This window comes from Flavisolibacter nicotianae (genome assembly GCF_003628535.1).
GTDB lineage: Bacteria > Bacteroidota > Bacteroidia > Chitinophagales > Chitinophagaceae > Flavisolibacter > Flavisolibacter nicotianae.
Map to the genome: position 1 here is coordinate 403316 of NZ_RBCI01000003.1, position 57671 is coordinate 460986.

Consider the following 57671-nt stretch of genomic DNA (forward strand, 5'->3'; position numbering starts at 1 on the left):
TCCCCAACCGAAAGCCTGGAACCTTTTCCCTCGCTGGAGCAACGCATGGCCGTTTACCATAAGCAGGCGCCACTGCTTTCCGTCGATGCCATCCGGGATTGCCTGTCGCACCTTCATCACCACAAAAACATCACCCACCTCATTACGGTAAGCTGTACCGGCATGAGCGCACCCGGGCTTGACCTGCAGGTAATGGAGCTGATGGATTTTGAAAAAACAATTTTTCGCACCTCGGTCAATTTCATGGGTTGCTATGCTGCCATCCATGCATTGAAGTTGGCCGATGCGATTTGCAAAAGCGATCAGGAGGCTCAGGTACTGATTGTGTGCACAGAGCTCTGCACGCTGCATTTTCAACGGGAACCAACAACGGATAACATGGTATCGTCTATGCTGTTTGGCGACGGTGCGGCTGCAGCTCTTGTACTGCCCGATACGGCTGCCGAACACGGGCTGACGATTGATTCTTTTTACAGCGAGATCAATCCGAAAGGCCGTCGCGACATGGCATGGGAGCTCTCGTCTTCCGGGTTCTTGATGACCCTGAGCGGGTATGTGCCTGAGCTGATCGAAGAAGATTTTGCCGCCATTGCCCGGCGGGCACTGGCAAAAACCGGTTTGGGTGTTGCAGACGTTTCGCACTGGTGCATCCATCCTGGCGGCCGCCGCATCCTGCAGGCCATTCACAAAAGCCTATCCTTCACCAACGGGCAGTTGCAAGGCTCGTACGACGTGCTGAACGAAGTGGGAAACCTTTCGTCGGCCACGATCTTGTTCGTGCTGAAAAGGATGCTTCATCAAAAGAAAATTCCTAACCTGTTTGGTGCGGCATTTGGCCCGGGGCTGACCGTCGAAACCTTTACCGCCCACGCTTAAGGCATTCGGCAACGGGCAAAAGGAGAAGCGCATTTTGCTGTAAAAGAAATTAACTTGTCTGTTGCAACGAGTCAATTGCCAATTGATGCCCATGCCATCGTTCAGGAAAAGAACCTACCAGAAAGAACTTCTCGACGGAGATGATATCTCGTTTGCCGATATCAGGCGGAACATGCAGGAGCTGGACTTCATTAACCGCAGGCTGGGCGGTCACGACATTACACTCGACGGTATTGTAGCACTGATCAAGGACAATGCAATTTTCAACAAGCGGCTGCGCATCGTTGAAATTGGTTGCGGGGGTGGCGATAACCTTCGTGCCATCAAGGAATGGGCGACGCACATCAAGTTGCCGGTGGCATTGACAGGCATTGATTATAACGCAGAATGCATCGCGTTTGCACAGGAGCAAAAGCGCAACGAAGGAATCCTGTTTATTCATTCCGATTACCGGTTGGTGAAACTGGCACCACGACCGGATATTGTTTTTTCTTCTCTGTTCTGCCATCACTTTACCGACGAGGAGTTGGTGCAGCAACTCAAATGGATGGCAGGCAACAGCGAAGTCGGGTTTTTTATCAATGACCTTCACCGGCACCCGCTGGCGTATTATTCCATCAGGTTTCTGACGGCCTTGTTCTCGAAAAGTTACCTGGTGAGGAATGATGCACCGCTTTCCGTGCGCAGGGGATTCAGCCGGAAGGACTGGGAACGTATTTTTTCTGCTGCACAAATTTCAGGCTATCGCTGTCAATGGCGATGGGCCTTCCGTTGGTTGTTAACCTGCGAATCCCATGGAGCATTTTCCTGAATACGATGTTGCAATTATCGGTGGCGGCCTCGCAGGCCTGGCCGCTGCAATCCTCCTGCGCAGGAAGGGCCATAGCGTTGTGTTGCTCGAAAAGGAAACCTACCCGTTTCATAAAGTTTGCGGTGAGTACATTAGTTGGGAAAGCCGCGATTTTTTGCAGTCTCTTGGCCTGCCGTTGCAGGAGTGGAATCTACCTACCATCGACATACTAAAGCTAACGGCTGCAAGCGGCCGCGTATTCACCACCCGGTTGCCCCTGGGAGGGTTTGGCGTCAGCCGTTACCGTTTGGATAGTGCCCTGGCAGATCTTGCTGAAAGAGAAGGCGTGCACCTGTTGCAAAATACAAAAGCGGACGGCTTTGAGCAGGGCGAACGATTCACGGTTTCGTTCCGTCAGCATAAGATCAATGCACGGCTTTGCCTGGCAGCCTATGGAAAGCGCAGCAATCTCGATGTGAAATGGAACCGTCCCTTTTTACAGCAACAAAACAAGCGATTGAACAACTTCGTGGGCATTAAGTATCACGTTCAAACTTCATGGCCATCCAATGTCATCGGACTCCACAATTTTGAAAATGGTTATTGCGGTATTTCCAAAATCGAAAACGATACTTATTGCCTATGTTACATGACAAGGGCCGAAAACCTGAAACAGAACGGCAATAACATCGAAGCGATGCAGCAAAAGGTCCTGTACCAAAATCCGCATCTGAAGAAAATTTTTGAATCCAGTGCTGTTGTGCGGGGTTTCCCCGTTTCCATTTCTCAGATCAGTTTTGCGCAAAAATCAACGGTGGAAAATGGCGTGCTGATGCTGGGCGACACAGCCGGCATGATCACGCCGCTTTGCGGCAACGGAATGAGCATAGCACTGCATACGGCAAAGATTGCAACCACTCTCGGCGACGCATTTTTGCAGCAGCAGCTCTCCCGTACCGAACTGGAGAAAAACTACACGAAGGCGTGGGACGTGCAATTTGCCCGGCGGCTTCAGGCCGGGCGGCTGCTGCAGCGCTTTTTTGGCAGCAACAGGCTAAGCAATGGGTTTGTTCATGCCTTCCGGCTTGCACCGTTTTTGGCCGCCCCTGTTATCCGCCTGACACACGGCAAACCGTTTTAAGGCACAGCCTTTGTACTTTCAACCGAATTATGGAAACAAAAAAAACATTGGTATTGGGGGCATCGGCAAATCCATCAAGATACAGTTACCTGGCGATGAACCGGCTGAAGGCAGGCAGGCACCCGGTGGTGGCCGTTGGCAGAAAGGATACGGAGGTGGCCGGTATTTCCATATCTAAAACACCTGTGGCGGAAGAAGGGGTAGACACCGTAACGCTTTACCTGAATCCAACGCACCAGCAGGAGTATTACGATTATATTCTCAGCCTGAATCCCAAACGCATCATCTTTAACCCGGGTACGGAAAATCCCGAATTGATGAAGATGGCTGAAGAAAAGGGCATTGAGCCGGTCGTGGCCTGCACGCTGGTTATGCTGGCAACCGGCCAGTATTGATTCGGTATCATATGGCCTTCATGGTGGCTTAAATCAAAGGGGAAACAAGTTTAGCCTCGTCTTTTTCAGCGCCGTTCCTGCAGGAACGGCGCTGTTCGTAAAGGATACAGGAGTGTTCCGATGCCTCATTCTGTTTTCTACGATAACCGATTTCGTGATTGTACGAAGGGCATTTCCTTTTGGCTTTTGTACTTTTTCTCGATTTTCGGAAAACCTCTCCGAATACTTTGAAACAGTGCAAATTTTTCGAAATATTGCAATGCGTACCAATTGAACAACCGAGCAGTTAACCACTGCGCCAAATCAGTATCCAATCGTATGAAAAAGCAAAAATCCTGCGCCGTACTGGCGTTATTGACGCTTTGCTTTGTGCAGGCCTCTGCACAGGAGCCCATCCTTCGCCAAAACAATTTCCGCAACGACAAGACGAAAATCTTTGCCGACCTGCCCGAAAAAATGCCCCTTCGCATCGCCGATGCCGAAAGTCTTTTGGACCTGCCTGTCGGCACCCGGGTCAACGCAACACTGGCCACCGGTTTTCCCGTCGTCGGAGCAGTGGTGAGCAAATCAAATCCTGCCGATCCCAACGTTAAAAGTGTCGTCATCCGCACCAACCGACAGGGAGCCGTTTTTACGTTTACCCGCATTACAGCGGCTAACGGCACGATGTCCTATATCGGTCGCATGCTCGACAAGTCCGGCGGTGATGCCCTGGAAATTGCCAAAGAAGGACAGGGGTATGTCATTCGCAAAAAAAGTATCAATGAACTGGTAAACGAATAACCAGCACGTTTTTCAATCCATCCTACGCAAACACTAATCCGATCCAAACAACGCATGAAAAACATTTTTACTCTCCTGTGCGCAATCCTCTTGCTTTGCATCTCACAGGCAACCTTCGCCCAGGTACCCAAACTCAGTAGCTATAAAGACTCCATTGCAACCATCTTTATCGATTTTGACGGCCAGACAGTAGACGGCACCAGCTGGAATGGCGACGGCCCGATCGTGTGTAATTCTGCCAACCTTAACGCAACGCAGATGACCGAAATTTTCAACCGGGTTTCGGAAGACTACCGTCCGTTTAATGTCAATGTAACGACCGACTCTACGAAATACTGGAATGCACCGGCTACGCAGCGTATGCGGGTGATCCTGACCACGTCGTCCTCCTGGTTTGGCAGTGCCGGTGGCGTTTCCTTCAACAACTCCTTTACATGGGGCGACAATACACCGTGCTTTGTGTTTACAGCCCTGCTGAACTACAATGTCAAGTTTATTGCAGAAGCCACCTCGCATGAAGTTGGTCACACACTGGGGCTTAACCACCAGTCAAAATACGATTCTTCCTGTAACAAGACCTCCGAGTACAACCCTGGAAGCGGCTCCTCCACGACAAATTTTGGCTGGGCGCCAATCATGGGGGTCGGTTATTACCAAAACCAAACCTTGTGGCATTACGGCAGCAATCCATTTGGCTGCAGCTATATGCAGGACGACCTGGGTGTCATTACCGGGAGCAATGGCTTTGGGTATAGAAAAGATGATCATGGCAATACCAGTTCGACCGCAACGACGGCAACTTTTACCAACAACCAGTTTGCTGTCAAGGGTATTATTGAAAGCCCGGAAGATGCCGACCTGATAAAATTCACGGTCGCCTCGAAGAATCGTTTCCAGTTGAGCGCACTGCCGTTCAGCATTGGCGCGGACGATGCGGGAGCCGACGTTGATATGCAGGTTTCCCTGCTCAACAGCAAACAGACCGACTCAATTGTATACAACCCTGCAACGAAACTGAGCGCCAGCATCGATACGGTTTTGGATGCCGGAACCTATTACCTGCGGGTAAAAGGCACAGGCAATGCCTATGCGCCTGGCTTCGCAAGCCTTGGTTCGTACACCCTGAACGGTTCCCTTGTGCAAACCACCTTGCCCTTGCACCGACTGGAACTGAAAGCGGCAGCAGAAAGCGGCCGTCACAAGCTGGACTGGGAAATCGTTGCCGATGAAAGCGTGGTGCAGCAGGTCGTGGAAACATCAACAGATGGTACCACCTTTAACACGCTGGCCAGCGTTTCGGCAGGTGCACGAACCTTTTGGACCGTGCCCGCCAAGACCAACCGGTCGTACTACCGCATGAACGTGACCTTTGATGATGGCCGCCAGTATTATTCCAACATTGCCGCCCTTCGCAGCAACACGGCCGAAGCCAGGCCGTCGCTTTTGGGCAACGTGGTCTCGGGTAACCTTTCGGTGAACAGCCCTGCAGGTTATTCTTACCTGGTTACAGATCTCAACGGCCGTACCATCGCAAAAGGCCAACTCTCCGCAGGATTAAACAGCATTTCCACGGGCTTTTTAACCAGTGGCCTTTACCTGTTGCGCTTTGCCAATAACCAGCAACAGTATACGGAGAAGTTTATGAAACAGTAGTTATTAACACTTTCGATAATCCGTGCTCTTGGTACCTCGAGGTTTTTCCGTAACTTGGAAAAACCTCGTTTTTTTATGAAGTGGAGAAAATTTAATGGCGAACCTATTAAACTACCCATCACCGCCGCTGTGGAAAGTGCCATCAGGCGAGAAACCGACGCTGGTTACAAGTTGAAAGTTTGCATCGGCACCGACTCCCAGGTGAAAGGCAGCGAAACGGAATTTGCCACCGTCATTGTCTTTTTACGGGAGGGGCATGGAGGCTTCATGTTTATCCATAACGAAAAAACGCTCCAGAGTTATTCTATCAAGGAAAGGATGCTGGTGGAAGTGGCGAAGAGTATAGAGATTGCATACGAATTGTGCAATCTTTTTACTTTATACAATGTGGACATGGAAGTGCATGCCGACATCAACACCAATCCGGCCTTCAAAAGCAACGATGCCCTGAAAGAAGCCATGGGCTATATCCTGGGGATGGGCTTTGCGTTCAAGGCCAAGCCCGAAGCCTTTGCCAGTAGCAGTTGCGCCAATAAGATGGTGAATTAAGGGTTCAGGAGTTCTTCCGTCGCCGTACTAGGACAATGGCCAGTGCGATCAGCAGCGCCACTCCCAAACCGATGCGGAAAAGCCGTTGCCGTTTTTGTTCGTTTTCTCTTTCCTTCATTTCCTTGAGGAAGGCATCCAGGGTTTTTCCATGCGCTTGCACATCCTGCTTTATTCGAACGGCCTTCATGCTGTCCTGCCAGCGCTCAAATTCCGCTCTGACCATTTTTTGAACCGCGGCAGGCGATGAATCATTCATGGATCTAACGGTATCCTGCGCAGGAACGGATGTGGGTGAAAGAAGAAAAGCGAGCAGGAGGAAAAGCAGGGTGCGCAGGTGTTCCATTGCAAAAAAATCAGTAGGAGACAGGAGAGTTGTGTGCGGTGTGGACCGCCTCTTTTTGCTGAATCAATTGAGCGGTCCTGTACAAACGGTCGAGTTTCTTGCTGTCACGTTCGGCCAGCGAAAACACGACCAGCACCAACAAGAAAAGTAAAATTACGAGGCTTTGTTCGATCCCTTTCCGGTTCATACAAATGAAAAAAACAGGTGCAAGATAGAGTGAAATCACTTACACTTTTCCCTTTTTATATTGTTCGTATTCCGCGTTTTGTTCGGCCACATATTTCAGGATACCTTTTTTGCCCAGGTGCTTCACGGCCGATGTGACAAAATAGGGCGGCAAATCTTCCCAGGATTCCCCCAGCTGCTCCAGGAACTTGTCCACATTCCGGGCGGTCTCTTTTTGGGTGCTCTTATCCGCTTTGGTAAACACGATGGCAAAAGGGATTTGCCATTCGCCGAGCTGGTTGATAAAATCCAGGTCGGCTTTCTGCGGCTCGTGGCGACTGTCGATAAGCGAGAACAGGTTGACAAGGTTTTCCCGCTTTTGAATGTACTCCTTGATCATCTTTTGCCAGTTTTTACGCTGGCTTTGGGAGACTTTGGCAAAGCCATAACCGGGAAGGTCCACGAGGTACCATTCCTTCTTATCGCTGCCGGTCACGGTGAAATGATTGATCATTTGCGTTTTGCCCGGGGAAGATGACACCTTGGCAACTTCTTTTTTGTTGCAAAGCATATTGATCAGGGACGATTTGCCGACATTACTGCGACCAATAAACGCATATTCGGGCCTGTCGGGGAGTGGGCATTTGTCTACAGAAGGGCTGCTGATCAAATATGAAGCATGGATAATTTCCATGGCACAAAGATAAGGCCGTGCGATTACCCACCTCGCCCCGGCTATCGCGGCCTCCAAAGGAGGGAGTGGCATCCGCACAGACCCTTGCTTTTGCACGATATAACGAAGCCTTCATCATACATTTTGATGGAGGCTTTTTGCTGCCGTTCGGCGTCCTCACCCACGGTTTTTTCTTTTGCCTCGGAGGGGCACCCTGTTAGTAGAAAGAAAGAACAATCGAGAGAATAAAGCTCTGTAGGAGCGATATGTTTTATGTCACCAGCGACAGAATTTCCATTGAGCTTCTGTTGCGACGCTCCATTCAGCGTTCGGAACGCAGCGGGGCAAAAAAGAGATGCCATCCCTTCAAGGGATGGCATCTCTCTCTATGAAAATGCATCTTGCTTATGCCGGCTTTTGAGCTACTCCTCCTTTAGGATTCAGGGGAATTTCCTGCAGGCGAGTAGAAGAACCACCCTGCGTCATCGCTCTCCCGGTTCGTTTCAACACCCCCCATGTTTGCAGTTCGCCTTTGACGGCACGGCGTATGGCCTTGAATAAAACAAACCACATGAGCCAACGATAAATCAGCCGCTGCGGAATGAGCCAGACCAGCCGTGAAAGCCGCTCGTTCTCCATGCGGAAGGCCACAGCCGCAATCGCTGCATCAAAGAGCATAAATGCAATGTAGTAGGGCAGTATATGAGAGGCGTTGCCGGTGAATAAACCCACCAGCATAAAGAAGTCGGCCAGGGGGATAAAAAAGGGGATCACGTACTGAAACAGCAGGATGTTCGGCATCGCCAGCCATCCGAGCCATCCATACCTCGGATTGAACAAAACATCCTTGTGTTTCCAGAACGTTTGCAGAATGCCAAAGCTCCACCTGAAGCGCTGCTTCAGGAATTGTTTCAGGCCTTCCGGCGCTTCGGTAAAGGCCAGTGCTGCACCTTCGTTGGCCACCCGGTACCCCGAGCGGATGATCCGAACCGTCAGGTCACAGTCCTCTGCCAGCGTATCGGTCGTAAATCCGCCGGCTGTTTTGATAGCCGCTTTGCGAAACGTGCCAATGGCTCCCGGCACCACCGTGATGGCATTGACATTGGCAAAGGCCCGCCGGTCGAAATTCTGGCTGCTGATGTATTCGATCGCCTGCCATTTCGTAAGCAGGTTCACTTCGTTGCCCACCTTTACGTTGCCGGCCACTGCACCCAGGTTTCCTTCGCTATCGTGCAGGAAATGTTTCATCATTTCCGATACAGCCTGCGGATCCAGTTTGGTATCGGCGTCGATACAGACTACAAATTCAGCACTGGTTTGTGCAATCCCGAAATTCAGGGCCGAGGCTTTTCCGCCATTGGGTTTTGTGAACACCTGCACCTTGTCGTGGCCGTCGAAGGCGGCTTTTACTTTTTCGTAGGTCCCATCCTTGCTGCCATCATCCACAAACACGATGTTGAAGTTGGGATAGGTTGTTTTCAGCAAATGTCGTAAAGAGCTGACGGCGTTTACTTCCTCGTTGAAGGCGGGTACGATGATGGAAACGGCCGGATATTCGTCCCGGACCGGGCCGGCCACTGTCGCCGCTTTCTCCCGGTGCCTTTCCTTTAGCGCAAGCACCGCCATCAGGGCGATACGGGCAATGGAAAGGAGGATGAAGATGACAAAAAGCGAGAACAGGATATGGCCGCTCCAGTAGGTGGCTTCAATCAGCACAAGGTTGGCCTGGATCCAGTAATAGCCGCTGCCTTTTGGCACAATGGGCATCACGGCATCTTTGTTTTTACCCAGGTATTCGGCCACGGTCGTGAAAGTGTAGCCGCGTTTTTGAAAATAGTCAATGATGCGGGGAAGTGCTTCGATGGTCGCTTCCCGTGTGTCGCCACCGGCATCGTGCAACAGGATGATGTTTCCGCCCTGGTTGCTGGCTTCGAGTTCTGCTTTGCGGGAAATGACGCGATGGAAAATCGTGTCTGCGCTAACGCCGGGCTGCCAGTCCTCGGGGTCGACGGATTCGCCAATATCGAGGTAGTTTTTGGTGCGGGCCAGCGCTACGGGTTGCAGCTCTTCCCATTTCTGCGGTGTAAAGTCGGCATTGTACGGAGCCCTGAACAAAACCGTTGAGCGGCCGGTGATGCATTCGATCAGCAGGCGGGTAGCTTCCATTTCGATAACGGCCCTGCGCGGACTGATCTCCGCAACGTTCGGGTGCAGGAAGGTGTGGTTGCCGATTTCGTGTCCCTCGCGGTAAATGCGCTTGACGAGGGGAACGTTTTGCTCCATGTTCTTGCCCACCAGGAAAAATGTGGCGGGAACATGTTTCTGCGAAAGAATATCCAGGACGTTGGGCGTCCACGAAGCGTCGGGACCATCGTCAAACGTAAGGACGATCTTTTTGCGGTTACGGGCTGTGTCCTGCTTGTTCCAGCCATAAGCATTCACGACAAACTGCGAGGGCAGGCTTTCGTAAGACTCTTCGCTGATCAGCATTTCGGTTGAATCCTGCTCGGTACGGATAAACCCTTTTGTCGGTGTGCTGACCACATCGAGGACTTCACCCTGCCCGTTGTAGTCCACATCCTCCGTTGACTCGACGGAGTTAAAGGCAGTAAAGTCAAACTGTCTCAGGGCCTGCTTTGACATATCGCGGTTGTAAAAATCCCAGATGCGTGAATCTTCCGAGCCCAGGCGCCAGATGGCCGTGCCGGCAAGATTGCTCTCCGTGGCAAACCGCATGGTATTAAACGTCGTGGCGGCATCAGCAAAATATACGTCGTGGGGCACGTTGTTGTTATCGGAATAGGAAAAGTGGAGGTTATACGTGTCGTTGTCAAATTCGATCGTGCTGTTTTGCTCCTTGGCAACGGTGAGTGCCTGCTGGTACGTGAGCGAACTGGCCTGGCTGTATTGTGGCCAGTCATAGCCATAAGCTGCCACACCAAGAATGATTTTTTCCGACGGCAGGTTTTTCGTGGCTTCGTCAACTGCGGCCTCAATCCATTTCTGGTCGGCGACGGGGCCTGGTCTTGTATTGTCCGAAAACTCGTCGTACGCCATCACAAAAAGGTAATCGTTGTAACGGGCCAGCGCATCGTAGTTGTAATCTTCGTTGAACGGAATGACATCCTGCGAGACGAGCAGGTGGTTGGCATGCAGGCGCAGGTAAAGCTCCCGCTGGAAAGCGATCAGCGGTTCATCGGTCGTTTCCACCAGGTCTTCAAAGTCAATGTTCACGCCGATGAAATGGTTGGCTTTCAGCTGGCGGATCAGGTCATTGATCAGGCGTTCGCGTTTAGCCGGGGTGGTAAAGATGCGGTGCACCGCATCGCCATGAAACACATCCCCCTTGTTGTTGGTGAGCACCGGCATAATGTTCACACCCGATTGCTGCATGATGGCCAGCGCCTGCCGGTCGATGCCGGTTGTCAGGGTATCGGCTACCGGGTCGATGAAGAACCACTCCGGGATGACCAGGTTAAGCTTGTTCACATTTCGTTGCAGCGAGTAATAGGATTGCGGGTCCCAGTCGACAAAGAAGCCGGCGCGGATGTGGCAGGCAGCCGTATTGGATGTGATGTTCCGGAAGTTGGCCGGAAGCATTGCCTGGTAGGGCGCACGGGTTTTTAGCTTGACGTCCCGGTCGTCAATAAATTTCCGGAAGCCGTAGTATTTGCGGGCCAGCTCACTGTTCTTGTACACAAAGCTGGATGTGTCTTTCAGCCGTGTGTACACGTAGTTCTGCAACCGCGGACGGCCGGTGTTTTTGCTGGGTTCGTCGCTTCCCAGCGCCACCACCAGGGCTGCCAGTAAAATGAAGGAAAGAAAAATTAAAATACGGGTTCCCCATTTCACCCGTTGCCAGCGGGTCGCTGTTGAAGACTGAAAAACCTGCCTGTTTTGCATGATTGCTCCTGAATTTTGGACACCCGAAATTCCCGCAACCTTCTGTTAAGGCAGTACGTAAATAGGTAGAAAGGCAATTCTAATAGTCTAGATCAAGACGTAAACGGTCTTTGAGTTCTTTCACCATCGGGTATTGCTCCACCAGTTTCAGAAACTGGTCTTTGGCCGTCATCGGGGCTTCCGTCACAACGTGTTCTTTCGGTGCTTCGATCAAAACAATGTTAAATTGAAGCAGGCGGTTGCACAATTCTTTTTGCAAAAACTCACCGGCTTCCTTCCGCTCCAGTTCAATGAATTTTTCATTGATCTTGTTGTGCACGATCACTTCAAAACGGGCTTCTTCCGTGATCACCAACTCGGCCATCTCGTAGCTCTGCCAGGCGGGTCGTTTTTGCGATTTCAGGGTTTCGATGAAGGTTTTCCACGCCGCCTTCAGCGCCGTCATTTCGAGCGGCTTGTCGGCGGCTACCCGCTGGCCGCTTTCGTTGGCGATTTTTTTTCGCAAGGCATCCAGCGAGGAGATCTTGCTGCTGCCGTTGGGTTTTTTCTCGGCCGGTTTGTAGGCTTCTTTTTTTTCTTCCACCAAAACCGGTTGCGCCGGCTTTGGCAAAGGCGTTTCGATGATCAGTTTGGCTTCCTGTACCGGCGGTGGTGCCGGGGCGGGCAACGGCTGGGAAGGGGCTGTGCGAAGCGGTTCGGCAAACGGCTGAATGGCCCGGAATGCAACGGCCTTTGTTCCGTCAACTAGTTTTTTTTTATCAATCCCACTGGCTGCAGCCGTGAGTTCCAGCGCCTGCGACAGGTAACAGAGCTTGATAAGAGCCAGCTCCACGTGGAGGCGCTTGTTACGGGCCGAACGGAAATTGATCTCCGATTCGTTCAGCAGGTTCAGGGCACTGATGATATACGAAGGCGAAACTTTCCTGGCGGCTTCGGCGTATTTCACACGAAAGCTTTCCACAACCTCCAGCAAACCGGCCACTTTCTCGTCTTTGCAAATTAGCAGGTTGCGCATGAATTCGGCAAAGCCGTTCAGGACCATGTCGCCCTCAAAACCTTTTTTGTTGATGTCGTCAAACAGGAGCATGGCGCCGGCCAAATCCTGGTTCAGCATGCAGTCGAACAGCTTGAAGTAGTAGTCGGCATCTAGGATGTTCAGGTGCTCGATGGTGTTTTCGTAGGTCACTTCACCGCTGGTAAACGAAACGATTTTATCCAGGATACTCAGTGCATCCCGCATGCAACCTTCGCTTTTTTGCGCGATCAGTTGAAGGGCCGCTTCCTCCGCCCTGATGTCTTCTTTTTGGGCAATACCTGCCAGGTGGTTGACCGTGTCCTGTAACGTGATTCGCTTAAAATCGAAGATCTGGCAACGGCTCAGGATCGTGGGCAGGATCTTATGCTTTTCCGTAGTGGCCAAAATAAAAATGGCATAGGAGGGCGGCTCTTCCAGCGTTTTCAGGAAGGCATTAAAAGCCGATGCCGACAACATGTGTACCTCGTCGATGATGTACACCTTGTATTTGCCGGCCTGTGGAGCAAAGCGTACCTGCTCCACCAGCGCACGGATGTCATCGACCGAGTTGTTGCTGGCCGCATCGAGTTCGTGGATGTTCATTGACGTTCCATTGTTGAACGAAACGCAGGAATGGCACTGGTTACAGGCTTCACCGTCCGGCTGCAGGTTTTCGCAGTTGATGGTTTTGGCCAGGATGCGTGCACAGGTTGTTTTGCCCACACCCCGCGGACCGCAAAACAAAAAAGCATGCGCCAGGTGGTTGCTGCGGATGGCGTTTTTAAGCGTGGTGGTGATGTGCTCCTGTCCCACGACGGTGTCAAATGTCTGGGGTCTGTATTTCCGGGCTGAGACAATGAATTTTTCCATGATTGGTGGTGCGCTGTGCGGCTTGCAAGGTAGCGGAATTCAGGCGATGCGCCAAGCCTGTGAACAAGTGCCGCGTTGTAATTTGTGGCCTGCGGGCCAGTTCTGTTTTTAGAAAATTTTATCCCAGGATCGGGTGCCGTTTAAACTCTTTCGTCCTGTCGAACAGGAACCGGTAGGTCGTTAGCTTCCGGCTTTGAAACACGTCGCCCAAACCTTGCGCTACGTTGAGCATTTTGGGGTTGAAATCGCCGATCCACTGCATTTCGTATTCTTCATAGGGATTTTTCAGCACCGTTTTGTAAGCCTCACCCACGATAAAAGAGTCGAGGCCCTTTCCCTGCCATTCCGGTACGATCCCAAAAACCAAACCGGTGAACTTGGTGCACTTTACCGTACTTTTTACCCAAAGGAATTTCAACTTGTGCAAAAGGTCAAATTTGCCGTGCAGGTGTTTGAACCACTGGTTCAGATCGGGAAGGTTGACGAAAATGGCAATGGGCTCTTCATCTTTATACGTAAACCAGATAATGCTTTCGTCCATCACCGGCTTCATTTTTTTGAACATGACCAACACCTGTTCTTTTTTCATTTCCTTTAAACCGCCGTGGCCGGCCCATGCCGCGTTGTAAACCGTGGCAAAATCGGCGGCGTATTTTTCCAGCTCATTTTTCTTGAGGTTGCGAACTGAAAAATGCGGATCTTTTTCGTACACGGCATGGCGTTCCAGCACCTTGTTACTCAGCTTTTGCTTGGGCTTTTTTCCAAAACAGATCTGGTGAAAAAACGGCAAAAAGCCGTAGTTCTCGAAAAGTGCCTGGTAATAAGGCGGGTTGAAATTCATGCCATAGAGCGGTGGTTGAAAACCTTCCACCACCAGTCCCCACCAGCGGTCGCGTTCCCCGAAATTGATCGGGCCGTCCATGGCTTCCACGCCTTGTTGCTGTAGCCATTCTTTTGCAGTGTCGAACAGAAAATCAGCCGCCTGCTGATCATTGATGCAGTCAAAAAAACCCACGCCGCCTACGGGCACATCGTCACCTTTGTTGCGGTATTTTTTATTGGTGAAGGCGGCGATCCGGCCAATCGCTTCGCCGGCATCGTTTTTCAAGATCCACCGCTTTAATTTGCCAAACCGGAATGCTTTGTTCTTTGTTTCATCAAAGACCTCGTTGATGTCCTTGTCCAGCGGACGTATATAATTGGCGTCGCCTTTATTGAGCCGAACGTTCACCGCGATAAAGGCGGCGGCATCTTTTTTATCCCTGACTTCTACTGCTTGCATGGCTTGTAATCTGCGGGCAAATGTAGGACACGAGGCGACATGTTCCTCCATTTGTTGCTCCCGCAGAATGCCACGATCGGTACAGGGAAAAGCTTACTGGAACATGCGTTTGGCAAGGTCCGCATCGTGCTTGTAAATGTCATCCCGGAAGTTGACCAGCCCGTTTTCATCAACCCATGCCGTGTAATAAGTAATCATAACGGGCACCGGTTTTTTCAGCTTTACATATTGCTCGTGGTCCTGGTTCATGGCCTCGAAAATTTTATCCGGTGTCCACTCGGGATTGTTGCGCAAGAGGTACTCGGCCATTTTCTCTGGTTCGGCCAGCCGGATACAGCCATGACTGTAAGCCCGCTTGTCCTGGTTGAAAAGGCTCTTGGCCGGCGTATCATGGAAATAAATATTAAAGCTGTTCGGGAACAGGAACTTCACCCGCCCCAGCGAATTTTTATCGCCTGGCAACTGCCTGATTTTGGGCAGGCCGCCTTCGGTGCCCACCTGCTCCATGTTTTGCGCAGCCAGGTAGCCGGGATCGGATTGCAGCTTCGGAAGGATTTCTTTTTTCACAATGCTGGGCGGCACGTTCCAATAGGGGCTGAACACGATGGTGCTCAGGTCTCCGCTAAAGCTTACGGTGTTGTGCCCTTCTTTTCCCACCACCACGTTCATGTCGAACGCCTTTTGCTTGCCTTCGTAGACATGCAGGATGAATTCGGGGATGTTCACAACAATCAACTGCCCGGATGGTTCTGTCGGCATCCACCGCATCCGGTCCATGTTCAGTAAGATCTGGGACAGGCGCTGTTTTGCCGGCACATTCATGTCCTTAATCAGTTGCGCATTTACGGTTCCGGTTGGCGTATAACCGAGGCTTTGCTGGAAGCGGCGCACAGCCGTTGCCAGCGTATCGTTGAAAAGCTGGGTGGTATCCTGGCCCGGCATATCGCCACTGAGTTGCAGCCTCTTTTTGATCAGGGCCACTGCCGGTGATCGCATGCCGGTTTTGAGGGTTTTGGCCGCAGGAATCTGTGGCCATCCGCCGTTTTTGGTGATCTTGTAATATACCGCCAGTTGCTCCTTCAGCTTGCGATAAGGTTCGTGCACATCTTCGAAGTATTTGTTGTCCTTGTGCTTTTTGTTCAGGAGAGAATCAGCCATTTCCAGCGCATCGCGTCTTTTGTACGGAATGAACCGTTCCATTTCCTTGCGCTTGACATACCCCTTTTCGTAGTTGTTCAGGATATATTTAATAAAATGGTGGGTGAGGGTCAGTTCCGTTTGCGCATAATCGCCGCTTGCACTGGGCGAGAGACTTTCTTCGGCCGCAAGGGCATCCATCTTCCTTTGCAGCGCTTTGTCACGCAGCGACGTGTCGTTGTCGTAGGTCGTTACGTAGTCGTGGAGGTTCCAGAACGCTCTTGCCTGTTCGGTAAGTCCGGCCGAGGTAAACCAGGTGAACTGGTAATTCCGCGTGTTGTAGAAACTCCGCATCCGGCGGGCAAGAGAGTCGGGGAGTTTTTTGCCTGCGATGAATTTTTCCATCGCCAGGCTGTCGAGGAAAAGGTCGGAGTATGAATTGGCTTTGGTGATGCCATAATCCCGTTTACTCATGTTCCGCTTTTCCTCCGTTTCGTCGTCGTTTTCTTTGCCACCGTGGCCGGACGTAGTGTTGGCGTTTTGACAGGCTGCGAATAAGCTGCTGACAAGGGCAGCATAGATCAAGATATTCTTCATACAAGGTGAATTTTACAAAAGCTGTGCCTTGCTGAGGTTGTGTGGCAGCGCTGCCGGATTCTAACAGTTTCTTTTTTTTCTGGGCGCTGTGAGCTTGAAATCTGGGCAGATGAAGGTGTTCGAAAATCGGGGCAATTGCGCCGGAATACCGGGTGGTGCCCTGTTCACAAGTGTGAAAACAGCAATCGGAAAGTATTTTTTATTTCTTGTATTTTTAAAGAAACATATGTTTATGGGTAAACTTCTGCTCTTTTTTCTGCCTGTACTTTTCGTTCATTCATTAGAATCCGGGCTGAAGGGGCCGGTGCACAGGCCGGCTTCAACCATCGTGACCAGGGCATTCGATCCGAAAGACTGGCTGATCGATGAAGGGACTGCCAGGAAAATGATGGATCACTACCGCAACTGCAGTGGAGGGAAGTGCCGGGAATTTAAAAAGCGGGTCATGAACGATGATGCCAGGGCCTACATTGAACAAACCTACACGATTGTCAGTTCGGAGGTTCGTATGGCCCGGTACGACGATGACGATGTGGAGCGGTACCGCAGGGCCCGCAATTTCGACGCATCCGATCCGCGGGGGGACGTCAGCGGCTTTTCCACCACAATCACCCTGTACCGGGTGATGCCCAAAAGCGGTTCACTGGATGCACCCGTGCGGACGATCTACGCCGATAATTACACGATCTGCCCGCCGCCCGACAACCCGCCGTGCACTCCCTGAGCAGCCGGATTGGTGCTTTCTGCGGCGCCCGATTTCCACCGAAGATGGATCGGCATTTGATCTTTGCAAAATGTTTCGCTAAAGCGGGGCTTTTGCCATTTTTGATTGGGTAAATTAGCCTTACACCCTTACTTTTGCAGCCTGAAAATGGAGAATGGCCTTTTTCAGGCTGTTTTCTTTAAAAAACTTCTTCTTAAACGCTATTTATGGCAAAAGTTGGAAAGGTAAAACAAATCATCGGCGCCGTTGTGGATGTTCAGTTCGACGGTGGCCTTCCTGAAATTTTTAATGCATTAGAAATAAAAAGACAAAATGGCGATACGCTGGTGCTCGAGGTGCAAACACACCTGGGTGAAGACAGCGTTCGTACCATTGCCATGGACGGTACAGAAGGCCTGCTTCGCGGCATGGACGTCGTGGATACCGGTGGTCCCATCAAAATGCCGGCAAGCGAAGAAATCAAAGGCCGCCTGTTCAACGTAACAGGAGACCCGATCGATGGATTGCCTCCCGTTTCGAAAGTAAACGGCCGCGCCATTCACGCCAAACCGCCGGCATTTGAAAACCTTTCCACAGCAACAGAAGTTCTTTTTACCGGTATTAAAGTTATTGACCTGATCGAGCCGTATGCAAAAGGTGGTAAGATTGGTCTGTTTGGTGGTGCGGGTGTTGGTAAAACCGTATTGATCCAGGAATTGATCAACAACATTGCAAAGGCATACTCCGGTTTGTCCGTATTTGCCGGTGTGGGTGAACGTACACGTGAAGGAAATGACCTGATGCGTGAAATGATCGAGGCCGGTATCATGAAATACGGCGATGCATTCAAGCATAGCATGGAAGAAGGCGGCTGGGACCTGAGCAAGGTAAACATGACCGAGCTGGCCGACTCCAAAGCCACCTTCGTGTTTGGCCAGATGAACGAACCCCCGGGTGCTCGTGCCCGTGTGGCCCTTTCCGGTCTGACAATCGCTGAATACTACCGCGACGGTGATGGCACCGGCAAAGGCCGCGACATCCTGTTCTTCGTGGACAATATCTTCCGTTTCACACAAGCCGGTTCCGAGGTATCTGCCCTGCTGGGTCGTATGCCTTCGGCGGTTGGTTACCAGCCGACGCTGGCTACTGAAATGGGCCTGATGCAGGAGCGGATCACATCGACAAAAAATGGTTCCATCACGTCCGTACAGGCGGTGTATGTACCGGCGGATGACCTGACTGACCCGGCCCCGGCAACAACCTTTGCCCACCTGGATGCCACAACCGTATTGTCGCGTAAGATTGCCGATTTGGGTATTTACCCTGCGGTGGATCCGCTGGACTCTACATCTCGTATCCTTTCTCCGTTGATCGTGGGTGAACAGCATTACAATACTGCCAACAGGGTGAAGTTGATCCTGCAGCGTTACAAGGAACTGCAAGACATCATCGCCATCCTGGGTATGGATGAACTGAGCGACGAGGACAAACAAACGGTAGCCCGTGCCCGTAAAGTGCAGCGCTTCCTGTCGCAGCCTTTCCATGTGGCCGAAGCCTTTACCGGTTTGAAAGGCGTGCTGGTTCCGATCGAAGAAACCATCCGTGGCTTCAACATGATCATGGACGGTGAAGTGGATGAATATCCCGAAGCGGCCTTCAACCTGGTTGGTACCATCGATGATGCGATTGAAAAAGGCAAGCGGCTGTTGGCGCAGGCACAAGGCTAATCAGCAAATGTGCAAATATGAAAATGTGAAAATGCTTTGCTGATTTGGCACGTTTCATTTTCACATTTTCCAATTTTCAAATTTTCACATTCGTCTTATGACATTAGAAATATTAACCCCGGAGCGGAAATTATTCAGCGGTGAAGTGTACGGTGTGCAAATGCCCGGCATCAGCGGTTCGTTTGAAGTGTTGGACAAGCACGCCCCCCTGGTAAGTGCCTTAAAAGCCGGGAAAGTAAAAGTGCTGCGTGATAAACAGTCGCATACTACCAGCTACCAAATTCAGGGCGGCTTTGTGGAAGTGCTGAACAACAAAGTCACGGTTTTGGTGGAAGGTGCTGCAGAAGTAGACTAATCGCTTTTCTTATAATTTTCAGAAAGCTGTCCAACCGGGCAGCTTTTTTTGTTTTGTTTATGTCATTTTAGTGAACCCTGCATCTTACCAAAAAACAACCTTATGAGAAAAGTTGCCTTGCTAGTCGCCTTGTCTCCCTGTCTTCTTTTTGCACAGCCCAAAAAACTACCCGTGGAAAGCAGCATCGCCGGTGTGACCGTGTTTGCCTCCGGCGCACAGATCCTTCGAACGGCGAGCGCCGCTGTCTTGCCGGGAAGAACAGAAATTGTCTTTTCCGGATTGAGCAACCAACTGGAGCAACAAAGTCTCCAGTTGAAAGCCGATGCGAATGTTACCCTTCTCTCGGTTCAGGCTACACGGGATTTCGGCAGCCAGCGAAAACTGGAAGCCGATGAACGAAGCATGGTAGATAAACGGGCCGACCTGCAGGATAGGATTGCCAGCGACAACCGCCTGTTGCAGGTTTATAAAAAGGAAGAGGACATGCTGGTAAAGAACGAAGCCATCGGTGGCCAGGCCGGCGTAAAAACAGAGGAACTGAAGCAGGCGCTCGACCTGCATCGCTCCCGGATGACAGAGGTTTTGCAAAAGCAACTGGAGCTCGAAAAACGGATTGCCGCACAACAAAAAGAGCTAAACCGGCTGGAGGCGCAACTGGCAGAAGCGGGCAAGAAGCGTGACAGTGTCGCGTATACGGTGACAGCGCTGATTGACAGCCGGGAAACACAAAACATCCGGTTCCAGTTGTTGTATACCGTAAAAGATGCCGGGTGGTATCCGGTTTACGATATGCGTGTGACCGACGTGACAAAACCGCTGACAATGCTGATGAATGCAAACGTCTTTCAGCGTAGCGGCGAAACCTGGAAAGACGTGGCCATTACACTCAGCACAGGCAATCCCGGCGACAATGCCACGCCGTCAATCCTGCAGCCCTGGATGCTGGGGTTTTACGATCCGTCCGTCGCCTGGCTACGTTCGGCAGCTAAAATGCCCGGTGTTGTCAGCGGACGAATTGTTGAGGAAAACGGAAGCCCGGTTGTTGGCGCTACGGTAACGGTGAAAGGAACAAACATCGCCACGCTGACCGACGCCAATGGATTTTATAAACTGCAAAACATTCCGGCCAATGGTGTTGTCGTGGTTTCTGCTGTGGGCTTTGAATCCAAAGAGATGAAGGCATCGCCGGGGTATGCAGCGGTGACATTGAAACAACGCACGTCCAATTTGCAGGAGGTGGTTGTTACCGGTTATGGCCTGGCAGGCAAGGCAGCCAGTGTGCAGGTAAGGGGGAGCCGTTCCGTCGACCAGGAAGACGTGCAGACCGTGTCGCTGACAACGCAATACCAGCCGACTGCAATTCTTTACAAAATTGACGAAAAATACACCCTGGAAACAGATGGCAGAACAACCACCATCGGTATCCGGCGAAGTGAGATCCCGGCATTGTACGAATATTACACTGCCCCGAAGGTGGACCCTTCGGCATTTTTAACCGCCAAAGTTCTCAATTGGCAGGACTATGACCTGCAGTCGGGAGAGGTAAACCTGTATTTCGAAGGGACCTATCTTGGAAAAACCTACCTCGACCTCTCCACCACCGGCGATACTTTAGCGCTTTCGCTGGGCAAGGACAATGGCATTCGGGTGACGCGAAAACTGCCGAAAGAAATGAGTGCAAAAAAATTCCTGGGAGGTAGTCAAAGCGAACGGCGGGAATATGAAATTTCGTTGATGAATGCGAAGAAAATACCGGTAACGGTCATCGTGCACGACCAGTTTCCTATATCGGTAAACAAGGAGATCGATGTGGATGATATTGCTGCTCCGGACGGAAAAACAGATAAGGCGACAGGGTTGGTGAGCTGGACCATTTCCCTTCAGCCCGGGCAGGAAAAGAAGGTCAAACTGGGCTATACTGTTAAATATCCGAAGGACCGGAGAGTGGTCCTTGAGTAAATCGTAAATAGCGGGCGGCTGATTCGGCTGCCCGCTATTAATTGAGTTGTGGATCGATCGGGAAATTGATCATCATCTCGTATTCGCCGCCAAGGTGTTTTAGCGAATCTTTCCAGATCTCTTCTGCATTGGGATGAAAGACCAACTTGCGCACCGCTTCCACTGTCAGCCATGTTTTTTCCGTCATCTCCGATTCGAGCTGGCCGGTGCTCCAGCCGGAATAGCCAATAAAAAAGCGGATCTTATCAGGATCGATATTACCTGCATTGATTAGTTTCACCACGGCATCAAAATCACCGCCCCAGTACACACCTTTCATCACCTCAACGCCACCGGGAACATCATCGGGATACCGGTGCAAAAAATGAATGGTGTTCATTTGTACGGGACCGCCATAATAAACGGGAATCTTGTGTCCTTCCACTTCGGGCAAGAGTTCGTCAAGGGTGTTTTCAAACTGGCGGTTGAGGACAAATCCAATCGTTCCGTCTTCGCGGTGCTCCGTTAGAAAAACGACAGTCCGCATGAAATTCGGGTCTTTTAAAAACGGGTCTGCAATCAACAACACGCCGGCTGCGGGTTCTACCATAAGAAGGCATTTGTGTTAAATATCCGGTATAACAAACTTGTGCCACAAATTACAGCAAGGTTGCCCGCTATTTTTGCCCGGAACAATTTTTTTCTCAACTTTCCGCCAGTGAAACGAATTTTCCCCATAATCATTGTTTTGATTACCATCTCACTGATCGGTATCATCTTTATTCAAATCTCGTGGCTCAATAACATGCTTTTGGCCAAAGAAGAGCAGGTAAGAGACCGGTTCCGCGACGTGACGCAAGCCATTGCTTCAGAGCTCTCGCAAGTGAAAGGCTACAATATCACTACCAAACCCTTTCCGGGCTTCGACGAGTTTTCCATCGAACAAAAGCCCTATACCCTCGGCAGTCGCCTGACCGCAGACGACATCAAGGGGAAGATAGATGCTGTGCTGCAGCAGCAGAACCTTGAGGAAACACCTTACCAGTTTGGGCTTGCCCTGATTGGCGATGGCGTGCACAGCCAGATCGAACGCAAGTCGCCGGAATTTGAAAAATGGTATTACGATACCACCAGCTATTTCTCTGTGCTGCACTACATCACTGCCTCCAGCGGCTCGGCCGGCGAAAACCTCAGCCCGGATGAAGTATTCATCATGGTGATCCCGATCAAAAGACTGGTGTACAAAGACCTTCGTCCCCGCATGATCGCCGCGATGCTGTTCACACTTGTCATCTTCAGTGCTTTTGGGTTAACGATACACACCATGCTTCGACAGAAAAAGTTGAGTGAAATAAAAAACGATTTCATCAACAACATGACCCATGAATTTAAAACGCCCATAGCAACCATCTCGCTAGCTGTGGATGCGCTGAAAAATCCAAAGGTGATCTGCAACCCGGAAAAGCTGGGCTATTTCAGCAGCATCATCAAAGAGGAAAACCAGCGCATGAACCGGCAGGTAGAGACCATCCTGAAGTCGGCGCTGATGGACCGGCAGGAAATCCAGTTGAATAAAAAGCCGCTGCATATCCACAAGATCATCGAAGATGTAGCCGACAATTTTGTGCTGCGCTTGCAGGAGAAAGGCGGCGACATGGAAATGCACCTCGATGCACAAACAGATTTAATCGACGGCGACGAGGTGCACATCAACAACATTGTTAACAACCTCCTCGACAATGCTGTAAAATATTCGAAGGAAGGTGTGCCTCCGCACATTTCGTTGTCCACGTCGTCCACATCGAAGAAATTCATTTTGCGCATCGAAGACAACGGGATCGGGATGAGCCGCGAAACCGTCAAGCGCATTTTCGAGAAGTTCTATCGAGCCCATACCGGCAACCTGCACAATGTAAAAGGTTTTGGCCTTGGACTGAGTTATGTAAAAACGGTGGTGAATTCGCATGATGGCGTCATTAAGCCGGAAAGCACATTGGGCAAGGGAAGTGTTTTCACCATCGAGCTTCCCCTGCATGAAGGATAGAAGATGATGGATGGCAGATGGTGGATGGTGGTGCCGCAGGCGCTCACTGTCACCTGTCATCTTTTGGTCCGTCAACCGCTATTCCCGCCAGAGGAGACTGCTGTCGCCGTAGCTGAGAAAACGGAAGTCGTGTTCCATTGCATACTGGTAAACCTTACGCCAGTTTTCCCCGATAAACGCTGCAACTAGCAGCAACAGGGTCGAGCCCGGCTGGTGAAAATTAGTGATAATCGCCGATGGGATTTGAAACCGGTAGCCCGGTACAATCAGCAGGGCTGTACGGCAATGCAGTTCTTCGATAGACTTTTCCTCCATCCATTGCAGAATGGCGCCAATGCTTTCCTGGTAAGGTATGGAAGGATCCAGGTCGTAAACCTCCCACTGCTCCAGCGACCATTCTTCATCAAAGTCTCCCTTCAGGAGTTTGACTCCCATCCAGTGCAGGCTTTCAATGGTACGCAGCGACGTGGTGCCGACGGCTATCACTGTTGTTGCCTCTAAAATTGCCCGGAGGCTGTCGCGTTTTACCGTAAAGGTTTCGCTGTGCATGTGATGGTCGGCAATCGATTCTGTCTTTACCGGTTTGAACGTACCCGCGCCAACATTCAACGTCACTTCGTTGACATGAATGTTTTTTCTTCGCAGGCTTTCAAACGTTTCTTCGGTAAAATGCAGTGCTGCTGTTGGTACGGCTACCGAGCCTTCTTCCCTGGCAAAGACAGTCTGATACCTTTCCTTGTCGATCGGTTCTGCGCTGCGTTTGATATAGGGGGGGAGGGGAATGTCGCCAGCGGCATGAAGGACCTGCACAAAATGCAGGTCTGCCGGTGCCCAGGAAAACCGGATGATAAACGCATCTTCAATCTTGCCATTATAGTGTGCTTCCAATGTGACCGGTTTCCCCCCGATCTCCATTTCTTTTCGCAATACCTGGCCGGGCTTCCATTTGGAGGCTCCGCCGATCATGCACTGCCATTCTGCCGACCCTTGTTGCTGAAGCGAAATCTCCATGCTCTGGCCGTGTGGTTCGAGGCAAAAAATCTCGATCACCCCGCCGGTTGGCTTGGTGAAAAAAATCCGTGCTTCAATGACCCTTGTATTATTTAAGATGAGCGTGGCGCCTTCGGGCAGCCGTTCCGGCAGGTTGGAAAACCGGTCTTCTTCGATCTTCCCACTTTTATACACCAAGAGCTTCGAGTTGTCTCTTTTTTGGAGCGGACGATGGGCAATGCGCTCATTCGGTAGCGTATACGTGTAATTCTGGATGAGGATTTCTTCTTTTTTCATGAGTCTGCGGCCAACTGCGGCATCGGTGGCAAACTTAGATGTGGATTAAGAAGAGGTTATCCACAGTTATCCACAGGAAATACACATGGCATTTTTGTAGAAAAAATTTTTTTGCCGTGAAACATAGTGAAATAGCAGCGTTTCGCAAATGGTAGAGACGTGGAAAACTAAAGCCTTCCGGATTCACGAATGAAAGTGGTAAAAAGTGTTATTTTGTGTCAAATCGAAATCGCTTTTCCCAAAGCATTGAAAATGACAGGTTTTCTCGGCGAATACGAAGTAACACTTGACGCAAAAGGTCGCTTTCTTCTTCCGGCTGGCTTAAAAAAGCAACTTCCGGAGGGTGAAAATACGCATTTTGTCATCAACCGCGGCTTCGAAAAATGCCTGAGCCTGTATCCAAAGCAAAGCTGGGAGCCGGTTTTCGATCGCGTCCGTTCCTTGAACACGTTCGACCCGGAAGTCAGAAATTTTGTCAGGTATTTTTTAAACGGCGCAACAGAAATCGAGATCGATTCGGCAGGAAGGATCCTGTTGCCGCCTAACCTGAAAGAATATGCAGGGTTGCAAAAAGACGTCGTGCTGACGTCGGGAGTGGACAAGATCGAAATATGGAGCAAGGAAGCGTACCAGCAGTTCTTTGATACGTACTCGCCAACCGAGTTCAGTGCATTGGCGCAAAAAGTCATGGGCAGTGAGCCGAAATAGAAGATGAAGAAAGAAAAGGAAATAGAGTCTTCCGACGCGGTGTACCATGTCCCTGTCTTGCGCGACGAAGTGATTGAGCAGCTCCATATCAACCCCTCCGGTGTTTACGTGGACTGCACGTTTGGTGGAGGTGGCCATTCCAGGGCGATCCTGGAAAAGCTCGGTGAAGAAGGAAAGCTCGTCGCCTTTGACCAGGATGCCGATGCAAAACGAAACCTGCCCGATGACCAACGGGTTCTTTTCGTGCCGCACAACTTCCGCCACTTGCAGCGCTTTCTGCGGCTGAATGGCATCAGCCAGGTCGATGGGCTTCTGGCCGACCTGGGTGTAAGCAGTCACCAGTTTGACGAAGGCAGCCGCGGGTTTTCCACCCGCTTTGATGCGGCGCTGGACATGCGTATGGACCGGCGGCAGGAGAAAACGGCCGCTGATGTGGTGAAGGGCTATGGCGAACAGCAGCTACACAAACTTTTTGAGCAATACGGTGAAGTGACCAATGCCAAAACGCTAGCGCGGACGATCGTCGAAAAAAGAAAGGTGTCACCCATTCAGACGATCAACGATTTTAAAACGGCAGTGAGCGGTGTTGTCAAGGGAAATCCCAATAAATATTTCGCCCAGGTTTTCCAGGCGCTTCGCATTGAAGTGAACGACGAAATGGGGGCGCTGAAAGAGTTGCTGGAGCAGTTGCCACAGGTGTTGAAACCCGGTGGCCGGGCCGCGATCATCACCTTTCATTCCATTGAAGACCGGTTGGTAAAACTGTTTTTTAAGAACAACACCTTCGAAGAAGAGACAGAAAATCCCTTCGAAACAACGGAAAAGCTGCGGACGCTGAAACCGGTAAACAAAAAGCCGATCGAGGCATCGCAGGACGAAATCAAAAAAAACCCACGGTCTCGAAGCGCTAAGCTACGGGTGGCCGAAAGGACGTGAAAAGGCAAACGTGAAAAATGAGACAGAAGTTCCTGATTGTATGGTGTCCTCTTCCGTTTCATGTTTGACGTTTCAATAAAAAATATTGATGGAACAAGTGAAGAAAACGAAGTATAAGTGGAAGCGATGGCTGAATTACCAGTCTATCGTGCAGCAGGTTCCTTACTTGTTGTTTTTGGCGGCGCTGGCGGTCTTATACATCTACAACGGTCACAACGCCGATAAGATGATCCGCCGGACGACAAAGGCAGGCAACGAATTGAAAGATTTGCAGAGCGAATACAAATCCGTTACCGGTGACGTGTTGCTGCGCAGCCGCCAAAGCGAATTGGTAGAGGCGGTAAAGCCCCTGGGTTTGCAGCAGTTGGCAACAGAACCAACGGTACTGGTTGACAGCACAAAAGAAGAATAAACGTAGTGGCACGCCACAGGCGTGTCCAAAAAAAACAATAAGCAACACGAAGTGGAAATCAAACGGGACATATTGTGGCGGGCCTACCTGAGCTTTCTCGGGGTGGTGGTGTTCAGCCTCTTTGTGTTGGGGCGTGCCTTCTATATCCAGAACGTGCAGGGCGAGCATTGGCGCAGTCTTTCCGACAGCATGCACCAGCGCTATGTTGAACTGGATGCGGAACGCGGAACCATTTTCACCGAGGATGGGCAAATGCTCAGCACCTCGATTCCTTTTTACGACATCTACATGGACTTTGGCGCGGAAGGTTTGCGCGACAAAGGCGGTAAACATTTCAAAGAGAATATCGACAGTTTCTCGCTGGCGATTGCGGATTTGTTCAACGACAAGTCGGCCTCGGAATACAAGTCCGAATTAAAGCAGGCTTATAACCTGAAGAACCGCTACTACATGCTTCACAAAGCATTGACCTTCGAAGAATACAAATCTTTTCGCTCCTTTCCGCTGGTTCGTTTGGGGCGCAATAAAAGCGGCGTGATCGTCGAGGAAAAAAGCAAGCGCCTCAATCCATTCGGCCTGCTGGCAAGACGTACCATCGGCTTAGCCAGGGAGAATGCGCAGAACGTGGGCCTGGAAAGAACCTACGACAGCCTGTTGCAGGGACAAAAAGGAAAACGCCTGGTCCGTTCGATCGCCGGTGGTGCCCTGATCCCGGTTGAAGGCTACGAGATTGAGCCCGAAAACGGCAGGGACATTTATACGACCATCGACATCCACATGCAGGATATTGTTGAATCGGCACTGATGAAAATGATGGTGCAGAGTGAAGCGCAGCACGGCACCTGCCTGGTGATGGAAACCAAAACCGGCAAGATCAAAGCCATTGCCAACCTGGGTCGCACCAAAGATGGCAGCTACAGCGAAACGATGAACTATGCGCTGCAAACCACAGAGCCCGGGTCAACCATCAAGCTGGCAACCCTGTTGGCGGTTTTGGATCATGGTTCCAGCAGGATCAACGACCTGGTGGAAGTGGGTTCCGCCGGGCATCAATATGTGGGTGTTCGAAATGTAAATGATGCGGAACGGGCTCCCAAGCCGATGCTGACAGTAAGAGAATGCTTTGCACACAGCTCCAACGTGGGTATGGCAAAGCTGGCCTACAAGGCATTTGCCGACCAGCCGGATGTGTACAAAAACTATTTGCAGAAATTTCATTTGGACAAACGTACGGGGATTGACCTGGTAGGAGAAGGTGCACCGCGGCTTCCCAAAATCAAACGCAACAGGGAAGGCCTGCATGCGATGCTGACCGCCGCTTTTGGTTATGCCATCCAGGTCAGCCCGCTGCATACGCTGATGTTGTACAATGCCATTGCCAACAATGGGAAGATGATGAAGCCCTACCTCGTGAGCAGCATCAAAGACAACGGCGTGACGGTGAAAGAATTTCAGCCCGTTGAACTGGATGAAAACCTTTGCAAGCCCGCCGTTATCCAGGCGGCAAAGCAAAGCATGGAAGCAGTTGTTTCCGAAGGAACAGCGAAAGAAGTGTTCAAAGATTACCCGATTCCTGTTGCCGGCAAAACCGGAACCGCCCACGTCAGTGACGGTACGGTTGGCTACGGCGGCGGTGTTTACCAGGCGTCGTTCGTGGGTTATTTCCCGGCCGACAAACCGGAATACACCTGCATCGTCGTGGTCAAAACAAAACCACATGCAGCCATTCACTTTGGCGGACAACTGGCGGCGCCGGTGTTTAAAGAAATCGTCACCAGTGTCTATGCACAATTTGCCAAAGGCCGGAATGCCGGTACGGTGAATGTTGTTCCGGATAGTTCGAATTATATCTATTCGGGCAGTCGCGAAGAAATGCAGCAGGTGCTGCATGCCTTAAATGTGCGCTTTGTCGATAGCATGGGAAAAGGCGCCTCCTTAAGCGAAGTGCATGCGTACAATTACAAGCCGGTGGCGAAAGCATTGCCGGAGACAAAACATGCGATGCCCGATGTGCGGTACATGACCCTAAGGGATGCCTTGTTTGCACTCGAAAACCGCAACATAAAAGTGACGGTGAAGGGCAAGGGTAGAGTGGTGGCACAGGACGTGCTTCCCGGAACGCCGATTACAAAAAATACAACCGTAACCATTTTATTAAACTGATTGAAAACACTTGCTGACATATTATACAAAGTGCACATTGCGGCCATTTCCGGGTCAACGGACGTGGTCGTAAGCGGGGTGCAGATCGATAGCCGGAAGGTGTCGCACCGCAGCGTGTTTGTGGCGGTGAAAGGTGTTGCTGCGGATGGCCACCGGTTCATCGACAAAGCAATAGAACTGGGTGCTATCGCCATCGTTTGCGAGCAAATGCCGGCGCAGCAAAAAGAGGGCATTACTTATGTGCAAACGTCCGATAGTGCTGAAGCAGCCGGAATTCTGGCGCACAATTTTTACGGGCAGCCTTCCACAAAACTGCAGTTGGTAGGAGTGACAGGTACAAATGGAAAAACAACCATTGCCACGCTTCTTTATAAATTATTCACCTGCCTGGGCTACAAATGTGGTCTTGTCAGTACGGTGGAGAATATGATCAATGGCAAGGTCATCCCGTCCACGCATACCACGCCGGATGCTGTCAGCCTGAATGCCTTACTGAAACAGATGGTGGATGAAGGCTGTGAATATGTTTTCATGGAAGTGAGTTCGCATGCTGTTCACCAGCGCCGCATTGCCGGGCTGGAGTTTGCCGGTGGCCTGTTCAGCAACATTACCCACGACCACCTGGATTACCACAAAACATTCGACGAGTATATCAAAGCGAAGAAAGGCTTCTTCGACGGTCTTTCCGCCAATGCCTTTGCCATCACCAACATCGATGATAAGCGCGGCGCAGTGATGTTGCAAAACACGGCGGCGAAAAAGATTTCGTACAGTCTTCGCTCCATGGCTGATGTCAAGGGAAAAATTCTGGAAAACAGCCTGGCCGGGCTGTTGATGACCATCAACGACCAGGAAGTGCATTTCCGGTTGATTGGCGAATTCAATGCGTACAACCTGCTGGCTGTGTACGCCGCGGCCATCGCATTGGGTGAAGACCGGCAGGATGTGTTGCAGTGCCTGAGCAATGTCTCCGGTGCCGAAGGCCGGTTCGACTATACGGTTTCGCCAAAAGAAAAGGTGATTGCCATTGTCGATTATGCCCACACACCGGACGCCCTGATCAATGTACTGGCGACAATAAAAAAATTAAAGCAGGGGCACGAGCAGGTCATTACGGTGGTGGGTTGTGGTGGTGACAGGGACAAAACCAAACGGCCGGTGATGGGAGAGGTAGCCTGCGAGCACAGCGACAAAGTGATTTTTACCAGCGATAATCCCCGCACCGAAGACCCGCTGCAGATCCTGGCCGACATGGAAGAAGGACTGTCGGTTTCGGCACGGAGAAAATACGTGGCGATCGCCGACCGGAAACAAGCCATTAAAACGGCTATATCCATGGCGCAGCCGGATGACATTGTGCTGGTAGCCGGTAAAGGACACGAAAAATACCAGGAAATCAACGGCGTGAAGCACCATTTCGATGATAAAGAAGTGGTGAAGGAAATGTTTGAATTATTAGGGAAATAGCCGCAGGCTGCAAGCTTCAAGGATTCGTATTTCTTGCTTGCTACTTGTCGCTTGAAACTTGGAGCTGACAACTAAAAGAAAAAAGGAATTAAAAACAATGCTATATCACATCACAGAATGGTTACGAGCTGAAGGCATCCGGTTCCCGGGCAGTGCGCTGTTTCAGTTTATTACCTCCCGTGCTTTGATAGCAATCCTGTTGTCGCTTTTTATCAGCCTCGTATCGGGCAGGCGCTTTATCCGCCTGCTGCAGCGAAAGCAGATTGGCGAATCGGTCCGCGATCTGGGCCTGGCCGGTGAGCAGCAAAAGAAAGGAACGCCAACAATGGGTGGCCTGATCATCATTGCTGCCATCCTGATCCCGACTCTATTGCTGGCCGACCTGACCAAAGTATATGTACGGCTAATGATCTTCTGCACCATCTGGCTGGGTGCCATTGGTTTCCTGGATGATTATTTCAAGATCCGTGCAAAACGAATTGCGCAGCAGAAAGGTATTCCGTATAAAAAAGGAGACGATGACGGGCTGGCCGGCAAGTTTAAAATCTTTGGCCAGGTGATGCTGGGTATCGTTGTCGGCGCAACGCTTTACTTCAACCAGAATGTAAAAATCTGGAGAGAGTATGTCGGTACCAACAAAGAGTTTATCGCAAATGTTGACACCACGAACACGGGACAGTTCAAGACGGCGTTCATTAACGGGAAAAAACGGGTGTTTGTTGAAGCGAAATCGTTTGTGACAACTATCCCGTTTGTAAAAAACCACGAGTTCAACTATTCCCGTTTGCTGCCTTCTTCCTGGAGAGATTATACCTGGATTCTCTATATCCTTGTCACCATCTTTATCATTACGGCGGTTTCCAACGGTGCGAATATTACGGATGGGCTGGATGGCCTTGCAACGGGTACGTCGGCCATTATTTGTGCTGTCTTTGGCATTTTCGCCTATGCCAGCGGCAGCCTGCTGATCGCCGATTATCTCAACATCATGTACATCCCCAATCTGGGCGAATTATCCATTTTCATTGGCGCTCTGGTGGGAGCCTGCGTAGGGTTTTTGTGGTACAATTCCTTCCCCGCCCAGGTTTTCATGGGCGACACGGGAAGCCTGACGTTGGGTGGCATCATTGCGGCCCTGGCATTTATCGTTCACAAAGAATTGCTGATACCGATCATCTGCGGCGTGTTTCTCGTGGAGAACCTGAGCGTGATGTTGCAGGTGTCGTATTTCAAATACACGAAGAAAAAATACGGTGAAGGCCGGCGGATCTTTTTAATGAGTCCCCTGCATCACCACTATCAAAAGAAAGGTTACCACGAAGCAAAGATTGTCACACGGTTTTGGATCGTGACCATCCTGTGTGCCATTATTTCCATCGTGACCTTAAAAATCAGATAAACGAAAAACCACCATAAAGGGGCCCTTTTGAAAACAACCCGTGCACTAGAGAAAAAATTGAATACGTATGAAGAACCAAACCACCCTTGAGCGATGAACACGAAACTGGTTATCCTGGGCGGAGGAGAAAGCGGCGTAGGGGCGGCCATGCTGGCCCGGAAAGAGGGATACGATGTGGTGCTGATGGATGAAGGCTCTTTGAAAGAAGGTTATCGTAACGAACTGAAAAAAGCAGGAATTGAATTCCTGGAAGGCGGCGTTAACGAAGAACGGTTGATGGCGGCCGATGAAGTGGTGAAGAGCCCCGGCATTCCGGAAAAGAATGCATGGGTGAAAATGCTACGAAGCAAAAGCATTCCCATCATCAGCGAGATTGAACTGGCCTACCGGCACAAAGGTGACAGCCGGATCATTGCCATCACCGGCAGCAATGGCAAGAGTACCACCACGGCACTTATTTACCATGTCTGCAAAACCGCCGGTCTGGACTGTGCGCTGGTGGGCAACATCGGGTATTCGTTCGCCAAACAGGTTGCCGAAGATCCAAAGCCGTTGTACGTGGCAGAGATCAGCTCTTTTCAGTTGGATGATATCGTCACCTTTCGACCCGATGTGGCCGTGCTGTTGAACATCACGGAAGACCACCTCGACCGGTACGATTATCAGTTCGGGAACTATGTGAAAAGCAAGTTCCGGATTACGATGGCCCAGACCTCAGACGATTATTTTATTTACAATCTCGATGATGACGTCATCACCGGGTATATGGAGCGAAACCCAATTCACTCAATTCAATTACCAATGAGTATGAAGCAGAAAGTGTCTCAAGGCGGTTACATTCAGCAGGATGAAATGCACATCAAAACCGGTTCGGAAGAGCAAAGCATGAGCGTGTATGACTTTGCATTAAAAGGAAAGCATAACCAATACAACACCATGGCAGCAAGCATTGCCGGTGCCACAATGGACATCCGGAAAAACAAGATCCGCGAGGCCGTGCAAACCTTCGAGAACCTCGAGCACCGCATGGAGCCTGTCGCAACGGTAAGAGGCGTGGAGTTTGTGAACGACAGCAAAGCCACCAACGTGAACTCGACCTGGTATGCATTGGAGAGTATGACCAAACCAACGGTGTTGATCCTGGGTGGTGTCGACAAGGGGAACGACTATTCGCTCATCACCGACCTGGTTACCGAAAAGGTAAAGGCCATTGTCTGCATGGGTACGGATAATTCCAAAATCCACCAGGCCTTCGACGGCATGGTAAGGGTGGTGGACACGGCCAGTGCCGAAGCGGCGGTGAAGGCTTCGTTTGAGCTTTCTTCTCCCGGCGACGTGGTGCTGCTGAGTCCTGCCTGTGCTTCGTTCGATCTGTTCAAAAATTACGAAGACCGCGGCAAGCAGTTTAAAGATGCGGTGAAGAACTTATAGGTTACCGTTTTGGGTTTACCGTTAGAGCTCTCTTAACGGTAAACGGTAATGGTAAGCTGCAAACGATATTCTGAAAAACCAATCGGGAAGAAACAATGGACCAATCGCAAGACATAAAATTCACGGACCTCGCACAGAATTTCAAAGGCAAGGCGCTGCTGCAAAAAACCAGTGGCGACAAGGTCATTTGGGCCCTCGTACTGTTGCTGGGGCTTGTTTCCTTGCTGATTGTCTACAGCGCTACCGGTTCATTGGCCTACAAAATGTACAAAGGCAATACGGAGGTTTACCTCTTCAAACAAATTGCCTTTATTGCCATCGGCTGTGTCATCATCTATTTTGCACACCGGGTGAATTACACCATCTATTCCAAGGTGGCGAAAATTCTTTATCTCCTGTCTGTTCCTTTGCTGCTATATACTTTGTTTTTCGGCGTGAGCATGAATGAAGGAAGCCGCTGGATCCGCCTGCCGATCATCAACATGACCATGCAGACGTCGGACCTGGCAAAGCTGGCGCTTTTCATGTTCCTGGCACGGTTGCTAAGCCGGAAACAAAACAAGATCAAAGATTTTAAAAAAGGCTTTTTGCCCGTGATCATGCCGGTGGCCTTTACCTGCATGCTCATTGCGCCGGCCAACTTGTCGACTGCTTTGCTGCTCGGGGCAAGCTGCATGCTGCTGATGTTCATCGGCCGGGTTAGCATCAAACACATTTTACTGACCATCGGCTGCGCCATGATCCCGCTTGCCTTCCTTATTATGGCCGCGGTGGTCAAACACAAATCCGGTGGCGCGGACGACGAAGTGGCCGCAACGGCGACTGTCAAAAAACAAAAATCATCCCGCCTCACGGCAAGGGTCGGCACCTGGATCGGCCGCGTGGAAAATTTTATCTACGGGTCGAAAGATGCCAACGACGATGATCACTACCAGGTGAACCAGGCAAAGATTGCCATTGCCCGCGGCGGTATTATGGGCAAAGGGCCCGGCAACGGCGAAGCCCGGAATTTTTTGCCCCAGGCCTACAACGATTACATCTTCGCGACGCTGATCGAAGAATACGGATTGATCGGTGGTGCGTTTATCATTTTTATTTACCTCGTGTTCCTGTACCGGAGCATACGGCTGTTTAAAAAATGCCCGTTTGCCTTTGGTGCTTTCCTGGCACTCGGGTTAAGCTTTACGCTGGTGATCCAGGCCATGGCCAACATGGCGGTGAACGTGAATTTGTTCCCGGTAACGGGGGTAACGCTGCCGCTGGTGAGCATGGGTGGCAGCAGCTTCCTCTTTACCTGCCTTTCTATCGGTATCATCCTCAGCGTGGCAAGAAACGTGGAGCAACTGGAAGGCAAGAAAGCCCAGGAAGCCGCCGAGGCCGACAAGGAGTACGACGAGATCGATGAAGACGGCGAGGACGATGAAGAAGAGGAGTTAGAGGAAACAAAAAAACAACCTGCAATCGCATAAAAAAAGCTATGGCAAAACGGATCATTATTGCAGGTGGCGGAACGGGCGGACATATTTTTCCGGCCATTGCCATTGCCAATGCCTTAAAAAAAGAAGACCCGTCGATCGGGATTTTGTTTGTGGGGGCAAAGGGAAAGATGGAGATGGAAAAAGTGCCGCAGGCTGGGTATAAAATAGAAGGGTTGGACATCGCGGGATTGAACCGCAGTTCTTTGATCAAAAATGTCGGCTTGCCGCTCAAATTGCTGAAAAGCTTTTTGCAGGTGCGCCGTATTTTCGGCCGCTTCGCACCGGATGCCGTGATTGGTGTTGGTGGCTATTCTTCGTTTCCTGTTTTGCGTTTTGCACAGGCCCGGGGAATTCCCACGTTCATTCACGAGAGCAATTCGTTTGCGGGAAAATCAAACCAGTTGCTGGGTAGAAAAGCAACAAAAATTTTCGTGGCGACCGACGGCATGCAGCAATTTTTTCCGGCGGAAAAACTTGTTGTGACAGGTAACCCTGTGCGGCCGGATATCGTCAATGTTGCCACCGTTGCAAAAGAAGAGGCCTTGCGCTATTTCAGTTTGCAGACGGGAAAGAAAACGGTTCTTGCTGTCGGCGGAAGCCTGGGTGCCCGTTCGATCAACGAAGCCGTTGCAGCCGGACTGGATGCAATGAGCGATGCCGGCTTGCAGGTGATCTGGCAGACCGGCAAAACCGACGCGGCCAGATGGAAAGAAGCGGCAGCAGGCCGAAGCAATGTCTGGGCGAGTGATTTCATCACGCAAATGCAATATGCGTACGCCGCGGCAGATTTTGTGATTTCGAGAGCAGGGGCAATGGCGATTGCGGAATTGTGCCTGGTGAAAAAGCCGGTGCTCTTTGTACCCTACCCGTATGCTGCGGAAGATCACCAAACCGTGAACGCACAGAATTTGGTGCAAAAAAACGCGGCGCTGATGGTGAAGGACAGCGACGCAAAAGAAAAACTGGTGCCTGCCATCATTGCGCTGGCCCGGGATACGCAAAAGCAAAACGAGTTAACGAAAAATATTTCAGTGCTGGGTGTAACAGACGCGGATATAAAAGTTGCAGACGAGATTTTAAAAAGTACCGGGAGATAACTAACTGCTGCATGAAGGAAACAGTGAACATACAGGAAATTTTGGCCTCTGGCAGAAGTGTCTACTTCATTGGCATTGGCGGTATTGGCATGAGCGCCATTGCCCGCTATTTTCTTTCCCTGGGTGTAAAGGTGAGCGGGTACGATAAAACGGAAACGCCGCTGACGAAACAATTGACAGCCGAAGGCATCGTGATCCACTACACGGAAGATGTAAACCTCGTTCCGAAAGACGCGGGCCTTGTGGTGTACACACCGGCTGTTCCGAAAGAACATGCGGAATTGGTGTACTACCAATCCAACGGCTATGCTGTGGTGAAGCGCAGCGATGTGCTGGGAGCTATCAGCCGTGATGCGTTCAACATCTGCATTGGCGGCACACATGGCAAGACAACGATCACGACCCTGGTGGCACATATCCTGCGTCACAGCGGCTACGGCTGCAATGCTTTCCTGGGTGGCATTTCCGTGAACTACGGCACCAACTTCTGGAGTAGCAACAACAATGTGTGTGTGATCGAAGCGGATGAATACGACCGGAGCTTTTTGAAATTGAGTCCCAACGTGGCCGTTATTACGTCCATGGATGCGGATCACCTGGATATTTACGGCGACGAGAAATCATTGCAGGATGCCTTCGTGGCCTTTGGCGCCAAAGTGAAAAGCGGCGGTCTGCTCATTGGAAAGTTCGGGCTTGGGCGTTTGAAGGAAACCGGCGTGGAGCGGCGGTGGACCTACAGCCTGCAAAACGATGCGGCTGATGTCTCTGCTTCAAACATCCTCATCGAGGAGGGCGGTTACCGGTTCGACATCCGGTTAAAAGACAGGTTGCTTGCCAACTGTTCCTTGAAAATTGGCGGTATGCACAATGTGGAGAACACAGTGGCGGCTGTTGCTGTCGCAGCAGAACTCCGCATCGACGATGAAAAGATCCGGCAGGCCCTGGCTGATTTTAAAGGGGTGAAGCGACGCTTTGAGTACGTCATTCCACCGAAAAAAAACAGCGGAAACAACTTTGTGCAGCCTGTTTTGGTCGACGACTATGCGCATCATCCGGAAGAATTACGAGCTTTGCTCGGTAGCGTGAGGAGTTTGTTCCCGCAAAGGGTTGTGACCGTCGTTTTTCAGCCACATTTATATTCAAGGACCCGCGATTTGGCTGGTGGATTTGCCGAAGCACTTTCGCTTGCCGACAGGGTGATTCTTTTGCCCATTTACCCGGCAAGAGAACTGCCCATCGAAGGCGTGAGCAGTGAAATGATCCTGGATCGAATTGAGCGGGAAGACAAACAGGTTTTGTCCAAAGACGCGTTTCTTGAATGGATGAAAACGCATGCGGAGCAACTGGATAAAGAATTTGGAGAAGTGATTGTCATGGCGGGAGCCGGAGATATTGATGCGTTGGTGGAACCGGTGAGAGTGTTATTAGGGTATTGAGTTATTCGGTTATTGCGTCACTTAAAAAAACGATACGTTCAATTAAAGAGGAATTGAGATTTAAAAGACCCATATACAGGTATTTGTTTTACACGGCATGGATCGTCGTGCTTGGTGGGATCGTGACCCTGCTGGTGGCGGCCAATAGCAAGGCAAAGGCCCGGGCCTGCAAGGGCGTGGTTGTTTCCATCAACAATGGGGGCGACCGTATTTACGTGGAGAAGGAAGACGTGCTGAAAAACATGCAGAAAACAACCCGCGGCCCGATCGTGAACAAGCATACCGGCGATATCAACCTGGGTTCGCTGGAGCGAAACCTGGAAGCCAATCCCTGGATCCGCGATGCCGAATTGTATTTCGATACGAAAGATATTTTGCACGTGTCGATCGCGGAAAGAGTCCCGGTGGCAAGGGTCTTTACCACGGCGGGAACATCGTTTTACATCGACAGTGCGGGTGCGCAAATGCCATTGCTGGAGTCGTACAGTGCCAAGTTGCCCGTCGTAACCGGATTCCTGGCAGCCAGGCGGCGGACTGCGGCCGACAGCGCCCTGTTACAGGAAACAAAAGAAGTGGTAAGAACCATCAGTGCCGACCCATTTTGGAATGCACAAATCGGGCAGATCGATATTACGCAGGACCGCAAGTTTGAACTGATACCGGTGCTGGGAAGCCACGTGATCAAACTGGGGGCGGGCAGCAATGTCGGCGAAAAACTGGCAAAGCTGATGCTGTTTTACAGGCAGGTTTTACCCAAAGCCGGCTTTGCCAAATACAGTGCGCTGGACGTGCAGTTCGGCGGGCAGGTGGTTGCTGTCAGGCGAGGCCCGACTTCGGTTGTAGACAGCATCCAGTTGCAGAAGAATATCCAGGAATTAATGGAAAAGAAAATGGCCGAACAGGAGCCGGATGAATCCGTTCAACCGGTGAATGAACCGGCGCAGGCTGCCAGCGGCGATATTGAAGAACCCCTGGCAGGTGACAGCACCACGACAAAGGCCGTGGTCGTCAGCGAAAAGCCGGTTGCGCCGGTAAAGGCAGCGCCGGCCGTGAAAACCAATTCCAATCCACGATCCACCCCTGCGAAATCAACCACCAATTTGAAATCCACTCTGCGAAAAACCAACACAAAATCCAAACCTGAACAGAAACAAGCGACAACGATAAAACCAGCCGTATCAAGGCCTAAAGCCGTGATGCCAAGGAGAGCGTCGAACCAATATTGACGATAACGAGAGAAGGATGCTGTTTGAAAAGAGGCCAGCCGGCAAAGCAAATTCCCGGCAGGCTGAAAGAGGTTACTGAACGCCCAGGTGTGATTGTACGCGTTTTGCTGTCGGAAGAAGCAAGACAACCCATCACCGATGACGACAGATAGGGAGAAGGCGGTGCAGTAACACAAATCCAGGAGAGGAAAGAGTCGTAATGAGAGAAAGAGGTAGCAATAAATATCTTTTTGTCTCCTTTCCGGCTTTCTCTCTTAGCCCAGAAAAGTCAACAACTAAAAACAACATACAACATGAACAACGAGCAACCAATCATTGTGGGGCTTGACATCGGAACCACCAAAATTGCTGTCATTGCCGGACGCAAGAACGAGTTTGGCAAGCTGGAGATTTTGGGTTTCGGCCGGGCCAACTCCAATGGTGTCAAACACGGCCAGGTACTGAACATCGACGAAACCATCAAGGCGATCCGGCAGGCGCTGGATGCCTGCTACTCTTCGAACCCCGACCTGGTGATCAACGAGGTGTACGTGGGCATTGCGGGTCATCATATCAAGAGCCTGCAAACCCGTGGCGACATCGTGCGCCAGGAAACCGAGAACGAGATTGCACAAAAAGAAATTGACCAACTGATAGCCGACCAATACAAAACCTATATTCCTGCCGGCGACCAGATCATCGACGTGATCCCGCAGGAATTTACGGTCGATAATTTTCAAAATATCCAGGACCCGATTGGGTACAGCGGTGTAAAGGTGGGCGCCAACTTCCACATCATCACCGGCGACAAGAATGCCATCCGCAATATCAAGCGTTCGGTTGAAAAATCGGAACTGTTTACAAAAGACCTGGTGCTGCAGCCCCTGGCTTCAGCGGCGGCCGTTATGGCGCAGGAAGACCTGGAGGCCGGCGTAGCCATCGTGGACATCGGCGGCGGTACTACCGACCTGGCGATTTTTTATGAAGGCATCCTCAAGCACACGGCGGTTATCCCGTTTGCCGGGGAAAACATCACCAACGACATCAAGACCGGTCTCGGGGTGTTAAAAACCCAGGCCGAGCAGATGAAGGTGCAGTTTGGCAGCGCCCTGGCCAACGAGGCCAAGGCCAACGCCTACATCACCATTCCCGGTTTGCGTGGCATGCCGCCAAAAGAAATCAGCGTGAAGAACCTGGCGCACATCATCCAGGCTCGTATGAGCGAGATCCTGGATTTTGTCTCCTACCATTTAAAGCAGGTAGGCCTGGACAACAAAATGCTGAACGGCGGGATCATCCTCACGGGTGGCGGTTCGCAGTTGAAGCATTTGATTCAACTAACCGAATACGTTACCGGTTTGAATGCCCGCATTGGCCTGCCCAACGAACATTTGGCTCCCAATCATATTGATGAATTAGCGAAACCAACTTATGCCACCTGTCTTGGTTTAATCCTGAAGGGCTACGATGATTTCGAACACAATCGCAAGCAGTTCGAAACATCCTTCCGCAAAGTGGAAGTGCCCGAAGGATTAAAAGCCGAAGATTTGCAGGAAGAAGAGATGGAAGAAATGGGTTCTGGCATTACTGTTGTTAAGACAGCACCGCGAAAAGGCATCTCTAACTTCTGGGGAAAGTTCAAGAACAGCTTGATTGACATTTTCAAAGAAGAAGAAGACAGCCAGTTTTAGAAATGTTGAAGTAGAAATGCTGAATGGTGAATAGGAGCGATCCTTATTTGAAATTTATCATTTAACATTTCGCCATCCATCCATCAAAGACATTAACACCCCGTTGTTGCTGTAGGCAACAACTTAAACCACATTTTATGAGTATGATACATTTTGATTTGCCTAAAGAAAAATCGTCCATTATAAAAGTGATTGGAATTGGCGGCGGCGGTAGCAATGCTGTCAATCACATGTATAGCCAGAACATTGAAGGTGTCAACTTTATTATTTGTAATACCGATGCACAGGCCATTGCGCTGAGCGAGGTACCCAATAAAGTGCAGCTCGGGCCGCACCTCACCCAGGGCCTGGGTGCCGGCGCCAACCCGGAAATTGGCCGCCAGGCAACAGAAGAGAGTCTCGAAGAAATCAAGCGCATCCTGGAAGTGAATACCAAGATGGCCTTTGTGACGGCCGGAATGGGCGGTGGTACCGGAACCGGTGGCGCACCGATCATTTCTAAAATCTGCAAAGACCTGGGCATCCTGACGGTTGGCATCGTGACCACGCCGTTTTCTTATGAAGGAAAGAAGCGCCAGATGCAGGCCGAAGAAGGGATCAAAAACCTGAAACAGTACGTGGATACGCTGCTGGTGATCAGCAACGACAAACTGCGTCACCAGTTTGGGAACCTGAAAATGCGGGAGGCGTTCGCCAAGGCCGACAACGTGCTGGCAACTGCTGCCAAATGCATTACCGATGTGATCAACAGCACCGGCCAGATCAATGTTGACTTTGCCGATGTATGCACCGTGATGAAAAACGGTGGTGTGGCCATCCTGGGTAATGCGGCCTGCTCGGGTGAAGACCGTGCACAGCGTGCCATCGAGGATGCGCTGAACTCGCCGTTGCTCAACGACAACGATATCCGTGGTGCGAAATGGATCCTCATCAACATCAACTCTTCCGAAGGCGAGAACGAGTTTACGATGGACGAAGTAGAGATCATCCAGACACATCTTTTAAGCCAGGCAGGCGAGCACACCGATGTGATCCTCGGTCTTGGCTACGACAATACACTCGGCGAAAAGATCGGCATCACGCTGATCGCAACGGGCTTTGAGCACAAAGACCCGTTTGTGAAGAAGTTGGCCATCAAACAGCAGCCGAAAGAAGAGCGAATTGTAATGACACTGGGCGACCAGCCCCAAAAGCCCGCACCCGTTCCGGAGCCGGTCGTGGAAGACACGCTGGCGCCGACATTGGTGGACGCCGACAACTTCGTTGACGCTGCGGCGCCGGACCTGAACGAGGTGGTAGAAGAAGCAGAAGTACCGATCCAGTATTTCGAACTGGGGGCCGCGGAGCAAAAGGAAACACAGAAAGAAGAAGAGGAAGTGCTGCCGACGGGGCTGCAGATGAAGTTCCGTGAAGAACCCAAAGTCGATGCGGAATGGGACCAGGAGAAAAAAGACCTGGAAAGGCAAAAGAAAGCACTGGAAGACAAGTTTGAAGCACTTCGCCAGAACGTGCTGGGACAAAATGTATCGGCCGGGAATACACCATCGCAGCCAACACCGGCAGCGGGTGGTTACCTGTCGAGGCCATCCAATATTTATGCGGAAAACAAGAAGCAGGAAGATCCGGTTCGGAAAGCAAGTGCACAGTCGGGGCAAGACGATGGGTTTGATATGCAACTGGTGATTCGTAACGAAAATCCCGTTGCCGATACGCCCAAGGTGCAACCAACAGCCACAAGCCAGGAGGATGTGCAGGGTGGCAATGCCGATGGCGACAAACAGCGTGCGACCGAACGTTTGCAGAAGCTGCGCAACCTGTCGTTCAACCTCAATGCAGCCGATCCCAATAACGAGTACGAAAACGTGCCGGCCTATATCCGGCGCAACATGGAGTTGAACCAAGGAACGTCCGCCGTGGAAAATTTCTATAGCAATTACACGGTGAAAAGCGATGGAAAGAGCAACGCGACCATCAGCACCATCAATACATTTTTAGACGGCAAAAAGCCGGATTAACCGTTGTTTCAATGAAGCCACCGTTCCGTAGCAGTTGAACTGCGGAACAACAGAATAGGCTTGTGTTTTTAGTTGTTCCCCCGCTGTTTACAGCGGGGGTTTTTTTGTACTTGTTACGGTGCTTGCAATGCGGTGAAAGGTTTATCAAGCAGAGTTGGTTAGAACGATGAATTGAGGCGAATGGTAAACATCAGATCAAAGCCGGTGAGCTTTTTGGGAAATACTTGTTAGAATATGTGCTTTCGTTTTCCCTCCTGATCAAAAAGGTTGTTTATATGCTTGTTGACCATTGTGGTCAACACCAGGAAGGTCGTCACAATCAATGTCGATGCCGAGGACATCGAAAGGTGCCGAAGACCGGCGAAGATAGCCGGAAGCCATCGCGCTACTGTCAGCAGCAGGCCTGCAAGGAGGATTGGTGAAGCGGCAAACCGAACTGCTTCTATCCATGCATCCTCGCTGCGTCTTGCCGATTTAAGCTGCATGGCACCGTACCGGGTCATTGTCGTCGGAGGCTTTAGCTAGTATAGGAGGCCTGTGATGAGCAGCAGCCCGCCGGCTGATAACGTTAGGAAACAAAAATCATTTAATCGGTTCAGATCCATCGACGTACATTTTAGGTGAAAGTCCACGAATAATGCGCATACACTTCATCGCTTGGCGGGATGTTTATATTTCGCATGAATTTATGGCTGATAAACGATTTACGGCCATCCTGATTCCGTCAGGAAACGCAGCAAAAGAATCGATGATCGCGGTAAGCGATTGCCGGTTGGTTATTTTGTTGTCTTGGCCCCCATTTGTTCGCCCAACTTCTCGTATTCGATATCGTTTGGCTCCCAGAGTTCTATTTTGTTCCCTTCAACATCAACAATGTGAACAAATTTTCCATATTCATATGTTTCGATTTTGTCGGTAATTGTGACGCCTTCTTTTTTTAGTTGTTCGACAAGTTCTTCGATATTTTCTACACGGTAATTGATCATAAAATCCTTTGCCGAAGGCTCAAAATATTTTGTTGTCTCGGCAAACGGACTCCATTGCGTAAACCCTTTTTTTGTTGTGTCAGCGCCTTGCCGCCATTCAAATACGGCTCCATAGGGATTGGTATTTAATCCAAGGTGTTTTTGATACCATTCACGCATTTTGTTGGGGTCTTTGCATTTGAAGAAAATGCCGCCGATACCTGTTACTTTTTTCATTTGTATTTGTTTGTTCGATTGATTTATGGTGATTGTCTTGAAGGCAAAACCAAAACAAAAGGACGCTGTAATTGCCAAAACGATGAATGCCGTTTTTTTCATTTTATCTGAAATTGTGTGTTCTTGGATTCTAAAATAACAAGCTTTTCAGCAGCGCGGGTGTTCCTTGTTCTGCCGACTCAAATAATTTGCCTGAACAAAATAGTAATTCTTTTGGTGAGCTTATATTCGTTCGGCAGTATTACTTAAAGCAAGTACTAGTGGTCTTTGCCCTGATATCGTTGTTTTGCAGCAACCTTTATATATGTAATCAGGTTGGCAAAATTGCTGGCTGATAAACTGTCTCTGAAGTGATGCTCATATGCATTATTCCACACATCGTCAATCTGTTTTGCGTATTGGTCTCCTGATGCTTTTAAGGCCCTGCTATCAGAAATGTAATTGGTAAAATATTCTACGGCGGGTTGTGGCAGTCGCTCGAAGAGATTATCAAAAGTGTACTGGTCAAGTACATTCTTATCAGGCGTATAATGGCAAGTGTTACAAAACCTGCCAAACAGTTGTTTTCCTTCCCTGAAACTTACGGCAACCTGTTTGAACTCGATAGTGTCGATCTGATTTTTGACCTCGTCAGCATTTTTTATATAGTTTTCTTTACCAGAACTGCAACTACAAAATACAATCACTGCAAATGAAAGCAGGAGACGTACTTTGATCTCTTTTAGCATTGTTGGTTGGTGGAGAAGATTGGTCATGGTGGCTATCACGCTGGTGTCTGTGTGTGTTTCAACAAGAACAAGTTTAGCCATTTTGTTTTGAAGATCATAGTATCAAGCATTTGCATAAACGTTTTGGAAGACTTTGTTTGTTCGCGAATCCCAAGCCACGGTTCCCTGCCTGTTTCAAAAAAAACGCAGCCATTCGGGCTGCGTTTCAACGTTCGAAAGATGATCAGGATTTTCTGTGGCTTACCACTTCAACTCTATCTTGTTGTTCTTCCAGTTGCCATCGGCCATCCGGCCCGACGGATCAATTTCAACTGTTGTGATATCCGTTAGTTTTTTGCCGGTGCTAATGTTGTACGTAGGACTGGTCCACCGCCACTCCGGATAAACTTTGCGGTTCCGTTGTTCGGGTTCTGCGGGCTTTTCGCCAAACATTTCGTAAGCGGGAATGTAATGCCATTCGCTACTGCCGTCCTTAAATGTAATCCGCACATCAACGGGCATCGGCACCATCCCGATCTTGCTCAGGCGGATCGTGGTGGCGCCACCCGTTTCCCACAGGCTGTCGATGCCATAGTCGATGGTCTTGGTGCTGCTGATCCAGTACTCTTTGTACCAGTCCAGTTTCAGCCCGCTGACCTTTTCTGCCACACGGACAAAGTCGCTGGCATTAGGATGTTTAAACCGCCATTGGCGGTAGTATTCCAGCAGGATCTTGTTGCGGACACTGTCACTAACGATATAGCCCAATTGCGACAGGAAAACAGAACCTTTGGAATAGGAGGCAATGCTATAGGCAAAGTTGGTATTGTAATGATCGGCATGGGTCGTCATCGGTTCTTCCAGTCCCGACTTTGCCAGTGCGAAATAACTGTTGTAGCTGTCTTCGTGCGGAAACTCCTGCGATTTGTTCAGAAAGGCCAGGGTCTCTTCTTCGGCAAACGTGGTGAAGCCTTCGTCCATCCACGGGTACAGGCTTTCGTTGGTGCCCATCATCCCCTGGTACCAGCTATGCAAAAACTCATGCACGGTAACACCGTCGCCGGGACCGCTGATCATGGTTGTCATGGGATATTCCATACCCCCGTCGCCGCCGTGAACCCAGGAGTATTGCTTGTAGGGATAAGCACCGAAATGTTTCTCCACAAAGGGAAAAATCTTTTCCATTTTCGGCAGCACCTCGTTCCATTCCTGCACACGCTTATCGGTTTTGTCGTACAACACGTGCAGCGTTAAATCGGGGCGGATTTTTTTCGACAGGTGCACAAAATCCGGGTCGGCTGCCCAGGCAAAGTCGTGCACGTTGGGCGCAGTGAATTTCCATACCAGTTTATTGCCAGCCGGACGTTGCACGGTCGTGCCTTTTTCTTCGTAGCCATAGCCTACCTGTGAGGCGTTCTGCAGGTAGCCCGAGCCGCCAAGGATGTAGGTTTTGTCAATGGAGATCGTTACGTCATAGTCGCCCCAAACGCCGTAGAATTCGCGGCCCACGTAAGGTGTGGGGTGCCAGCCTTCGTAATCGTATTCCGCCATTTTGGGATACCACTGCGTCATCGTGTACCGAACGTTGGAATTGGGATTGTCCCTGCCGCTGCGACGCACCTGCAACGGAACCTGCGCATCCCACTGCAGGTCGAACGAGACTTGCGATTTCGGCAGGATCGGCCGGTCGAGAACAACTTCGAGGATAGTCTCGTGCAGTTTCGTTTTTTGCTCACGGCCGTTCATTTTTACAAAGGCTACTTTTTCGTAGCCGATTTCATCCGGCTTCAGGTTGATGATCCGGTCTTTTACACGGGCATCCCAGTCAGGGCCCTGCGTGTTGCCCTTGGGCACCTGGATGCCGCCCTGCCTGCGGCTGCGTTCGTCCATCATGCTGCCGGGCTGAAAGGCATTCCAGTAAAGGTGAAAAAAAACTTTGTGCAAGGTGTCGGGTGAATTGTTCCAGTATTGAATGCTTTGCTTTCCGGTGAACTGGTTAGTCTGCACATTCATGTCGATGGCCATCGTGTACTTGATGCGCTGCTGCCAGCGATCGGGTTGGGCAAAGAGTGAAAAGGTTGAAAAGAGAAAAAGAGAAAGAATGGTCGTTTTCATGTTGTTCTGCATTGTTCCGTTCTGTAATCGAATTTCGGGAAGGGATAAAATTCGGGTAAATCCTGTTACGGGAATGAGAAAAAGTTGGCAGGAATCTGTAGGCATCTATTTGTTATTACCCGCAAATTCGTGCTTACAAAACCAGGATGTGCAACGAAGCTGCCATGCATTTTCACAAGGGTGGTAGCTGTTTACTTTGGTTGGTTGAAGGCAGGATAGTGCGAAAGGCGGATCGTGATGAAAGAAGCGATCCTGGTGTTTAACAAGCCCTATAACTCCTGATCTCCTGTTGCTAGACAGAAACGGATGTTGCCCGTTCGCCGGCCATCAAAAAGAAAGCCCTCAGAAGAGGGCCTTCGTATTTATTCATCATCTATAACCTTTACAACTTGGGGGCGGCAGCAAGCACGTCGGAAGAAACGCCGTCTGCAAATTTCCGGAAATTTTCCACGAAAAGTCCTGCAAGATACCGGGCTTTTTCGTCATACCCCGTTTTATCGAGCCAGGTATTCCGCGGTTGCAGCAGGTAGTCGGGCACACCCGGAACGGCGACCGGTATGGCGAGGCCAAAAACAGGGTCGCACACCGTTTCCGCCTTGTCCAGTTCTCCGGCCAATGCTGCACTGATCATGGCTCTTGTATACGAAAGCTTCATGCGGTGACCTTTGCCATACGGACCGCCTGTCCAGCCGGTATTCACCAGCCAAACGGAAACAGTGTGCGCTTCCATTTTCTGTCCCAGCATCTCGGCATATTTCGCAGGATGCAGCGGGAGGAAAGGTGCTCCAAAACAGGCGCTGAAGGTAGGCCTGGGCTCTGTAATGCCGGCTTCGGTACCGGCCACCTTTGCCGTGTAACCGGAAATGAACTGGTACATCGCCTGCACTTTCGAAAGTTTGGAAATGGGTGGCAGCACGCCGTAGGCATCACAGGTCAGGAAAAAAATGTGTTTCGGCACACCGCCAATCGACGGCTCCTGGATGTTGGAAATAAACGGAAGGGGATAAGAAACCCGTGTGTTTTCGGTGATCGACGCATCATCAAAATTGATGCGGTTGGTGCCGGGAAAAAACTGTGCATTTTCTACGATGGCGCCGGCACGAATGGCTCCATAAATCTCCGGCTCCTGTTCGGCCGACAGGTTGATCAACTTGGCATAACAGCCGCCTTCGAAATTGAAAATGCCGTCGCTGGTCCAGCCGTGTTCATCATCACCAATGAGCTTGCGGGCCGGGTCGGTGCTTAGCGTTGTTTTGCCGGTGCCGCTCAGTCCAAAGAAAACGGCCGTGTCGCCATCTTCGCCGATGTTGGCGCTGCAGTGCATGCTCAGCACGCCTTTCTCCTGCGGAAGAAGATAATTCAGAATGGAGAAAATGCTTTTTTTGGTTTCACCTGTGTAGCCCGTGCCTGCAATCAAGATGGTTTTGTGTTTGAAGGAGACAATCGTTGCATTGTGTTGCCGGGTGCCGCATTCTTCCGGGTCCAGCTTCAGGTCGGGTGCCGAGAGCACATGCCATTGGGGAATGAACTCTTCCAGTTCATCTTCCGTAGGCCGTAAAAACATGTTATACGCAAACAAATTCGTCCAAGGCTTTTCGGTTACTACACGGATGTTCAGGCGGTAGCGCGGATCGGCGCAGGCATAGCAATCGCGGATCCATATTTCGCTTTTGCCATTCAGGTAGGCCAGCATTTTTTGGTGCACAATGCGGAAGTATTTTTCTTCCATCGGAATGTTGAAATTGTTCCAGTGCACGCTGTCTTCGGTGATGTCGTCTTTGACGGTGAACTTGTCCAGCGGTGACCGCCCGGTGAATTCACCGGTTTGAATGGCCAGCGCGCCGGTGTCTGTGAGGCTGCCTTCGCCGATACGGAGAGTGTCTTGCACGAGTTCATCGGGTGACAGTTGATAGTGAATGTTGTCGGAGACAAAAAGCCCCAACCTCGCCAGGTCTCCCGGCGGGAAAGAAAGAATAGGTACTGACATAGTAGCAATCGTTTATGTTAGAAAACAAAGGTAGGAAGGGAATCCCGGAGCACCTACCAAGCGTGTCCTCGTTACACGTTGGATTGATCAATCAAAAGTCAATCGTCAAACGTCAAAAACGAAGAGGTAGAATAGGTGCTGTCGCCTTTTGGGATTTTGACTTTTTACTTTTGACTTCTCTATTTTCGGTTACTTTGCTGCTGTTGTCAAAACCCGAATGCATGAAAAATTTGCCTCTGAATCCCGAATTGTTTGTCACCAACCGGAAGCGCTTTGTCGAAAAGATGAAACCCAACAGCATAGCCATCTTTGTCAGCAACGACGAAGTGCCCAGCAACGGCGATGCGCTTTACCCGTTCAAGCAAAACAGCGATCTGTACTGGCTTAGCGGCATTGCGCAGGAAGACAGCATGGTGATCCTGTTCCCCGACAACCCGGATAAAAAATACCGCGAGGTGCTGGTACTGGTTCGTCCCAATGAACTCAAGGAAAAATGGGACGGCAAGCGGCTGCGCAAAGACGAAGCAACAGCCATCAGCGGCATCCAGACCATTCTTTGGGTAGACAGCATTGACGCCGCCCTGCAGCCCTGGATACACCTGGCCGATACAATCTATTTGGATACGAATGAGAACGACCGCAAAGCAAGCCTTGTTCGCACAAGGGATTACCGCTTCGTGGATGAAATGAAATCGCGTTACCCCCTGCACCAGTACGAACGGGCCGCAAGGATCATGAAGGAATTAAGAGGAGTAAAAACGGAATATGAAATCGAGGTGGTGAAAAAAGCGGTGGATATCACCCACAACGCTTTTACAAGGGTGATGCAGTTTGTGCGACCCGGCGTAATGGAATACGAGATCGAGGCCGAGATCCTGCATTCGTTTATCAGCCAGCGGGCGGATGGTCCGGCCTACAGCAGCATCATTGCCAGCGGCGACAGGGCCCGGACGCTGCATTATGTGTCCAATAGCGAGGAGTGCAAAGACGGCGAACTGGTGCTGATGGATTTTGGCGCCTCTTACGGTGGTTATGCAGCCGACCTGACGCGGACGATTCCTGTGAACGGGAAATTCAGCCAGCGGCAAAGAGAGGTGTACAATGCCTGCCTGCATTTGCACAACTACAGCAAGTCTCTGCTGAAGCCCGGGATCACCATTGCCGAATACACAGAAAAAGTGGGAGATGAAGCCACGGTGCAGTTCATGAAACTGGGCTTGCTGAAGGAAGACGATTTTAAAAACGAAGACCCTGACAACCGTGCCTACCGCAAATACCTCTATCACGGCATCTCGCACCACCTTGGACTGGATGTGCACGATCTCGGCACACGGACCGAACCGCTCACGGAAGGGATGCTCCTGACCGTCGAACCGGGCATTTACATCCAGGAGGAAGGCATTGGTATCCGGATCGAAAACAACGTGTGGATCACGAAGAACGGCAACGTTGATTTGTTTGAAGGCATTCCCATTACGGCAGATGAAATCGAGGCCGTAATGGCGAACAACAAGGTGGCCGACATTGTGCTTTAACCCAATCAACCTGACCCAAATTTTCTAACTTTCGCCTTTCATGAAACAGATTCCCAATTTCTTCACCCTGCTTAACCTGTTCTTTGGCTGTATTGCCATTGTGTTCATTTTGCAAACAGGGCAAAGCCTTGTTGTACTCAATGAGCAAACCGGTTCCTACGATCCGTTCTTTCCGGAGAAAATGGGGTGGGGGGCTTTGTTTATTTTTTTTGCAGCAGCCGTTGATTTCCTCGATGGTTTTATGGCTCGCCTGCTAAAGGCTTCCACCGACAAAGGCAAGCAGCTCGACAGCCTGAGCGATGTGGTGAGCTTTGGCGTGGCGCCGGGCATGATCTTCTATCAATTGCTCCGGTTGGGTTTTGCCAAGGAAGAAGGCGGGCTGGATGTGTCGTTTGCCTGGTTGCTACCGGCATTTGTTTTTTCCTGCGCGGTGGCCTGGCGACTGGCAAAGTTTAATGTCAGCACCAACCAGTCGGATAGTTTCAAGGGGGTGCCCTCGCCGGCGGCCGGCCTCGTAGTCGCTTCGTTCCCGCTCATCATTTGGTACGCCGATGCCAATCCCGGTAGCTGGAAGACGCAACTGAACATCCCGCAATACCTGATCAATGTGTGGCTGCTTTATGCAATCATTGCCCTGCTTAGCTTTTTGATGGTTTGCAACCGGACGTTTATCGCCATGAAATTCAAGGATTATTCGTTCAAGAACAATGTCCTGAAATATACCCTTCTTGCTCTCTCGCTGGTTTTGCTTGTCGTGCTGCAGTGGCTGGCGATACCGGTCATTTTTATTCTTTACCTGGTGTTTTCTTTTTTCTCCAAGACACCACCGGCCGGCGGGAAAAGCAGCGAAAAAACGGTGGATATCACCGTGTAGAGAAATCTTTTTTCAAAAACAGATCGTAGAGGCGCTTCACCTAAATTTGCTGCGCAAACGTTAAATCACTCCAATGAAATATTCAGTACAGGTGCACGTCATGCCATTGAAAGAATTGTTAGATCCGCAAGGGAAAGCTGTTTTGGGTGGCTTGAAAAATTTGGGACTCGGTGCCGTTGAAGATGTTCGCGTGGGCAAGCACATTTCTTTGCAGGTAGAAGCCGCCTCGGAGGCGGAAGCCAAAAGTCTGGCCGAAGAAGCAAGCAAAAAATTACTGGCCAATCCTGTGATGGAATTTTACGAGATCACTGTCAACGCGGTCAATTCCTAACACCCAGCCGGGTTCTTTTTCCTGCGCAGGCATGCAACAAGACGAAATGCACGACAGTTCAACGGACAATCTTTCGCCCCGGGGGGCAGGAGGAATCCTATATCTTGTTCCAACACCCATTGGCAATTTAAAGGACATCACGCTGCGGGCACTGGACGTGTTACAGCAAGTGGATGTGATCCTTGCCGAAGATACCCGCACCACGTCGAAGCTGCTTAACCATTACCAAATTCAAAAGCCGCTTTCGCCTTATCACCAGCACAACGAGCACAAAATCTTACAGCACCTCGTCGACCAGTTGCTCGCCGGCAAAACGATGGCTGTCGTTACCGATGCCGGTACACCGGGTATCAGCGACCCGGCTTTTTTGTTGGTCAGAGAATGTATCCGCAACGGCGTCCGGGTGGAAAGCTTACCGGGAGCCACGGCCTTTGTACCGGCGCTGATCAACAGCGGCCTTGCCACCAACCGTTTTGCTTTTGAGGGCTTTCTTCCGTTGAAAAAAGGACGGCACACGCTCCTGACGCAACTGGCTACGGAAGAACGCACCATGATCTTTTACGAAAGCCCCATGCGACTCGTGAAAACCCTGGAAGATTTTATGCAATACTTCGGGCCCGAACGCAGGTGCTGTGTCAGCCGCGAACTCACCAAACTATTCGAAGAGAATGCCCGTGGTTCACTCAAAGAAGTGTGCGATCATTTCCGGAAAAAAACTGTCAGGGGAGAGATCGTAATCGTGGTAGAAGGAAAAAGCGAATAGGAAATATGCAATAAGAAAAAGGCAAATCAGGATCATTTGTCCATTGTCCTTTGCCGATTGTCGATTGCTCTCCGCCTATTGCTTTTTTGCGCATTAATTCCCTATCTTCATGCTTATAGTTGTTTAACTAACTATTCTTCGCTATGAGCAAACGTGTCATCAAAAAGGTTGCAGTTTTAGGAAGCGGCGTTATGGGTTCCCGCATTGCCTGTCACTTTGCAGGCATTGGCTTGCAGGTCTTGCTGCTGGACATTGTTCCGGCCGAAGCAAAAGAGAGTGGAGACAAAGCCGCACGCAATAAAATTGTCAACAGTTCGCTGGAAGCGGCAATGAAAAGCAATCCCTCGCCAGTTTACACCAGGGATGTGGTCAAGCGCATCACCACCGGCAATTTTGATGATCATTTAAAAGACATAGCCACCTGCGACTGGGTGATAGAAGTGGTGGTGGAGCGCCTCGACATCAAGCAGGCGTTGTACGAAAAAGTGGAGCAGTTCCGCAAAAAGGGAACGCTGATCACGACCAACACGTCGGGCATCCCGATCCACCTGCTCTTGCAGGGGAGGAGCGACGATTTTAAAAAGCATTTTTGCGGCACGCATTTCTTCAACCCGCCGCGCTACCTGCGGCTGCTGGAGATCATCCCTTCTCCCGACACGGACAAGGAGGTCATTGACTTTCTGCTGCACTACGGTGATTTGTATCTTGGCAAGACCACTGTCCTCGCCAAGGACACGCCGGCCTTTATTGCCAACCGCATCGGGGTGTTTGGCATCATGGCCATCTTCCAGTTGGTGGAAAAAATGGGCCTGACGATCGATGAAGTGGATGCTCTTACCGGTCCCCTTATCGGCCGGCCCAAATCAGCAACCTTCCGCACGGCCGATGTGGTGGGCATCGATACCCTCGTAAAGGTGGCCAACGGTGTGGCGGAAAATTGTCCCGATGATGAGCAGAAAGCCATTTTCCAAATACCCTCCTGGCTGAACAAGGTCGTTGAAAACAACTGGCTGGGAGATAAGACAGGACAGGGTTTTTTTGCGAAAAGAAAAGGAGAAAAAGGCGAAAAAGAAATTTATACGCTTGACCTGCAAACGCTGGAATACAAGCCAAGGCAAAAACCAAAGTTCGCTTCCGTTGATGCCGCCAAAGCCGTTGATGACCTGAGGCAGCGGTTGAAAATGCTGGTGGCCGGACAGGACAGGGCCGGTGAGTTTTTTCGTCATTTTCATTACGGCCTGTTCTCTTACATCTCGCACCGTATACCGGAAATCAGCGATGAAGTGTACCGCATCGACGACGCTATGAAAGCCGGCTTTGGCTGGGAGATCGGTGCCTTCGAAAGCTGGGATGTGCTGGGCGTGGAACGAACCGCGAAGGCCATGAAAGAAGCCGGTTACAGCGTGGCGCCCTGGGTGGATGAAATGCTGGCAGCCGGTCACAAGACCTTTTACAAAGTGGAAGGTGGCAAGCCCCTGGTTTACGATCCTGTTTCGAAAACCTACAAGAACATCCCGGGTACCGGAGAATTCATTGTTCTTTCCAACTACACCGACAAACTCGTCTGGAAGAATAGCAGCAGCCGTGTGTACGACATTGGTGACGGGGTGCTGGGACTTCAATGGAACACCAAGATGAACACCTTGGGCGGCGATGTGCTGAGCGGCATCAGCAAAGCCATCGAACTGGCGGAAAAAGATTACAAGGGACTCGTGATTGCCAACGACGGGGCCAACTTCAGTGCGGGTGCCAACGTGGGGATGATCTTTATGTTTGCCATTGAGCAGGAGTGGGACGAACTGGACATGGCCATTCGTTTGTTTCAAAATACTATGATGCGTTGCCGTTATTCTTCCGTACCGGTGGTGGTGGCACCACACGGCCTGGCACTGGGCGGCGCCTGCGAAATGAGCCTGCACAGCGACAAGGTTTGCGCCGCCGCAGAAACCTACACGGGCCTCGTAGAATTAGGTGTCGGCCTAATTCCCGGCGGCGGCGGTACAAAAGAATTTGTGCTGCGAGCTTCCGACGAAATGCACGAAGATGAACCGGAAACCATCACATTGAAAAATCGCTTTCTGACAATTGCGACGGCGAAAGTCGCCACATCTGCACACGAGGCTTTCCAGTTGGGTATTTATCGAAAGGGGCTGGATGAAGTGGTGATGAACCAGGATCGTCGTGTACGGGAAGCAAAGAAGTCGGTGATTGAATTGGCTGACAGCGGTTACGTAATGCCGGTACAACGAAAAGATGTCAGGGCACTGGGCCGCGGAGCCCTGGGCGCTCTGCTTGCCGGGATCAACGGGATGGAAAAGGCCAACTATGCAACCGAGCACGATGCGTTGGTTGCCCGGAAACTGGCTTACGTGATGTGCGGCGGGGATTTGAGCGAAGCAACCCTCGTGAGTGAGCAATACCTTCTGGATTTGGAAAGAGAGGCTTTCCTTTCGCTTTGCGGCGAACGGAAGACCCTCGAGCGGATCCAAAGCGTGTTGAAGGGCGGTAAGCCGGTTCGCAATTAGCAGGAATAAATCCGCTGCTCTAATTTTTACAACAATCCATTTCTTACCGTCTAAAAAACTAGCCTGGCCGCCTGTTTTGATTTCTGGAGCTAACCTGCTTTTTAAAACGCAATACAATGGGTGAAGCGGAACTGATCTCGGGGAAAAAGGTGCTTGCGCTTTCGTCTCATATCATCACGTACGGCAATGCAGCCGATGCATCGCTGACGGAACAGATGCGTGATGAGATCGAAACGCTTTGGAACGAACCCCGCGCCACCGTGATGGTATACGGTCAGCTCTGCCTCGTCCAATTCCGGATCACGGCGCAATTGCGGCTTGATATCACGGAGATGGAAGTATTGCAGAACACAGATCCCCGGAACAACTATTTCCGCATCGAGGATTTTGCCCACGGCAATATTTCTTTCGTGGACGGACTGGGATGCAACACCGGTTATTTTCTGGTTGAAAATTTATACAAAGGTTCCACCACGGCTGCCCACGAATACGGGCATACGATAGGGCTGGATCATCCCAAAATCTTAGATATCCGCGGAAAAGGTGTACCCGGAATTATGTACCCGCGGGGTACGCTGGTGGATCCGCAGTACCAGTACGATCCTTCAAAGCCGGCCGGCGTTACCGGTGGCACCATGCATCCCATGCACCGCAGGGTCAGGCAGGAAGACATCGCCGGTTTGAATCTGCACCGGCTTTCTTTTACAAATGCACGGGCGGTTGTAGGAGAGTTTACCAATGTGTTTCACTGGAGTCACGGGGAAGGAGGAACAACCGGCTTTTTTTCGCCGCCCCTTTTGGGCTGATCGCGGGTTAGCTGCGAAACCAACCGCGACTTCAATGCGACAATCGTCCCCACCGCCATCGGTCGTCCCTCAACTGTCGGCTGAAATCCCTTATGTAAAAACACTTCGGGATTAGTCTTCTTTGTGCGTAAGCGCTGCAACTGCTTTGTCGATGGTGGGGTAGAGGAAGGTGAAACCGTTTGCTTCGGCCTTAATTGCGCTGACGGTTGTGCTTTTTAATACTTCCGTACTCATCTCGCCCAACATTGCTTTCAAGACAAAGGAAGGCACGTGAAACGGGATAGAAAACCTGCCGCGTTGCCTGGCTATTTCCGTTACCAGGGCTTTGTTGGAAACAGGATTTGGCGCCACGGCATTGTAAACGCCCTGCCACTGGTTAGCCTCAATGGCGGTTGTAAAAAGCCGTGCGAGGTCATTGATGTGAATCCAGCTGACAACCTGGTTGCCTTTACCTAAAATGGCGGCCGCACCCAGCTGTACCGGTTTTTTGAATTCCACGTAAGCGCCACCTTCATTGCTCAACACAATGCCGAGCCGGAAAATAACGAGACGTTTTCCAAGGGTGGTAACCGGGCTGATGGCATCCTCCCATAGCTTGCAGGTTCTGCCCAAAAATCCTTGGTCCGGCGGATCGGTTTCCACGAAGGGCCGTGGGTTGGGGATGCGGGGATCTTCGCCATACCAGCCCTGGGCCGAAGCACTGATGACTGCCTTGACGTTGTTGGGCAAATTGTGCAGGGATTTTACCAGCAACTCACCACTCTTTACCCGGCTGTCGACAATTTCTTTTTTCCGTTTTTCGGTCCAGCGTCCGCCGGCAACGTTGGCACCGGCCAGGTGCACGATGTAGTCGGCTTCACGAATGGCTGTGGGATCGATCGTGCCCTTTTCAATATCCCACTCTTTGTAGACCACCCGTCCTGCCGCAGGCCTTGCCTTGCGGGTAAGGACAAAGATGGTGTGCCCTTTTGCGAGCAGTTTCTTTGTAAGAGCCGAGCCCACCAACCCGGTGCCGCCGGTAATTGTAATCGTTGCCATATTCTTTTCTACAATCAAAGATGCAATTTGTTTGGTCGCGACAAAACGGGAAAATATACCTGCAAACAAACCATTCGTGGAAAACTTGATGGAAATGTGCGGGAAGAACTATCTTCCAAAAAAACTACCTACCAGATGACTGCTGTTTTATCGGTAAAAAGTCTCACCAAATTTTACGGTTCTATCCAGGCCCTGAAAAATGTTTCGTTCGATGTGCCGAAGGGAAGTGTGTTTGGTATTCTCGGGCCAAATGGTTCGGGAAAGACAACGCTTCTCGGCATCGTGATGGATGTGCTGAAACCGTCGTCCGGCACGTTTGAATTTTTTGGGAAAAATCCGGATGCGGAGACACGGCGGCACATGGGCACCCTGCTCGAAACTCCCAATTTTTACCATTACCTCTCGGGCGAACAAAACTTGCGCATTGCCGCCGAGATCAAGCAGCGTGGTGAAGAACAGATCGATGACGTGTTGAAGAAAGTCAATCTTTACCAGCGGCGCAAAAGCAAGTTCAGCACCTATTCGCTGGGAATGAAGCAAAGGCTGGCCATTGCATCCAGTTTGCTGGGGAATCCCGACGTGCTGGTATTTGACGAGCCGACCAACGGCCTTGACCCGGTAGGAATTGCTGAGATCAGGGACCTGATTCGCCAGCTGGCTGCAGAAGGCAAAACGATCATCATGGCCAGCCACATCCTCGATGAAGTGGAAAAGGTATGTACACACGTGGCCATTATCCAGAAAGGGGACCTGAAAACGGTGGGCACTGTGGCCGACGTTCTTTCGTACCACGCCGATGAAACACTATCCACCGAGATCAGTTCCGACAACAACGAACAACTCCTTGTTGTTGTGCGAACCCTTCCCGGCGTGATCACGGCCTTCGCGGAAGAAGGGCACGTAAGAGTGGTCAGCGAAAAATCGTTTACGGCCAAAGACCTGAACCGGCTTTGCTTTGAAAACGGGATAGTACTGAACCGCCTGGTGCAGCAGCGCAAATCACTTGAAACAACCTTCCTCGAAATCACCGGGAAAGTAAGCGAACAATAATCTAAACCTTACAAACGAATCACGATGCTTCATTTGCTCAAAATCGAATGGCTTAAAATAAAAAATTACCGCGCCTTCTGGGTGTTTTGCATTCTTTACCTGGCGTCTATTTTTCTCATCAACTACATTGGCTGGACGACACAGAAGCAGGCCTTTGCGTCGGCAAAGGGCGCCGAACAAATGTTTGGCAATGCCTATGCCTTTCCGCGGGTCTGGCAAACAGTGGGATGGATGAGCAGTTGGCTGCTTTACTTCCCCGGTATGATGATCATTATGCTCATGACCAATGAATTCAATTTTAAAACGCACCGGCAAAACATTATCGATGGTTTGAGCCGGCAGCAATTCATTGGCGTAAAAATCTTACTAGCCGTTCTTCTGGCCGTTTTGATTACTGTTCTCAATTTTATTACCGCTTACATCTTTGGAACGATGACCGGTACAGCCTTTAGCAGCAGCGGCATGGAAAACCTGGCGTACATTTTTCTGCAGGCCGTGGCCTACATCTTTTTTGCACTGATGCTGGCGGTGCTCTTTCGCCGGAGCGGCCTGGCCATCATCATTTTTATTTTGTATGGAATTATTTTCGAATGGCTCATTTCCGGGCTGATGACGTTCCAGCTACACCTGGCGCCCTATAGTTATTTCCTGCCCCTGCAGACGTCTGATGTGCTCATCCCGATCCCGTTTGGGAAAAAGGTTTTTTATCCCGACTCACCCTCTGTTGCCAGCCTGGTGATCGGCATCGGTGCTTACCTGGCGATCTACCTTTTTTTTACGCGGAAAAAATTTGTTACAGACGATCTGTAAGTTGAAAAACGGCGTCCTGTTTATCATGGACACTATCGAATAAAAAAGAAAATATATTATTCGTAAAAACACGACACTATCCGATTGTGTTGTATTTTACCGACTGAAACTATCGCATTATGAGTACAAGCCACAGCATTCTTTTGGTGGAGGACGATGCAGACGACAGGTATGTAATGCATCTGGCTTTCACAGAATTAAACTATTCCGACCAGGTAAAAGTGTTCAATAGCGGGGAAGACATTCTCCGGTATTTGCACAACC

General features: G+C 50.6%; 48 protein-coding genes (2 of these 48 running past the window's edge). 34 read left to right on the top strand and 14 right to left on the bottom strand.

All coding sequences use genetic code 11. From position 1 onward, the window contains the following. The 7 genes from D6024_RS10150 to D6024_RS10180 all read left to right on the top strand — a co-directional run. A protein-coding gene (locus D6024_RS10150) for a type III polyketide synthase (RefSeq protein WP_121354484.1) crosses the window boundary here: on the top strand, window positions 1–876 show its 3' portion. Its footprint begins 204 nt before the window's first position; only the last 876 of its 1080 coding nucleotides appear in the window; its start codon lies beyond the left edge, outside the window; its stop codon occupies window positions 874–876. Window positions 877–967: 91 nt separating this feature from the next. Next, complete coding sequence (locus tag D6024_RS10155; RefSeq protein WP_121354797.1) at window positions 968–1687, top strand: methyltransferase domain-containing protein; 720 nt, start codon at window positions 968–970, stop codon at window positions 1685–1687. Next, complete coding sequence (locus tag D6024_RS10160; protein ID WP_121354485.1) at window positions 1671–2807, top strand: NAD(P)/FAD-dependent oxidoreductase; 1137 nt, start codon at window positions 1671–1673, stop codon at window positions 2805–2807. The genes D6024_RS10155 and D6024_RS10160 overlap by 17 nt, the downstream gene beginning before the upstream one ends. A 29-nt stretch (window positions 2808–2836) precedes the next feature. After that, window positions 2837–3202 carry a CoA-binding protein gene (locus D6024_RS10165; RefSeq protein WP_121354486.1) on the top strand — a complete coding sequence of 122 codons (366 nt, stop codon included), beginning with the start codon at window positions 2837–2839 and terminating at the stop codon, window positions 3200–3202. 318 nt (window positions 3203–3520) lie between these two features. Further along, the gene (locus D6024_RS10170) at window positions 3521–3985 is read left to right on the top strand and encodes a hypothetical protein (RefSeq protein WP_121354487.1); all 465 of its coding nucleotides are present in this window, start codon (window positions 3521–3523) and stop codon (window positions 3983–3985) included. A gap of 54 nt (window positions 3986–4039) precedes the next feature. Beyond that, window positions 4040–5638 carry a zinc-dependent metalloprotease gene (locus D6024_RS10175; protein ID WP_121354488.1) on the top strand — a complete coding sequence of 533 codons (1599 nt, stop codon included), beginning with the start codon at window positions 4040–4042 and terminating at the stop codon, window positions 5636–5638. A gap of 75 nt (window positions 5639–5713) precedes the next feature. Continuing rightward, window positions 5714–6187 (top strand): ribonuclease H-like YkuK family protein, encoded by a 474-nt coding sequence (locus D6024_RS10180; RefSeq protein WP_121354489.1) that lies wholly within the window; start codon window positions 5714–5716, stop codon window positions 6185–6187. A 4-nt stretch (window positions 6188–6191) separates the two neighbouring features. Here D6024_RS10180 and D6024_RS10185 read toward each other — a convergent pair whose 3' ends face one another. The 6 genes from D6024_RS10185 to D6024_RS10220 all read right to left on the bottom strand — a co-directional run bounded on the left by D6024_RS10185 (window position 6192) and on the right by D6024_RS10220 (window position 16172). Further along, window positions 6192–6530, bottom strand: coding sequence for a hypothetical protein (locus D6024_RS10185; RefSeq protein ID WP_121354490.1), 339 nt, complete (start codon window positions 6528–6530; stop codon window positions 6192–6194). Window positions 6531–6756: 226 nt separating this feature from the next. Beyond that, window positions 6757–7389, bottom strand: coding sequence for a ribosome biogenesis GTP-binding protein YihA/YsxC (gene yihA / locus D6024_RS10195; RefSeq protein WP_121354798.1), 633 nt, complete (start codon window positions 7387–7389; stop codon window positions 6757–6759). 384 nt (window positions 7390–7773) lie between these two features. After that, entirely contained in the window at window positions 7774–11271 is a 3498-nt protein-coding gene (locus D6024_RS10205; protein ID WP_121354493.1) for a polysaccharide deacetylase family protein, read from the bottom strand. 79 nt (window positions 11272–11350) lie between these two features. Continuing rightward, window positions 11351–13156: a DNA polymerase III subunit gamma/tau gene (locus D6024_RS10210; RefSeq protein WP_121354494.1), complete on the bottom strand. Its 1806-nt coding sequence runs from the start codon at window positions 13154–13156 to the stop codon at window positions 11351–11353. A gap of 118 nt (window positions 13157–13274) precedes the next feature. Beyond that, on the bottom strand, window positions 13275–14438 hold the full coding sequence (locus tag D6024_RS10215; RefSeq protein WP_121354495.1) for a hypothetical protein: 1164 nt from the start codon (window positions 14436–14438) through the stop codon (window positions 13275–13277). Between the two features lie 93 nt (window positions 14439–14531). Continuing rightward, the gene (locus D6024_RS10220; RefSeq protein ID WP_121354496.1) at window positions 14532–16172 is read right to left on the bottom strand and encodes a L,D-transpeptidase family protein; all 1641 of its coding nucleotides are present in this window, start codon (window positions 16170–16172) and stop codon (window positions 14532–14534) included. A gap of 232 nt (window positions 16173–16404) precedes the next feature. On the opposite strand from D6024_RS10220, the gene D6024_RS10225 reads away from it, so the two are divergent. The 4 genes from D6024_RS10225 (at window position 16405) to D6024_RS10240 (ending at window position 20916) form a co-directional block, all read left to right on the top strand. Further along, window positions 16405–16896, top strand: coding sequence for a hypothetical protein (locus tag D6024_RS10225; protein ID WP_162944680.1), 492 nt, complete (start codon window positions 16405–16407; stop codon window positions 16894–16896). 206 nt (window positions 16897–17102) lie between these two features. Further along, window positions 17103–18602 carry a F0F1 ATP synthase subunit beta gene (gene atpD / locus D6024_RS10230; protein ID WP_121354498.1) on the top strand — a complete coding sequence of 500 codons (1500 nt, stop codon included), beginning with the start codon at window positions 17103–17105 and terminating at the stop codon, window positions 18600–18602. Between the two features lie 97 nt (window positions 18603–18699). Next, window positions 18700–18957 (top strand): ATP synthase F1 subunit epsilon, encoded by a 258-nt coding sequence (atpC, locus tag D6024_RS10235; RefSeq protein ID WP_121354499.1) that lies wholly within the window; start codon window positions 18700–18702, stop codon window positions 18955–18957. A 102-nt stretch (window positions 18958–19059) separates the two neighbouring features. Continuing rightward, window positions 19060–20916, top strand: coding sequence for a DUF4139 domain-containing protein (locus D6024_RS10240; protein WP_121354500.1), 1857 nt, complete (start codon window positions 19060–19062; stop codon window positions 20914–20916). A 37-nt stretch (window positions 20917–20953) separates the two neighbouring features. Here the strand turns inward: D6024_RS10240 and D6024_RS10245 are convergent, their stop codons facing one another. Continuing rightward, a complete protein-coding gene (locus tag D6024_RS10245) occupies window positions 20954–21505 on the bottom strand; it encodes a YqgE/AlgH family protein (protein ID WP_121354501.1) in 552 nt (183 codons plus the stop codon). A 108-nt stretch (window positions 21506–21613) separates the two neighbouring features. Between D6024_RS10245 and D6024_RS10250 the strand changes: the two genes are divergently transcribed. Continuing rightward, window positions 21614–22939, top strand: coding sequence for a sensor histidine kinase (locus D6024_RS10250; protein WP_240410002.1), 1326 nt, complete (start codon window positions 21614–21616; stop codon window positions 22937–22939). 78 nt (window positions 22940–23017) lie between these two features. Here D6024_RS10250 and D6024_RS10255 read toward each other — a convergent pair whose 3' ends face one another. Then, a complete protein-coding gene (locus tag D6024_RS10255; protein WP_121354502.1) occupies window positions 23018–24226 on the bottom strand; it encodes an S-adenosylmethionine:tRNA ribosyltransferase-isomerase in 1209 nt (402 codons plus the stop codon). Between the two features lie 252 nt (window positions 24227–24478). Between D6024_RS10255 and mraZ the strand changes: the two genes are divergently transcribed. The 13 genes from mraZ to ftsZ all read left to right on the top strand — a co-directional run bounded on the left by mraZ (window position 24479) and on the right by ftsZ (window position 41664). Beyond that, on the top strand, window positions 24479–24934 hold the full coding sequence (gene mraZ / locus D6024_RS10260) for a division/cell wall cluster transcriptional repressor MraZ (RefSeq protein WP_121354800.1): 456 nt from the start codon (window positions 24479–24481) through the stop codon (window positions 24932–24934). A 3-nt stretch (window positions 24935–24937) separates the two neighbouring features. Beyond that, window positions 24938–25870 carry a 16S rRNA (cytosine(1402)-N(4))-methyltransferase RsmH gene (rsmH, locus tag D6024_RS10265; RefSeq protein WP_121354503.1) on the top strand — a complete coding sequence of 311 codons (933 nt, stop codon included), beginning with the start codon at window positions 24938–24940 and terminating at the stop codon, window positions 25868–25870. A gap of 88 nt (window positions 25871–25958) precedes the next feature. Continuing rightward, a complete protein-coding gene (locus D6024_RS10270) occupies window positions 25959–26282 on the top strand; it encodes an FtsL-like putative cell division protein (RefSeq protein WP_240410003.1) in 324 nt (107 codons plus the stop codon). Between the two features lie 51 nt (window positions 26283–26333). After that, the gene (locus D6024_RS10275) at window positions 26334–28445 is read left to right on the top strand and encodes a penicillin-binding protein (RefSeq protein WP_121354801.1); all 2112 of its coding nucleotides are present in this window, start codon (window positions 26334–26336) and stop codon (window positions 28443–28445) included. Beyond that, window positions 28446–29912, top strand: a complete 1467-nt coding sequence (locus D6024_RS10280) for a UDP-N-acetylmuramoyl-L-alanyl-D-glutamate--2,6-diaminopimelate ligase (RefSeq protein ID WP_121354505.1) — start codon at window positions 28446–28448, stop codon at window positions 29910–29912. It begins immediately after the preceding gene. A gap of 97 nt (window positions 29913–30009) precedes the next feature. Beyond that, a complete protein-coding gene (gene mraY, locus D6024_RS10285) occupies window positions 30010–31311 on the top strand; it encodes a phospho-N-acetylmuramoyl-pentapeptide-transferase (protein ID WP_121354506.1) in 1302 nt (433 codons plus the stop codon). A gap of 93 nt (window positions 31312–31404) precedes the next feature. After that, complete coding sequence (murD, locus tag D6024_RS10290; protein WP_121354507.1) at window positions 31405–32742, top strand: UDP-N-acetylmuramoyl-L-alanine--D-glutamate ligase; 1338 nt, start codon at window positions 31405–31407, stop codon at window positions 32740–32742. A gap of 95 nt (window positions 32743–32837) precedes the next feature. After that, a complete protein-coding gene (locus tag D6024_RS10295; protein WP_121354508.1) occupies window positions 32838–34211 on the top strand; it encodes an FtsW/RodA/SpoVE family cell cycle protein in 1374 nt (457 codons plus the stop codon). 8 nt (window positions 34212–34219) lie between these two features. Continuing rightward, complete coding sequence (murG, locus tag D6024_RS10300) at window positions 34220–35317, top strand: undecaprenyldiphospho-muramoylpentapeptide beta-N-acetylglucosaminyltransferase (protein ID WP_121354509.1); 1098 nt, start codon at window positions 34220–34222, stop codon at window positions 35315–35317. 11 nt (window positions 35318–35328) lie between these two features. Beyond that, window positions 35329–36753 (top strand): UDP-N-acetylmuramate--L-alanine ligase, encoded by a 1425-nt coding sequence (gene murC / locus D6024_RS10305; RefSeq protein ID WP_121354510.1) that lies wholly within the window; start codon window positions 35329–35331, stop codon window positions 36751–36753. A 53-nt stretch (window positions 36754–36806) separates the two neighbouring features. After that, entirely contained in the window at window positions 36807–37979 is a 1173-nt protein-coding gene (locus tag D6024_RS10310) for a cell division protein FtsQ/DivIB (RefSeq protein WP_162944681.1), read from the top strand. A gap of 293 nt (window positions 37980–38272) precedes the next feature. Then, window positions 38273–39649, top strand: a complete 1377-nt coding sequence (gene ftsA / locus D6024_RS10315) for a cell division protein FtsA (RefSeq protein ID WP_121354512.1) — start codon at window positions 38273–38275, stop codon at window positions 39647–39649. Window positions 39650–39786: 137 nt separating this feature from the next. Beyond that, complete coding sequence (gene ftsZ, locus D6024_RS10320) at window positions 39787–41664, top strand: cell division protein FtsZ (protein ID WP_240410004.1); 1878 nt, start codon at window positions 39787–39789, stop codon at window positions 41662–41664. 227 nt (window positions 41665–41891) lie between these two features. Here the strand turns inward: ftsZ and D6024_RS10325 are convergent, their stop codons facing one another. The 5 genes from D6024_RS10325 to pckA all read right to left on the bottom strand — a co-directional run bounded on the left by D6024_RS10325 (window position 41892) and on the right by pckA (window position 47675). Continuing rightward, window positions 41892–42149, bottom strand: coding sequence for a hypothetical protein (locus D6024_RS10325; RefSeq protein WP_162944682.1), 258 nt, complete (start codon window positions 42147–42149; stop codon window positions 41892–41894). A 291-nt stretch (window positions 42150–42440) separates the two neighbouring features. Then, window positions 42441–42968: a VOC family protein gene (locus D6024_RS10330; protein WP_205573261.1), complete on the bottom strand. Its 528-nt coding sequence runs from the start codon at window positions 42966–42968 to the stop codon at window positions 42441–42443. A 155-nt stretch (window positions 42969–43123) separates the two neighbouring features. Next, window positions 43124–43675: a c-type cytochrome gene (locus tag D6024_RS10335; RefSeq protein WP_121354515.1), complete on the bottom strand. Its 552-nt coding sequence runs from the start codon at window positions 43673–43675 to the stop codon at window positions 43124–43126. 159 nt (window positions 43676–43834) lie between these two features. Continuing rightward, window positions 43835–45688 (bottom strand): M1 family metallopeptidase, encoded by a 1854-nt coding sequence (locus D6024_RS10340; RefSeq protein ID WP_121354803.1) that lies wholly within the window; start codon window positions 45686–45688, stop codon window positions 43835–43837. Between the two features lie 382 nt (window positions 45689–46070). Beyond that, the gene (gene pckA / locus D6024_RS10345) at window positions 46071–47675 is read right to left on the bottom strand and encodes a phosphoenolpyruvate carboxykinase (ATP) (protein WP_121354516.1); all 1605 of its coding nucleotides are present in this window, start codon (window positions 47673–47675) and stop codon (window positions 46071–46073) included. A gap of 221 nt (window positions 47676–47896) precedes the next feature. On the opposite strand from pckA, the gene D6024_RS10350 reads away from it, so the two are divergent. The 6 genes from D6024_RS10350 to D6024_RS10375 all read left to right on the top strand — a co-directional run bounded on the left by D6024_RS10350 (window position 47897) and on the right by D6024_RS10375 (window position 54509). Further along, a complete protein-coding gene (locus D6024_RS10350) occupies window positions 47897–49210 on the top strand; it encodes an aminopeptidase P N-terminal domain-containing protein (protein ID WP_121354517.1) in 1314 nt (437 codons plus the stop codon). A gap of 40 nt (window positions 49211–49250) precedes the next feature. Further along, the gene (locus tag D6024_RS10355) at window positions 49251–50084 is read left to right on the top strand and encodes a CDP-alcohol phosphatidyltransferase family protein (protein WP_121354518.1); all 834 of its coding nucleotides are present in this window, start codon (window positions 49251–49253) and stop codon (window positions 50082–50084) included. 73 nt (window positions 50085–50157) lie between these two features. After that, window positions 50158–50415 carry a phosphoribosylformylglycinamidine synthase subunit PurS gene (purS, locus tag D6024_RS10360; protein WP_121354519.1) on the top strand — a complete coding sequence of 86 codons (258 nt, stop codon included), beginning with the start codon at window positions 50158–50160 and terminating at the stop codon, window positions 50413–50415. A 46-nt stretch (window positions 50416–50461) separates the two neighbouring features. Further along, entirely contained in the window at window positions 50462–51178 is a 717-nt protein-coding gene (rsmI, locus tag D6024_RS10365; RefSeq protein WP_162944683.1) for a 16S rRNA (cytidine(1402)-2'-O)-methyltransferase, read from the top strand. Between the two features lie 143 nt (window positions 51179–51321). Next, window positions 51322–53703 (top strand): 3-hydroxyacyl-CoA dehydrogenase/enoyl-CoA hydratase family protein, encoded by a 2382-nt coding sequence (locus D6024_RS10370; protein ID WP_121354520.1) that lies wholly within the window; start codon window positions 51322–51324, stop codon window positions 53701–53703. 116 nt (window positions 53704–53819) lie between these two features. After that, window positions 53820–54509 (top strand): zinc metalloprotease, encoded by a 690-nt coding sequence (locus D6024_RS10375; protein ID WP_121354521.1) that lies wholly within the window; start codon window positions 53820–53822, stop codon window positions 54507–54509. Window positions 54510–54620: 111 nt separating this feature from the next. On the opposite strand, the gene D6024_RS10380 is transcribed toward D6024_RS10375, so the two are convergent. Next, a complete protein-coding gene (locus D6024_RS10380; RefSeq protein ID WP_121354805.1) occupies window positions 54621–55547 on the bottom strand; it encodes a TIGR01777 family oxidoreductase in 927 nt (308 codons plus the stop codon). A 96-nt stretch (window positions 55548–55643) separates the two neighbouring features. Between D6024_RS10380 and D6024_RS10385 the strand changes: the two genes are divergently transcribed. From D6024_RS10385 to D6024_RS10395, 3 genes are all read left to right on the top strand, one after another. Next, window positions 55644–56597 (top strand): ABC transporter ATP-binding protein, encoded by a 954-nt coding sequence (locus D6024_RS10385; RefSeq protein ID WP_240410005.1) that lies wholly within the window; start codon window positions 55644–55646, stop codon window positions 56595–56597. A 24-nt stretch (window positions 56598–56621) separates the two neighbouring features. Continuing rightward, window positions 56622–57407 (top strand): ABC transporter permease, encoded by a 786-nt coding sequence (locus tag D6024_RS10390; RefSeq protein WP_121354522.1) that lies wholly within the window; start codon window positions 56622–56624, stop codon window positions 57405–57407. Window positions 57408–57526: 119 nt separating this feature from the next. Continuing rightward, on the top strand, window positions 57527–57671 hold the beginning of the coding sequence (locus D6024_RS10395; protein ID WP_121354523.1) for a response regulator. It continues 275 nt past the right edge of the window; 145 of the gene's 420 nt are visible here — the first part of the coding sequence; its start codon is at window positions 57527–57529; its stop codon lies beyond the right edge, outside the window.

Coding starts and splice junctions, on each gene's coding strand:
- D6024_RS10205 (WP_121354493.1), bottom strand. CDS start 11,271: ATGCAAAACAGGCAGGTTTTTCAGTCTTCAACAGCGACCCGCTGGCAA.
- D6024_RS10390 (WP_121354522.1), top strand. CDS start 56,622: ATGCTTCATTTGCTCAAAATCGAATGGCTTAAAATAAAAAATTACCGC.
- atpD (WP_121354498.1), top strand. CDS start 17,103: ATGGCAAAAGTTGGAAAGGTAAAACAAATCATCGGCGCCGTTGTGGAT.
- D6024_RS10180 (WP_121354489.1), top strand. CDS start 5,714: ATGAAGTGGAGAAAATTTAATGGCGAACCTATTAAACTACCCATCACC.
- D6024_RS10160 (WP_121354485.1), top strand. CDS start 1,671: ATGGAGCATTTTCCTGAATACGATGTTGCAATTATCGGTGGCGGCCTC.
- D6024_RS10185 (WP_121354490.1), bottom strand. CDS start 6,530: ATGGAACACCTGCGCACCCTGCTTTTCCTCCTGCTCGCTTTTCTTCTT.
- D6024_RS10170 (WP_121354487.1), top strand. CDS start 3,521: ATGAAAAAGCAAAAATCCTGCGCCGTACTGGCGTTATTGACGCTTTGC.
- D6024_RS10330 (WP_205573261.1), bottom strand. CDS start 42,968: ATGAAAAAAACGGCATTCATCGTTTTGGCAATTACAGCGTCCTTTTGT.
- D6024_RS10155 (WP_121354797.1), top strand. CDS start 968: ATGCCATCGTTCAGGAAAAGAACCTACCAGAAAGAACTTCTCGACGGA.
- rsmH (WP_121354503.1), top strand. CDS start 24,938: ATGAAGAAAGAAAAGGAAATAGAGTCTTCCGACGCGGTGTACCATGTC.
- D6024_RS10165 (WP_121354486.1), top strand. CDS start 2,837: ATGGAAACAAAAAAAACATTGGTATTGGGGGCATCGGCAAATCCATCA.
- purS (WP_121354519.1), top strand. CDS start 50,158: ATGAAATATTCAGTACAGGTGCACGTCATGCCATTGAAAGAATTGTTA.
- D6024_RS10340 (WP_121354803.1), bottom strand. CDS start 45,688: ATGAAAACGACCATTCTTTCTCTTTTTCTCTTTTCAACCTTTTCACTC.
- murC (WP_121354510.1), top strand. CDS start 35,329: ATGAAGGAAACAGTGAACATACAGGAAATTTTGGCCTCTGGCAGAAGT.
- D6024_RS10350 (WP_121354517.1), top strand. CDS start 47,897: ATGAAAAATTTGCCTCTGAATCCCGAATTGTTTGTCACCAACCGGAAG.
- yihA (WP_121354798.1), bottom strand. CDS start 7,389: ATGGAAATTATCCATGCTTCATATTTGATCAGCAGCCCTTCTGTAGAC.
- D6024_RS10255 (WP_121354502.1), bottom strand. CDS start 24,226: ATGAAAAAAGAAGAAATCCTCATCCAGAATTACACGTATACGCTACCG.
- D6024_RS10370 (WP_121354520.1), top strand. CDS start 51,322: ATGAGCAAACGTGTCATCAAAAAGGTTGCAGTTTTAGGAAGCGGCGTT.
- D6024_RS10220 (WP_121354496.1), bottom strand. CDS start 16,172: ATGAAGAATATCTTGATCTATGCTGCCCTTGTCAGCAGCTTATTCGCA.
- ftsZ (WP_240410004.1), top strand. CDS start 39,787: ATGAGTATGATACATTTTGATTTGCCTAAAGAAAAATCGTCCATTATA.
- mraZ (WP_121354800.1), top strand. CDS start 24,479: ATGACAGGTTTTCTCGGCGAATACGAAGTAACACTTGACGCAAAAGGT.
- mraY (WP_121354506.1), top strand. CDS start 30,010: ATGCTATATCACATCACAGAATGGTTACGAGCTGAAGGCATCCGGTTC.
- atpC (WP_121354499.1), top strand. CDS start 18,700: ATGACATTAGAAATATTAACCCCGGAGCGGAAATTATTCAGCGGTGAA.
- murG (WP_121354509.1), top strand. CDS start 34,220: ATGGCAAAACGGATCATTATTGCAGGTGGCGGAACGGGCGGACATATT.
- D6024_RS10295 (WP_121354508.1), top strand. CDS start 32,838: ATGGACCAATCGCAAGACATAAAATTCACGGACCTCGCACAGAATTTC.
- D6024_RS10175 (WP_121354488.1), top strand. CDS start 4,040: ATGAAAAACATTTTTACTCTCCTGTGCGCAATCCTCTTGCTTTGCATC.
- D6024_RS10325 (WP_162944682.1), bottom strand. CDS start 42,149: ATGCAGCTTAAATCGGCAAGACGCAGCGAGGATGCATGGATAGAAGCA.
- murD (WP_121354507.1), top strand. CDS start 31,405: ATGAACACGAAACTGGTTATCCTGGGCGGAGGAGAAAGCGGCGTAGGG.
- pckA (WP_121354516.1), bottom strand. CDS start 47,675: ATGTCAGTACCTATTCTTTCTTTCCCGCCGGGAGACCTGGCGAGGTTG.
- D6024_RS10210 (WP_121354494.1), bottom strand. CDS start 13,156: ATGGAAAAATTCATTGTCTCAGCCCGGAAATACAGACCCCAGACATTT.
- D6024_RS10215 (WP_121354495.1), bottom strand. CDS start 14,438: ATGCAAGCAGTAGAAGTCAGGGATAAAAAAGATGCCGCCGCCTTTATC.
- D6024_RS10245 (WP_121354501.1), bottom strand. CDS start 21,505: ATGGTAGAACCCGCAGCCGGCGTGTTGTTGATTGCAGACCCGTTTTTA.
- D6024_RS10270 (WP_240410003.1), top strand. CDS start 25,959: ATGGAACAAGTGAAGAAAACGAAGTATAAGTGGAAGCGATGGCTGAAT.
- D6024_RS10380 (WP_121354805.1), bottom strand. CDS start 55,547: ATGGCAACGATTACAATTACCGGCGGCACCGGGTTGGTGGGCTCGGCT.
- D6024_RS10240 (WP_121354500.1), top strand. CDS start 19,060: ATGAGAAAAGTTGCCTTGCTAGTCGCCTTGTCTCCCTGTCTTCTTTTT.
- D6024_RS10225 (WP_162944680.1), top strand. CDS start 16,405: ATGGGTAAACTTCTGCTCTTTTTTCTGCCTGTACTTTTCGTTCATTCA.
- rsmI (WP_162944683.1), top strand. CDS start 50,462: ATGCACGACAGTTCAACGGACAATCTTTCGCCCCGGGGGGCAGGAGGA.
- D6024_RS10355 (WP_121354518.1), top strand. CDS start 49,251: ATGAAACAGATTCCCAATTTCTTCACCCTGCTTAACCTGTTCTTTGGC.
- D6024_RS10375 (WP_121354521.1), top strand. CDS start 53,820: ATGGGTGAAGCGGAACTGATCTCGGGGAAAAAGGTGCTTGCGCTTTCG.
- ftsA (WP_121354512.1), top strand. CDS start 38,273: ATGAACAACGAGCAACCAATCATTGTGGGGCTTGACATCGGAACCACC.
- D6024_RS10335 (WP_121354515.1), bottom strand. CDS start 43,675: ATGGCTAAACTTGTTCTTGTTGAAACACACACAGACACCAGCGTGATA.